Below are 57,671 nucleotides of genomic sequence, written 5' to 3'. Positions count from 1 at the left end.
TCAACATCCGCAACCGCATCTCACCGGGCGGCAGCTTCCAGGGCAGTGCGGCAGAAAATGCCATCGCCCTGATGGGGGCCTCCCTGCCCGGCGGGCTGGACCCGGACAACGTCACAGCCACCTACTTCACCAACGGGGCCAGCACCCGCACGCAGGGGCTGGACATCATGGCCGATTACGCCCTGAAGCTGCACCGCTACGGGTCACTCAATCTCAGCCTGGCCCTTAATCTGAACCGCACCCGCATCCACCATCTCAACACCTATGCGGACGGATCGCCCATCCTCAATGCCCAGCAGATCGGCTACCTCACCACGGCGTCACCCCGCAGCAAGATCGTTCTCAACGCATACTGGAAGCTGGACCGCTGGAATGTGAACCTCCGCCAGACACGCTATGGCGAGACGGTCAACAACGTGACCTATCAGGACCAGGCCCCGGCGGCCCTGCAATATTCGCAGAGCCAGTTCCACCGCTTCGTGAACACACCTGCCTGGCTGACGGACCTTGAGGTCGGCTTCCAGGCCACGAAGCGCATCCATCTGGCCGTCGGCGGGAACAACCTCTTCAACGTCCGGCCCCGCCGGATGCCGCTGGAAAACTCCTACACCGGCTCACTGTTCTACGACAACAATTCCGCCGGTATCCCCATGACGGGCGGCTATTACTACGGGCGCATCAACATCAGCCTGTAACCCCGGAGACAGGCACGGACCACGACAGGGCAGACCACCATGTTCTCAGCGATCGAGCAGCACACCATCCACCCCATCCCCGCCTCGGACAGGCGGGGCCGCCCGCGGGACCAGTTCACCATCTGGTTCAGCACCAACATGACGCTGCTGACGGTCGTGACGGGTGCGCTGGGGCCGTTGCAGTGCCACATCTCCTTCACCCTAACGGCCCTCGCTTTCCTGCTTGGCAGCCTGCTCGGGGCTGTCTTCATGGCCCTTCATGCCGTGCAGGGGCCACGGCTTGGGGTGCCGCAGATGATCCAGAGCCGGGGGCAGTTCGGTGCATGGGGGGCCATGCCGGTCATCCTGATGGTCGTCGTCATGTATGTCAGCTTCGTCGCCTCCAACTGCGTGGTGGGCGGCGATGCGCTGCGGAGTGTCCTGCCCTCGCTGGGAGCACATCCGGCCATCCTCATCATGGCCGTCCTCAGCCTGCTGCCCTGCATCATCGGCTACCGGACGATCGAGATATTCTCCTCGGCGGTTTCCTTCATCACGACGGCCGTCATCCTGCTCTGCTTCTTTGTCGGGCTGGCGAGCCTGCCACACGGGCAGGCCTTTCTGGCAGACATGCACGGCTCCTTTGCCGGGTTTCTCCAGGCCTTTTCCATCGCCGTGCTCTGGCAGATCGCCACGGCTCCCTATGTCTCCGATTCCTCACGCTACCTGCCGGATGAGAAAGCCAGCTATCCCCGCATCTTCCTCGCCTGTCATGGCGGCACGGTCGGCGGAACCTTTCTGGCGATGACAGCGGGGGCCTTCCTCAGTGCCGCCACAGGGCTATCACCCGCCGTCGCCATCACCCACATGACGGGACCATGGGCAGGGCTGATCATCCTCGTCCTGGGGCTGTCCATCGCCTTCGCCAATGCCATGGACCTCTACTGCTGCACGCTCTCCCTCATCACGCTGCTGCACAGCTGCCGCACCAGCTGGCAGCCACGGGGGCGCAGCCGCCTCATCATCACCCTGCTGATCATCCTGACAGCCACGGCGATGGCCCTTTTCATGGCGAAGTCCTTCAATGCCGCCTACAGCGCCCTGCTGGACCTGCTCATGGCCGTCATGATCCCATGGACAGCCATCAACCTTGCGGACTTCTACCTCATCCGCAAAGGGGACTATCATGTCCCATCCTTTTTCGAACGGGATGGCGGGGTCTATGGGCTTGTGAACGGCCCGGCCCTGTTCAGCTACGGGCTGGGGATTCTGGCGGAGATCCCCTTCCTCAACCTGTCCTTCTATCACGGCCCGCTGCTGGAACGGCTGCATGGCGTGGACATCTCATGGCTGACGGCCCTGCTCGTCTCCACGCTCAGCTATCTTCTGCTGGCACGGTACGGAAAAGCCCACCACACCCAACAACCGGGCGGATGAAGGGACGACCTTCTGATTTCCAGGGGAAAGACTGGAGCGGATGAGGGGAATCGAACCCCCGTATGCAGCTTGGGAAGCTGCCGTTCTACCATTGAACTACATCCGCTTCGTGGGGCCTCTTATACCGGCTGGCAAAACCCTGCGCAATCCCCTTTCCATCATATTTTCCAGCAGAGTATCGCCCTTCCCCGAACATCTTCCAGCGAACCGTGACCGGTTCTCCTTGACGCCCCCTTCCACCGGGCGCATAGTCGGGGTGTGGCGTTGCTGGATGGTAACCCACCCTCGTGATTTGATAGGCCGGCTTGCGGCGAGGTAAAAGAACATGCGCTAAAGAGGCCCTGTTTCTCTCCCGCAGAATCAGGACTTCATACGGCCTCCATCCTAATCGGGCAGGCCGCCGGGTGGTCTGCCTCTTCAGCTGGAGGAACCCATGCCCTCTACCGACCAGTCCTTCCTCTCCTCCTGCCGCACCGACACGCGTCTGCTGCACGAGGCCCGCAACCGCACCGAACATGGTGAAACGTCGGACGCCATCTTCCCGACCTCCGGTTTTGTCTATGACAGCGCAGAGCAGGCCGAGGCCACCTTTGAAGGGACGATCCAGCATCTTCAGTATTCCCGCTATGGGAACCCCACGGTTGATGCGCTTCAGGACCGGCTCGCCCTGCTCGAAGGGGCCGAGGCCTGCCAGACGACATCCACCGGCATGGGAGCCGTCTCCTGTGCCCTGCTGGCCCAGCTGAAGGCCGGTGACCGTGTCGTGGCCAGCAGTGCGCTCTTCGGCTCCACACACTGGCTGCTGGACTCGCTGCTGCCCGGCTATGGCATCGAGACCGTCATGCTGGACGGCACCGACCTCAAGGCCTGGGAGGAGGCCCTTTCCAAACCCACCCAGGCCGTGCTGATCGAAACCCCCTCCAACCCGATGCTGGATGTTCTGGACATCCGCCACATTGCCGACCTTGCCCACAAGGCGGGGGCCATCTTCATGGTGGACAATGTCTTCGCCACGCCCGTTGGCCAGAAGCCGCTGGAACTCGGGGCGGATGTCGTCATCTACTCCTGTACCAAGCATATTGACGGTCAGGGCCGTGTGATGGGCGGGGCCATTCTGGGCAGTCAGGAATGGATCACCGGAACACTCCAGCCCTTCGTCCGCAATACAGGCAACACGCTGTCTCCCTTCAATGCCTGGGTGCTGTCCAAGGGGCTGGAAACGCTGCGCCTGCGTGTGGAGGCCATGGCCCGCAATGCCGCCCGCCTTGCTGACGCCCTGAGCGAACTGCCCGGCATCACGTCCGTCCGCTATCCCGGCCGCAAGGATCACCCCCATGCCGACCTTGCCCGGAAACAGATGAGCAATGGCGGAACACTGGTGGCCTTCAGCGTCGCCAATGGCAAGAAAGGGGCGTTTGCCTGCCTCAACGCTTTCCGGCTCATTGCCATTTCCAACAATCTGGGGGATGCCCGCAGCCTTGCCACCCACCCCGCCACCACCACCCACCGCAAGCTGACACAGGAACAGCGTGATGCTCTGGGCATCACGGATGGGTCCATCCGCTTCTCGGTCGGGCTGGAAGATGTGGAGGACCTTATCGAGGACCTGCGCCGTGGGGCCGAAGCCGCCCGGCAGGCAGGCTGAACGACCCGGCCTGCAAGCCCGTCCCCGCACTCCCCGTGAACGGGACGGGCGGCCACGACAGGTCAGACATATGAAGACATTCCAGAATACCAGTAAGGGAAAATCCGCCGCTCCTGACAGAATGACCTGACAAATCCCCATAATGATTCTAGTAAAGGCCCATGTCCGATAATTCCCTCCCCCCGGAAGGCCCGATGGCCGAGACGGAAACCCTCGAGATGGAGCCCATCACGTCCCTGCCCGCCTTTACGGCCCATACCGGCGACGTGACCGTGAATGTCCGCCCTTTCTGGGTTGATGAACATTCCGACCCGGAGGAACACCGTTATGTCTGGCTCTATCATGTGCTGATTGAAAACAGAGGCAAGGAGAGCATCCAGCTTCTCTCACGCAGCTGGACCATCACGGATGATCGGGGTGGGCGTGAAGACGTGCATGGTGAAGGCGTGGTGGGCGAGCAGCCCGTCATTGCTCCAGACAGCAGCTATCAATATACATCCGGAGCTGAACTCAAAACACCGAGCGGCTTCATGGAGGGCCTCTACCACATGGTCACCCCGGCCAGCGGCCATCGTTTTGATGTCACCGTGCCCGTATTCAGTCTGGACAGTCCCCATCACATGGGCATGACCCACTGACGGACAGCAGAAAAGGACCCGCCATCTTGAACGCCCCTCATGCCCGCCCGAAACACAGACGCATTGCCGCCCTTCTTCTGGCGGCGGGGCGTGGGCGGCGGTTCTCTGCCGGTGCCCCGCAGGAGCAGGCCAGCATAAGCAAGCAGTTCCATCTTCTGGCCGGGCAGCCGGTCATCCGGCACGCCGCCATGGCCCTGCTGCCGCATGTCGATGTCCTCCAGCCGGTTGGCAGCGACCCGCTCCTGCCCGAGGCCCTGGCAGGGCTGGATGTCCTTCCCCCGGTCGAGGGCGGAGCCGAACGGCATGACAGCGTGCGGGCCGGACTGGAGGCCTTGGCAAAACTGCCCGAGCCGCCTGATGTCGTTCTCGTGCATGACGGGGCCCGCCCCTGCGTCCCGGCTGCTGTCATCACCCGTACCCTTGAGGCACTGGAGACCCATGAGGGTGTCATCCCGGCCCTGCCTGTCAGCGACACGCTGAAGAAGGTGGAGAATGGCCTCATCACCGGGACGGTCTCACGGGAGGGCCTCTGGCGTGCCCAGACCCCGCAGGGCTTCTCCTTCCCGCTGCTGCGGGACCTGCATGACCGGCACCGCACCGCCCTGACCGATGATGCCGGCCTGCTGGAGGCGGAAGGGCACAAGGTGGCGATCGTCATGGGTTCGGAAGACAATATCAAACTGACCGTTACGGAGGATCTGATGCGGCTTGAACGTGTAATTGAGGACCAGAAAACCCAGCCTGCGCAGGCTCCCGTTCTTCTGCCCCGTGTCGGTCTGGGTTATGATGTTCATGCCTTTGCCGAAGGCCGCAAGCTCATCCTCTGTGGCATCGAAATTCCTCATGAGAAGGGCCTTGCCGGTCACTCCGATGCCGATGTGGGCATCCATACACTCTGCGACGCCATCTATGGTGCGCTGAATGAGGGCGACATTGGCCGTCACTTCCCCCCCACGGATGAGAAATGGCGTGACATGGATTCCGCCCGCTTCCTCATCCATGCTGGAGAGCTGATCCGCTCCAAAGGAGGAATGCTGGTCAATGCGGACCTGACGATCATCTGCGAGCGCCCGAAGATCGGCCCTCATGCCAAGGCCATGTGCGCCCGCCTTGCCGAGCTGCTGAAGGTCAGTCCCAGCCGCATTTCCGTCAAGGCCACGACCTCCGAACGTCTGGGCTTCACGGGGCGGGAAGAAGGCATCGCCGCCACGGCTGCCGTCAGCATCATGGTGCCGGACAGCGGGGAGTAAGGCGCTCCCTCCTCCGCAGGGCCAGTCGTGAAAAAGCCCCTCCAGAGACCCGTTCTGGAGGGGCTTTTCCGTTCCATGAAATCACGCTTCCTGTCCGGTCAGGCTGCTTTCACCCGCCCCTGCGCCAGATGCAGGAAACGGAGCGCATCGGCAATGTCTGTGTTCCGCTTCTCAAGCAGTGTGGCGAGTTCCCTGTCGTGGCCCCATTTTTCCAGCTGACGGTATTCGTCGGCGTGGGCAAGATGCACGGCCTCGTCAAAGCTGACCACGTCATGCACCAGAGCCAGCGGCAGAAGCAGGCTGCCCATGATGGGCACCATGACACCCAGAGCCGTCAGCTGGGCAGGCTCCAGCTGCGACAGGTAATGCGTCAGGGCCTCGCCATAGGCGGCAGGCTGCTCCAGAGGCATGAGACCATCCGTCATGGCCGGATGCAGCCCCTGTTCCGCTGCCCAGGCCCGGATGCGGGCCGTCACGGCATCATCCTGCGCCACGCTCCGGTAGCAGAGATTGTCATCAATGCCATAAGCGTGCAGGGCGGCTTCCATCGCTGCACGATCGGGCAGGATGCGCTCGATATGACTGCCCGCCATGCGGGTCAGGACCAGATCATCCGGGGTGAACTGGGCACCCTCGGCAATCTGACGCCATTCTTCCGCAAGGGCCTCTGCCAGAGCAGGAGATGACACGGCCAGGGCCGTTCCGGCAGGCAGCTTCACGGGCCTGCCATCCAGCAATGGTCCCTGCTGGCCAGACTCACCGACTGGCCCCACTGTCACCTGTTTCCAGAAACGCCTGTGCAACTGTGCCATGACACTGCTCTTCCTTCCTGTCAGTTGCCACCAAGACCAAGGGCCCGGAGAATCCCGCCTGCCCCGCCAGAATGGCCATCATCCCGTGCAGGCAGGGCCAGACCCTTCTGCCCGCCACGAGCCTGCTGGACAGCATGAGCACAAGCATCACTGCCAAAACGGGCTGTATCCAGAACAGCCTGATCCTTGTCCTGCGCTCCTATATGAACCGTGCCATTCTGCCCTGAAAGGGCCAGTGGTGTGGAAAAATCCGCCCCTACAAGCGTGACATGCGGCATGAGCTGGAACGTGTAGCTCATGTCACCCAGCTTCATCGTCCCCTGCCCGATGAGGGAAAGATGCTTCACCTCCAGAGCCATGTCACTGAAATGTGCCTGACCATGCCCGAATGTCGCCGTCCCGGCAAAGCAGCGCAGCCCCATCGTGCCAGAACCCAGCTTGAGGAGACTGGCCGCAGGGCCTGCCAATGGTGCCAGAACCTCCCTTTGGACACGGCCATCCACAAGGGACAGGCCCATCTGGCCATCCAGGGCCTGCCACAGGGCCTCAGGCTGGGCGCCTTCCGTCCCGAGAGCCCCTTCCAGCTGCACAGGCCCCTCAAACATCACAGGCTGCCCCAGCAGGCTCTGTACCCAGCTGGCCGGCAGAATGAATGGATGCGCCTTCATGCCCATCCGCAGAGGGTCAGCCGTGCCATCCAGCACAACCTCACCAGCAAGCGGCACATCCTGCACGCTCCCTCCCAGCACGGAAAGACTCAACCGCCCCTCCAGCCCCAGAAGATGCAGATGCAGCCCCTGATAGGCGATGCCTGCCACATGGAGCTGATCTGCCGTCATATCCACATCGAACGGTCGCCCCGCCATGCTTCCGAACCACTGCGTCAGCCGGGTCTCAGACGCCTTTCCTTCCGCGGGGGCCACCTCTGGCGGCCGGGATGCCTGCGCAGCATCACCGGGCTCTCCCTTGCCCGCAGCGGGCACAGGCCCCGCCTGCACTGCCGGCTCGGCAGCAGGTGTGAGCGACGCGGAAGAGACACGCTCCCCCTCCAGATGGGTCAGATGCAGTTTGCCCACAAGCCCCGCATCCGGCTGCATGGGCAGGTCCGCCGACAGGTTTCCGCCCGCTTCCTGACTGTCAAACACCACGTCCTGAAGCGACAGGGAAGAAAGGCCTGCATCCTTCACCGGCCCAAAGACAAGCTGCCCCTTCACATGACCATCATGCACCAGCAGGCCCGGAATTCCCCTGATGTCAGGAAACTGGAACAGGGCTGCCTGGCCGGAAAAAGCCAGCGTACTGCCCTGCCGCCCGGCCTGTCCCTGAAGGTCGAAAGACACATTGTCCTGTCTGGCATCCGTTCTGGCGGCATCACCCCGGCTGAACAGGCTGGATAATGTTCTGTCCTGCCCCTGCACGTTCAGCTTCAGCCCGACAGATGCCGGGATGCGGCCCAAAAGAGCAGACTGTGCCCTCTGCAAACTCTCTGCCTCACCATGAAACAGCCAGGCATAACGCCCCCAGGCAGCCTGCCCCTGAAGGACAAATGGTGCCTGCGCACTGTCAGCATCAATCTGGATGTCGCTCAGCTGCAGCGGTGCCGCCACATGCCACATGCCCGCAGGCAGGGTCGCACTGCCCAAATGGGCATGAACCTGATCCAGCACCAGACGCCGGGGCAGATGCAGCAGGGCATCCGTCAGGGCCATGTCCGTTCCGTTGCTGGCAGCCACCATGTCATCATCACTGTGGAAGCGGACTGTCCCCTCAAGCTGCCCCAGATCAACCGGCATCGCCCGTGAGAGCAGATGCCGCAGGCCCCGCAGGGATGTCCAGCGACCGGACAGCGTGAAATTCACACCTTTCAGCCGGTGGGCGTCCCGCATGAGGCCATCAAGCGTGGCATGGTCCTGGTGCTCGCCGGTCCCCAGCGTCAACCCCAGGCTGAAAGCCCACGGGTCTTTCTGTCCGGCAGACGCAGAGAGAAGCTGATGGAGAGGGCCAAGCCGTCCCCGCAGCGTAAAAGGCGTGTGCCCATATGTGCCCCGCAGATCCACCCACGGGCTCACACTGCGCATGCCCGCCATCTCCAGACTGGCCAGATGAAGGTGGCCTCCTTCCGGGACATGACTGTCCGACAGATCATCCTGCCATGAGAGTTCAGCATCAGTCAGATGCAGCCCTCCGAAACTGACCTTCCAGCGGGGGGTGACGGCATCACCGGCCACAGGCGCTGCGGCCCTCTGATCCTGCGAGATTACAGGGAGCCACGTGGAGCACTGTTTCTCGCTGGCCCGATGCAGCATGATGCCCGCTCCCCTCACCGTGAATTCCTGAAAGGAAATCTCCCGGTTCAGTATCGCCAGCAAAGACAGGTCCGCATGGACGGACCGGGCCGCCACGAAGGGCGTGCAGCCCGGTCTTGTCAGTACGACATTTGTTGCCTGAAAAGACGGCCATGGCAGCAGCTGGAAAGACGTTTCCCCCATCTTCAGCTCCAGCCCCGTCTGCTGCTGGAAGGCCTCCGTGACACGCTGCCGCAGCCTGTTCTGGTCTATCAGAAATTGCGGAGCAAGGCTCACGCCTGTCACCACCACCACCAGCCCGATCAGGATTGCTGCCAGCTTTTTCATCTGCCTGTGTCCTCGTTTTCTCAGGCGGCCAAGTCCCCCTGCAAAGGGCCAGCCGTCCCTGTCAGTCTTTCACCGTGTCCGGCGTGGTGCTGGTGTGTCACCAGCAATGAAACCCAGCGTCTGGAACGTCTCACGCATATGGGGCGGCAAGGGAGCCGCCACCTGCAACCTTCCCCCCGCCGGATGAGGGAACTCCAGCATCCTTGCATGGAGGTGCAGCCTGTCCGGGAAACCCTCCACATGGGCCGTTTCGCCCCCATAGCGGGGATCACCCAGAATGGGCGTGCCCAGACTCTCCGTATGGACACGCAGCTGGTGCGTCCGCCCCGTCCAGGGGGACAGGGCCAGCCAGCTGAAACGCTTGCCTGTGGCATCCAGCGTCTCGTAGGAACTCTTGGCACTCATCGCATCCTCTTCCCCACGGGAGACAGGCACGATAAGCGAGGCCCCCCCGGCCCCGACCTTGGCCAGAGGCTGGTCGATCACACCTTCAGCAGGGCTGGGCCGCCCGACAACCACCGCCCAGTAGGTCTTGCTCACCTCACGACCCCGAAAGGCCGCTGCCAGTTTTGCCGCCACACCGGGCGTGCGGGCCAGCAGCAGGATGCCGGACGTGTCACGGTCAATGCGATGCACGAGGCGGGGCTTGTCGCCTCCCTCCGGCCTCAGCCCCTCCAGCATCATGTCCACGTGTACGGTGATGCCGGGGCCACCCTGTGTTGCCAGACCGGACGGCTTGTTCAGCACGATGAGATGGTCATCCTCATAAAGGATCATGTCCCGCAGCTGCTGGACAAGTTCCGGGTTGGGCGGTGGCGGCGGGGCCGGGCGGCTCTGGTCCGGCAGAGGGGGGATACGGATGCTCTGGCCGGGATTGAGCCTTTTATTGGGCTGCACCCGCCCTCCATCAACCCGCACCTGCCCCTTGCGGCACAGCTTCTGCAACCCGCCCTGTGTCAGGTTGGGATAATGACGGCGAAACCAGCGGTCGAGACGCAGATCGGCCTCATCTTCGCTGACAATACGATTCTCAACACTCATGACTGGCGAGATGCCCGTTTCTGCGCCAGCATGTCCAGCCGTTTCCTGATTCTTTCTTCAAATCCACGGTCAACCGGCCTGTAGAGCGTCACCCGTTCCATGCCGTCGGGGAAGTAGTTCTGGCCGGAAACACCATCCTCGCAGTCATGATCGTATTCGTAGCCCTTCTTGTAACCCAGCTCCTTCATCAGGGCTGTCGGAGCATTGCGGATATGGGCCGGAGGCATGAGGCTGCCCGTCTGCTTCGCCAATGCCCTGGCCTCATTATAAGCCCGATACACTGCGTTGGACTTGGAGGCGACCGCCAGATGGACCACAACCTGCGCCAGGGCCACCTCCCCCTCTGGAGAGCCGAGCCTCTCATAAGCCATCGCTCCGGCCTGTGCCAACGGCAGGGAGGTCGGATCAGCCTCGCCAATATCCTCACTGGCAAAGCGGACGAGACGGCGGGCAATGTAGCGGGGGTCTTCCCCGCCTTCCAGCATACGGGCGAACCAGTAAAGTCCCGCATCAGGGTCACTCCCCCGCAGGGATTTGTGCAGAGCGGAAATCAGATTGTAATGCTCGTCCCGGTCCCTGTCATACAGGACAGGCCGCCGGGACAGGGACCGGGCCAGCTCCTCCGGCCCCAGCGGGCGGGTTCCATCCTTCGTCAGGGAAAGAAGCTGCTCGACCATGTTCAGCAGATAGCGCCCATCCCCATCCGCCATGGCCCGCAGGGAGGCCCGGCCCTCATCCGTCAGGGGCAGGGTCCGCTCCGTGGCCGTTTCGGCCCGCACAAGAAGCTGCTCCAGCGCAGCATCATCCAGCCTGTGCAGGACAAGAACCTGACAGCGTGACAACAGGGCGGAGTTCAGCGTGAAGGACGGATTCTCGGTCGTGGCTCCCACCAGCACGACCGTTCCCCGTTCCACATAGGGCAGAAAGCCATCCTGCTGCGCCCGGTTGAAGCGGTGAATCTCATCCACGAAGAGCAGCGTGCCACGCCCGGTGGCCTCAGCCTTGCGGCGGGCTTCATCAAAGGCTTTTTTCAGATCCGCCACACCGGAAAAAACAGCGGAAATCTTCGTGTAAAACAGTCCCACCCGTTCGGCGAGCAGCTGGGCAATGGTTGTCTTGCCGCATCCCGGCCCACCCCAGAGAATCAGGCTGGACAGATGGCCGCTTCCCAGCATCCGGGTCAACGTACCCTCCGGCCCCAGAAGATGGACCTGCCCCTGCACCTCATCCAATGACTGCGGACGCAGACGGTCCGCCAGCGGCTGGGTACCCGCAGCACGGCGTGACGGAGAGGCCTCTGACCGGCGTGCCCCCTCCTCATGCCGGGAAACACCACCCGATGAGGAACCCCCAAAGAGATCCGGCATGGTATCCGACATCATCATCCCTCCTGCCTTTCCCACCACTGCCAGACCCGGCAGCCTCTCATTCGAACAGACGCCGCAGCCCACCGGGCAGCAGGGCGGAGAAAGGGTTAACATGCATCTGTGGCTTGGCCAAACTGCCATCCAGCCTGTAGGTCATGGCCATGATACCACTTCCCTTCCGGGCCCCGAAAAAACTGCCCGCAGCCTGATTGATCCCAAAGAATGGCGAGATGGTGCCCTGCATCTGCATCATGGCCTGCCCGAAATCCATCTGCCCTTTCATCGTCACCCCCAGAATGGCATTGCCGGCCCGCGCCTCTGCCAGATCAAGCCGCTCCCCCGCTACCCGGAAGGACGCCCGCAACTGGACATCTTCAAACTGTTTGCGGGAAATCTGCCCCCAATGCAGAGGGGCAGCCAGCGTGGCAATGACAAGAGCCGTCGGCGGATTTTTCAGCGTCAGATGGTCCACGGCCAGCGTGCCATCAAAGGGCGGCAGCCCCAGTCCCAGCCCCATGGTACGCTCGGCACTGGTCACATGCGCATCGGCCGCCACGGGCTGGCAATGGCCCTGGAGGTCCACCGTGCCACCAGCCAGCCGGTCATACACACCAAGAGACGCCAGAATCCTGCCCAGATCAGCAGCAATGAGCCTTACATCCAGCACGCCTATCCGTCTGGAATCCTGTGCGAGATCAAACGTGAGGGACGGCTGGGCCACATGCAGGAAAGCCCCCTGCACCCGCTGCGCTGCCCAGCGAAGGTTGGCTGACACATGGCTGGCTGTCTGTTCAGCTCCATAGATCACCCTGTCAGCCCGCAACCCGATAGCCCATATCCCCTCCGGCAGGATGGATGCCTGGCCGGCGCTGCCGGGTGCCCGTCTGACCTTTTTCTCCACGGGATGAATAGGCTGTGAGCGTGACTTTCCGGTGGCCGGATGCCCGAACCAGGGGGTCAGGTCCAGAGTACTGGCCTGCACGGATATCTGGTACCGCCGGTCATCCGCCGTTCCGTCCCGCACCGGCCAGTCCATCACGGCACTGCCGCTCGTCCGTCCAAACTGGAAATGGGTGAGATTGATCCCTCCCAGCTGACCAGACCTCATGCGCCCTTCTGCCTGAAGGGCCAGCTGGGGACCATGGGCGCGAACATCATCCAGACGGATCATCTGCCCATCCTGCCATGTCACTCCTGCCTGCAAGCCCGCAGGGACACCAACAGGCTTGTGCCAGAAACGGGCCCGGACACCCAAACCTCTCAGGTCCACCTGCACCGAGGCAGTCCCCCGACTATGGCCGGGGCCCCCACCGTACTGGCTGTAGACAACATGCCCCACGCCACTGCCCTGCATGATGGAGTCCTGCGCCAGCCCCGCCGGAACCCCGAGACTGCGCAACTCCTTTGCCCCCAATGAGGCCTGCAGATCTGCTTTCAACATCAGGCGTCCCGGCACATTGGCCTGAAAACTGTCGAACAGGCTGCCCGTCATCATCACGCCACGGAACCGGGCACCTCCCTTCACGGCAAGTCCGGCTTCATTGACCGAAAAGTGCCCATTCCCCTGCTGTATCCGCCCCAGGGACGGCAGAGCGAACCAGATGTTCTGGAAATCAAACTCTGCCCCATATCCCACATCCTTCATCAGAAGGTGACTGTTGAGCGGCAGCTTCAGCGAGAGCGTGCCTTTCAGCATCCCGCCCGTATTGGCTGGATTGACCGGATGACGGGACAGCAGATTGAGCCGTGGATAGGAAAGGACCGCCACAAAAGCTGACAGGGGACCTTCCATCCCCAACGAGAATTCACCTGTCTGCTCCCGCTTGAGAAGATCACTCAGAACAATATGCCCCGTCGGTACGGTCACCGAGCCCCCTCGACCATCCGCAAGATGACCATGCTGCACGTCGATCAGCAGACGGTCATCATCCACAAAATGGGCGTAGGCATCCTCCCCCGTGACCTGTGGCATACCCTCCATCCATGTCACGCTCAGGCTATGGCCTGTCAGTTCACCCCCCAGCGCCCTGACATCCAACCCGTCGAGACCGGTATTGCTGGTAAAATCAAGCTGAAGATGCAGATTCTCACCACGTCCTGCCGTCATGTTGGTGGTCATCCAGCGACGGGCTCCACGGGCTGTGCCATCCGGCCAGACACTCGCCAATGTGGCAAAATCGAATGTTGGCACATGGCCATCCACCAACAGCTCCACATCCTTTGGCCTGTCCAGATGATCCAGCCGCCCATGAGCATCAATGATGAAAGGGACCGTCCGCCCCAGGGAGTCCAGTGCCGCAAGCTCCGTATGCAATGCCAGAACCAGGGGGGCCTGCTGGCCAGCCTCCGCAGGATCCAGATGGAACGATACCTTCCCCGATGAGAGACGGAACGGAATGCGGCCAGGCCGGTCAATCTCACCAGCTCCAGCGTCCATCTCCCCTGCCATGTGAGCAAAATGGCCGACCAGCCCATGCCCCTCCAGAATCCCTTCCAGATGAAACGCCAGAGGCATGTTCGGGATGCCCATGCCTTTTTTCCCGGCTGGCGACAGCGGCAGCCAGGCCGCCAGAGCCGGAAAACGGACCGGAGAAACAGTCAGCTGCCAGCGTGTCCGTGCCGCTCCGTCGGGAGCCATGTCACCTGCCAGATGGACCGTGGCCTCCTCCTGCCCTGCACCCAGCCCGACCCCCTGGAGGGACGCCTCCATCCGCCCCTGCCAGCCGGTCTGCCTGTCATGATCCGCCTTCAATTCCGGCAGGGTTACAATGAGCGAAGAATCCGGTGCCGTCTCATCCCTTATGGTCAGCCTGATATCCTGAAGATCAAGATGCCAGGGCATGATGGCAGCCAGAGGTGGCAGAGTGCCTCCACCCGGATGCTGCGCCCCGGGCCTCACACCGCCCAGGCTGACATGACCCTCCGCATCCCGGAACGCCACAAGGCGCAGCCCCCGGACATCCAACGACTGCAGGCCCACCTGCCCATGCAGCAGGCTCGCAAGCCGGAAAACAACCCCGACATGATCAAGCTGCTGTTCCGGCACTTCGGCAGCCACCTCATCAGCCCCCCCGCCTTCTGGAAGGGCACGATACCGGACACCCTCAAGGCTGAGCAGAATCTTGGCCGAATGACCGTTCTTTCCGGGTTTCCACGACAGGGCCATGCGCTCCCAGTGGAGACGCCCCCCACCAGCATGGGTCAGGGCCCCTCCCCAACGATGGGACAGCCCCGTCACATCCAGAGGCCCCTGGGCCATCCGTCCCAACAGCAGGGCCACCGCCAGCAGCAGCCCCACCAGCGGCACCAGAAGCCCCAAGACCACACGGCGCAGGATTGTCTGCCATGTCATGTCCACGATACCCCGGATAAAGAGACATCCCGTGATGTCCTGAAACAGAAAAACAGGAGAGCGGCTGCCCGGAACAGACCGGAGACTGGCGGAAACCGGCTGTCAGAGCCGGGACAGAGCCTCCTGCACCCATGCCACATGCTTGGCGGGGCTGACCTTCCGCTTGAAAGCGACAAGACGCCCTTCCGCATCGACCAGAAAGGAGCTCCGCTCAATCCCCATGAACTCCCGCCCATAGAGCTTCTTCTTCACCCACACGCCATAGGCTTCGGCCAATGCATGATCGGGGTCTGACAGCAGGGTGAAGCTGAGCGCCTGTTTCAGAATGAATCTTTCCAGTGCTCCCACACCATCGGGACTGACACCCAGCACACGCAGACCATCCCCACCGGGAATACGCAGCTCGGCCAGATGGTCACGCAGATCGCAGGCCTGAGTGGTGCAGCCCGGCGTGGAAGCCCGTGGATAGAAATACAGAAGATAGGGCTGCCCGCGGAGGGCATGGCTGTTCACCCTCTCCTCGCCTGTGGGGCCCATCCCCGCCAGATCGAAATCGGGCACCGGGGCCCCCACGGCCAGCCCCTCACCGGAACCTGAAACCTTTTCTGCCTGTGTCATGCTTTTACTGCTCCGCACTGTTGGGCTGGTCACCATGGGAGACACTGCCATCTCCCACCGAATCATCAGGGCTGTGTGGCTGATCCGGCACGCTGCTGCCCTCACCCCCGGTACGGGCGGCACCATGCGCCGTACCATCCAGTGGAGCATCCGGAACGGGACGGGCCTGTGCCGGCTGGGATGCCGGCCTGCCCTTGAGGAAGGGACTGACCCTCTGAAACCCGGCAGGCGGCTGGAAACGGTCTGCCGGAATGTCCTCATACCGCACGGACACGGCCTGAAGATGGCCCTGAAGACCATCAGCATCCACACCATCCTCGGCGAGGATGAGGCCATCCTCCGTCACGCAGGCCGTTGCCTTGCCACGAGGGCTTTCAATGGCCCATTCCCGGCAAGGCACGCCAGCAATCTGCTTCATCCCGCCAGCATGGTAGGTCATATCCAGACTGAGCAGGAACGTATTGTGCAGCCCATGCATGGGACGGAACTGGATGTAGCGCCTCTCCTGCATGCTGACGAGCGTCATGATCTGGTTGGGGCGATCCAGAATGGTGGCGCTCTGCCCATCATCAGGATCAATCCGCAGCCGGTCACCCGAAGCAGCAAAAGAAACCGCCACCTGATGCTCCGGCCCGGCTTCCTTCCCCTTGCCCGGCAGCACTTCTGTCTGGAACCGGTAGGTCACCACAGCATCCCGCATCGGTGCCAGAGGGGGATGATCCGCTGGCGCAGCGGCTTCGGCAATGCCACAGGCCAGCACGGCAGCCCCAAGGGCCGCCAGCACTGTCCCCCCGGCCCGCCGCACGACCTTATCCCGCCCCGGCATGACTTCCCTGATACACCACTGCATCCGCACGTCTTCCTCCATCTCCATCCATGACCGGCGCCGGACACCGCCCAGCCTGCAAACGGGCAGAAGCATATCAGACCATGACAGCAGGGCCAGAGAGAAATTGGTTACCTTTCTGCCCGCCCGGCAGAGCCCTGCACCATGGCCTCCAGTTCCGGCCCCAGAGCAGCAAGGCTGACATCTCCAGGCCATCGGGCAGGCTGCTGCATGGCCGCCGCAAGCTGCTGCCTGTAAGCCGCAAAGGGCACTCCCACACAGCCAAGACTGGCCAGATGCGGGGTGACGTACTGCGTATCCAGCAGGCCATATCCCCCCTGCCGCAGGGCCGCCATCAGATGTACCAGCGCTATCTTGGACGCATCCCGCACATGGGACACCATGCTCTCCCCGAAGAAGGCACCATGCAGGGACACACCATAGAGCCCCCCAAGAAGCGCTCCGCTCTCCCTGTCCCGGACCTCCACGGAATGGGCATGGCCCAGACGGTGCAGCTCGCCATAAAGCTGGCGGATGCGCCCGCTGATCCATGTTTCCGGCCGGGAGGGCGTCAGGCGGGCGCAGGCCTGCATCATGCCATCGAAATCCTCATCACTGCACAGGCGGTACTGCCCGGCCATGACGGTCCGCATCAGCCGCCGGGGCAGGGCTGGTGTCTCCAGAGGAATGATCCCCCGCTCCTGCGGGCAGAACCATTCCAGCTCATCGCTCTGCTCATCCGGTGCCATGGGGAACAGACCTTCCCCATAAGCACGCAGAAGCAGGTCAGATGTGATAGGCTCCATCAGATAATCTTTCCCTACAGAGAAGCCGAATCATGTCCAGCCAGTCTCCCTCACGCCCTTCATCGCAGACCTACATCTATACGATCGCACTGGCCCTGTCCTTCCTTCTTCAGCTGGTCTGGCCTGCATTGACTCCCCTCATGGGTGTCATGCGCGTTTTTGCCCTCATGGGTATTCTGGTCTTCGGACCACTGGAGCTGTATCAGCTCTACCGCATGGCCCCACGCTGAAAACGCCACCCGGACAGAAAAACAGAGGGGCGGCCCCTGCCGGAGTCCGCCCCTCTGAAAGCCGTGCAGACAGCCCTGCTCACGCTTCTGCGCTGCGACCTCGATACGCCTCGGCGGCATCCCGCACAGCAGCCCCGTGCAGGCGCTCCAGCCTGCGGATGGTGAAATGGGCCTTGGCCAGAGCCCGATAATGAGCAAGGAAGGCCGAGTTGATGGCCGCCCCGCACAGAGCCCCGGCTACCGGCACCATCTGGGCTGCCAGCTTGCGGGACAGGGCCATGCCATAATGTCCCGCCACCTCGGCCATCAGCATCACAAGCGGCTGGCCACGCATCAGGCCACGGGCAGCGAAAAAGCCCAGCTCCCCCTCGCCTTTCTGCTCTCCCATGCTCCGCAGGGCGAAGACTTCCAGACAGGCCCGGCGTGTCTCCTCGCTCCGCAGGTCTTCACCATTTTCCTGAGCGATGGCGGCAATCTCCCGCATGATGGCCAGCGTGGTGAACCCGACATCCGGCACCATGCTGGCAAAGCCACCAAAACCACCCGCCGCACCGGAGACCGCCACGGCGGCCTGGATCAGATTCTCACGCCGTGCCCCGGCCCCACCTGCCTTGCGGTCCAGACCAAGAATGGCCAGACGGTAGGCCTGGTCCAGCGCAGAACTGGCCAGCTTCTGGAGTTTTTCCTGAAGGCCCGGCGCCAGAGACAGGCCCTGCAACCCCATATGGGCTGCCCGGCCCACAGCACCACCCATCAGGTCACCCAGACGGGCCAGCGTGCCCCGACCTTTCTCCACCCCATCCAGCACGGCATGGAGCTGGGACAGGGCTTCTGCATCAAGATCATGGGACAGGAAACTCGCACTGGGCACATGGTCCTTACGCTGTTCCGTCATGGTCTGAATCTCCTCATTTCCAGAGCGGGCCACCACAGCAGGGGGCCGGGTCCATCGTTACTGCGCTTTTTCCCACTGGCCCTTGCGGGTCAGATAGGCGAATTCTTCCTCTGTCACCGGGGCAACAGAAAGGCGGGACTGCTTGAGCAATGCCATGCTTTCCAGAGCCGGGTCAGCCTTGATCTCCGCAAGCGTGATGGGGGAGCGAAAGGCTCCATCGGCCTTCACGTCCACGCAGACCCAGCGGGGATCATCCGCCGTCGGGTCCGGAAAGGCCTCCCGCACGACCTCGACCACACCGACGATGCGCTTTTCCGTCACGGAATGGTAGAACAAGGCCCTGTCCCCGCACTTCATGGCGGCAAGATTGTTGCGTGCCTGGTAGTTCCGTACGCCAGTCCACGGTTCGACATCATTCTTCACCTGCTCATCCCATGAAAAAGAGGCCGGTTCCGATTTGATCAGCCAGAAGGCCATGCGTCACAATCTCCCTGTTTTCCGGGGCGGCACTCCCGGTTTTTCCGCTCCATCTGTCCACGGCCATATCGTGTGTGGCCAGCCACTCTACAATGCCTGACTTTGAGGCTTTTTCAAAGCGGGGGCTTCCCGGAACGTCTGCCGCCATGATGACACCATTTTTCATTTCTCTTCTTTCCGTGAAGCCGCCATACTTGCCCCATGTCTTTTTCCACCTACCCCGCACCATCCGGACGATGGACAGGCAGCCCGGCCCGATTCCTGCATGTCACCCGCCCCATGGCCCTGCCCTGCCTGCTTGTCGGGCTGGCGGTACTGGCTGCCGGTCTGATCTGGGGCCTCGGCTTCGCCCCGGCAGACTGGCAGCAGGGCGAGACGGTGCGCATCATGTATCTGCATGTCCCCATGGCGTGGCTGGCTTCTGCCGGTTACGTGCTGCTGGCTGCCTGCGGGCTTCTGTCCCTCGTCTGGCGGCATCCGCTGGCCGGTATCGTCGCCCTCGAAGCCGGACCGCTGGGAGCCACGGCCGCCGCCCTGTGCCTGATCACCGGGTCGCTCTGGGGCAAGCCGGGCTGGGGGACATGGTGGGTCTGGGACGCCCGGCTGACCTCCATGCTTGTGCTGTTCTTCCTCTATCTCGGACACATCCTGACCATCCGGGCCTTTGACGACCCCGTGCGGGGCCAGAGGGCCGCTGCCCTGCTGGCTCTGGCCGGTGTGGTGGACCTGCCCATCATCAAGTTCAGCGTGCAGTGGTGGAACACCCTGCACCAGCCCGACAGCATCACCCTGACCGGTGCCCCCACCATGGCCATGAGCATGTTCTGGCCCCTGCTCGTCTGCACGGCAGGCTTTACACTGACGGGAACGGCCCTGCTCCTCATACGCTGCCGGGCCGCCCTGCTGGAGCGCCGCACCCAGGCATTGGCCCTGCGGGACGTCTCACCATGACCGCACCCGCCTTCTGGCCCCCGCACTGGGGGTTCGTGCTGGCCAGCTACGGGCTGGTCATCGTCATCCTGGCCGTGACGGTCAGCAGCAGCCTGCTCCGCCTTCGCCGGGCCAAACGGCGGCTTGCCCTCATGCAGCGTCTCCAGCAGAAAACGGCAAATCTGCCTGCCGGACAGGAAAGGGATTAACAGCCCGCCCTCGTGTCTTTAAACGGGAACGGTATGTCTGCGTCATTTCCCCTCACCCGCCGCAAGGCCGGACGTTTCTGGATCATCCTGGCCTGCCTGCTCTGCCTAGGTGGGGCGGTCGGGCTGGTTCTCAATGCGCTTTCCAGCACCATCGTCTTCTTCATGGCTCCTTCACAGGTGCTGGCCCATCCGCCGGCACCAACCCGGACCATCCGGCTGGGCGGCATGGTCGTGGCCGGGTCCCTCCATACTGGCAGGGCCTCCGACAACACGCCAGAGGCCCGCTTTGACGTGACGGACGGGCAGGCTGCCGTCACCGTGCAGTATAGGGGCATCCTGCCGGACCTGTTCCGGGAAGGGCAGAGCGTGGTGGCTCTGGGCCGGTATGATGGCCACGGCTTCACCGCCAGCGAGGTTCTCGCCAAGCATGATGAAACCTACATGCCCAAAGAGGTTGCCGATGCTCTCCAGAAAAGTGGCCGGTGGGACCCCCGTTTCGGCCCTCCTCCCAATGCCGCCGACTGGAACAGCATGACCGTGCCCCACCCGGACACGCCTCCCGGGCCAGGGGCCGCACCGTGACATGACCATGCTGGCCACCATCTTCTGCCCCGAGGGCGGGCATTTTGCGCTGGCTCTGGCCTGTGCCCTGGCCCTCATGCAGGGTGTCCTGCCGCTGGCCGGTCTCCGCCGGACGGACAGCCCCCTGACGGCCCTGGCCCGCCCTCTGGCCCTCAGCCAGTGCCTTGCCCTGCTTTTTGCATGGACCTGCCTCGTCACCGCCTCTCTGGGCAATGATTTCTCCCTGAAACTCATTGCCGAAACCTCGGCCATCAACAAGCCGTGGGCCTACAAGATCGCCGGTCTCTGGGGCAATCATGAGGGTTCCCTCCTGCTCTGGGTCACGCTGCTGAGCCTCTGGTGTGCAGGGCTGGCCCTTCTCCCCGGCCAGAGTGCCGCCCGGCCGGAAGGGCTGCCCCTCCGCCTGCGGGCACGGCTTCTGGCCCTGCTGGGACTGGTGGGAGCTGGCTTCCAGCTCTTCTGCCTGACGACCTCCAACCCCTTCCTGCGGCTCTGGCCCGTTCCGGCCGACGGGATGGGCATGAATCCGCTCCTTCAGGACCCCGGCCTCGCCGTGCATCCCCCGCTGCTCTATAGCGGTTATGTCGGCTTTGCCGTGCCCTTCGCCTTTGCCATCAGTGCACTGCTGGACGGCAGGGCTAATGCGCTCTGGGCCCGCCACATGCGCCCGTGGGTCATCAGTGCCTGGGCCCTGCTGACGCTGGGAATCACGCTCGGATCATGGTGGTCCTATTCCGTGCTGGGATGGGGGGGATACTGGTTCTGGGACCCGGTGGAAAATGCCGCCCTCATCCCATGGCTGACGGGCACGGCCCTGCTGCACAGCGTTCTGGTCGTGGAGAAACGCAATCTGCTGCACGTCTGGTGCCTGCTGCTGGCAATTGCCACCTTTGCCTTTTCCCTCTCCGGGACGTTCCTCGTCCGGTCGGGCATTCTCAATTCCGTCCATGCCTTCGCCAACGACCCGGCCCGGGGGCTGTTCATTCTGGGGCTTCTGGGCCTGTATGGCGGCGGCAGCCTGCTGCTCTTCGCCATCCGTGCTCCTGCCCTGCCCACCCCGCAGGCAGGTTTCTCGCCCCTCTCCCGTGAGAGTGCGCTGCTGCTCAACAACATCCTGCTCTGCACGCTCTGCGCCGTCGTGCTGACGGGGACGCTCTACCCCCCCTTCATGCAGCTGCTCTTTGGCCGCACCCTCTCCGTTGGCAAACCCTTCTTTGACGCCACGACCATTCCGCTCACCCTGCCACTTCTGGCCGTCATGGGAGTGAGCATGGCCCTGCCATGGCGACAGACCAGAGCGGACAGGCTCCTGCCCCGTCTGGCCCCGGCCCTGCTCATCACGGCCGGAAACATCCTGCCCGCCTTCTGGCTGTTCCCCACACCACTGGCGGCCCTGTCGGCCCTGCTGGCCCTGTGGGTCATCAGCGCCGCCCTCTGTGACCTGATCCTCCGCCTGCGTGGCCTGCCTGAAGGCAGCCGCCAATTGCACCGCCTGCCCCGCAGTCTCTGGGCCGCCAGCCTGGCCCATGTCGGCGTGGGGGTGACCATCCTCGGTCTCTGCGGCATGGCGGGCAGCCAGGAACGCCTCATAGAGGCCAGACCCGGCACCCATGCCACGCTGACCGGGCGGGACTGGGAACTGACCGCCCTGACCGCCCATCACGGCCCCAATTATGAGGCCGTGGAAGCACACCTGACCATCCGCCATCACGATGCCCACGGGCCGGTTCTCACCGAACTGACGCCAGAGATCCGCCTCTTCCCCCGGCAGGGGCAGCGTACACTGCATGTCGCCATCCTCCACCGCCCGCTGGAAGACCTCTATGCTGCCCTTGGCAGCGTGAAGGAAGAGCGTGACCCACAGGGGCAGAGCCATTACAGTGCCATCCTGCGCCTGCATGAAAATCCTCTGGCCTCATGGATATGGCTGGGCGGCATCATCATGGCCCTTGGCGGGGGGCTGCATCTGCTCCCCTCACGGCGGCGTCCGAAACCGGTGGAAGGGGAGGTCGGATCATGCAGCTGACACGCCGCCATCTTCTGGCCGCCCTGCCCTCCCTGGGGGCTGCGGGGCTGGGACTTGGATTCATCAGGATGCTTCATGGACTGGATCGGGGGCAGTTTGATCCCAGAGCCATCAACACCCCGCTGACGGGCCAGCCCGTGCCGGAGTTCCCCGCCCTCTCCTCCCTGCCCGGACAGGCCAGGCTGACCCGGGAAGATTTCAGAACCATGACGCAGCCGGTCCTGCTGTCCGTCTGGGCCTCATGGTGCCTGCCCTGCGTGGAAGAAATCCCGTTCATCAGCCAGCTTGCCGCCTCCCTCGCCGCTCCCCGGAAGAAGCGTGATGCACCGCTGGCCCTCTGGGGCCTCTGCTACAAAGACCAGCCCGCCAGTGCCTCCCGCTGGCTGGAACGGGCAGGCCAGCCTTTCACCCGGCTTGGTCTGGATCAGGATGGACAGGCCGCCATTGAATGGGGCGTGACCGGCGTGCCGGAAGCCTTTCTCATCATGCCTGACCCGCAGATGGGCGGACGGATTGTCTGGCATGGAACGGGTGGCCTGACGGAGGCGGTCTACCAGACCCGTGTCGTTCCGCATCTGGAGGCAGCACCATGAGGCTGGCCGTCACCCTGCTCCTGCTGCTTCTCGTCAGCCCGACCTGTCTGGCCGTGGACACGCCGGATGAGATGCTGTCTGACCCGGCTCTTGAGCGGAAGGCCCAGCAGATCGGCCAGCAGCTCCGCTGCCTCGTCTGCCAGAATGAAAGCATCGAGGAAAGTTCTGCCCCTCTGGCCAGGGACCTGCGCCATGCTGTCCGCCAGCAGCTCCAGCAGGGACATACGGCAAAAGAGATCAGGGCCTGGATGGTCCAGCGATACGGAGAATTCATCCGTCTACGCCCCGCCTTCTCGCCAGCCACGGCGCTGCTCTGGCTCATGCCCCTGCTCGGCCTCATGGTGGCCCTGCTTCTGGCCTGCCGTTTCTGGTACCGTCCCGCTCCGCCACCGGCACCCCTCACACCGGAAGAACGCCGCACTCTGGACAGCCTGCTGAAAAAGGACTGACCCATGTCACTGCTGATCGTTGCCCTCATCTGCCTGTTCATCGGGCTGCCCATCGGCCTCAGCCTCATCCTGCGGATGAAGGTCTCCAGCCAGACGGACGACCCCACCCTGTCCCTCTACAGACGTCGGCTTGATTCGCTGGAACGGGACCGGAAGGCCGGCCTGCTGGAAAAACAGCCCTATGATGCAGCCCGCATCGAGACGGAGCGGGAGATCGTCAACCATGTCTCCACCCCGCCCCGGAGCCTCTCCGGTGCAGGCAATGCCCACAAGATCATCGGCCTTGCCACCCTGCTGCTCATCCCCCTGCTGGCCCTGCTGCTCTATGCCATCAATGGCCAGCCCTTCTTCGGACCGCAGCCTGCCAGCCAGATTCCAGCATCCGCCTTCAGGACCTCGCCCATCAGCCCACCGGCCAGCACCATGACACCATCATCCACTTCCCAGAGTGGCCAACAGCCATGAAACCCGGTCCACTCCCCCGCCTGACACGCAGTGCGGCCACCCGTCTGGACAGCACCCCGCAAAGCCTGCCCCCACGCAGCATGAGTGCCTGCCCCTGCTGCCATCAGCCGCTACAGAACACGGCCAGTGTCTGCCCGCACTGCCGGGCCGAAAAACATTATGGCCCTGTGAAACGGGAGGTCCTGCTCTCCTCTCTCTGCGGTCTGGCGCTGGTCCTTGGCCTCACCCGGCTGCTTTTTCCCCAGCTCTTCGCCCCCTTCTCCCCATGGTTGATTCTGCTCATGCTGGCAGGACTGGCCGTAGGGTTCATCTTTGCCCAGTTCCGCTTTGCCGGAGACCGGTGGCTGCACCTCCACAAAGACTGAAGGCGGGTTCCTTTTCACCCTTCATGAGCCTATCATCTGCCCCGTTTTCCAGCCTGCATGATTCCGGAGGATCATACCCATGTCCGCTACGCCATCTTCCCATCCCGTCACCCAGCGTGGCATGGCAGTGCTGAATGATCCCCTCCTGAACAAGGGCACCGCCTTCCCCTGGGAAGAACGCACGGCCCTGGGGCTGCATGGTTTCCTTCCACCCGGCATCCACACGCTGGAAGAGCAGGTCGCACAGGCCTATGAAAACATCATGAGTGAAACGGACATGCTGGACCGGCATGTTCGCCTCCGTGCCATACAGGACACGAACGAGACCCTCTTCTATGCCCTGTTGCAGAAGTATCTCACGGAGCTCATGCCTGTCGTGTACACACCGGGTGTAGGGCAGGCCTGTCAGGAGTTCTCCAGAATCTGGCAGAAACCACGGGGGCTCTTTCTCTCCGGGTCGGACCGTGGGCACATGGCAGGTCGGCTGGCTGCCATCCCCAATGACGACATCCGCCTTGTCATCGTCACGGATGGTGAGCGCATCCTCGGGCTGGGCGATCTGGGAGCCAATGGCATGGGCATCCCCATTGGCAAGATTTCCCTCTACACGGCCTGCGCCGGGATCAATCCAGCCCTGATGATGCCCATCATGCTGGATGTCGGGACGGACAACGTCGCCCTCCGCAATGACCCTACCTATATCGGCAGCCGCACCCCCCGCCTGAGAGGGCAGGACTATGAAGACTTCATCGAGGAATTCGTAACGGCCCTTCAGGCCCGCTGGCCGGGCTGCCTGCTGCACTGGGAGGATTTTGCCGGACGCAATGCCGCACCACTTCTCCAGCGTTATCGGAACCGTATTCCCAGCTTCAATGATGACATTCAGGGCACGGCAGGCATTGCCACGGCTGCCATCCTCAGCGGCCTGAAGGCCAAAGGCGAAACACTGGAGCAGCAGTGCATTGCCTTTGCAGGCGGCGGTGCGGCGGGTATTGGCATTGCCGGGCTTCTCCTTGCCGCCATGAAGGCCGAAGGGCTGTCGCAGGAAGAGGCCCTGAAGCGTTTCTATATCGTGGACCGCCAAGGCCTGCTGACCCATGACATGGACGGGCTGAGCGAAGGGCAGGCCCTCTTTGCCCGGCAGGATGAAACAGCCCAGAATGGACAGGGCCGGACTCTGGCGGAGGTCATCAGCAAGAATCACCCGACCATCCTCATTGGTGTTTCCGGTCAGGCGGGCCTCTTCAAGGAAGCCATGATCCGGGAGATGGCGTCATACTGCTCCCATCCCCTCATCTTCCCTCTCTCCAACCCGACAAGCCATGTCGAGGCCACTCCGATGGACATTCTGACATGGACAGGCGGACGGGCCATCGTCAGCACGGGCAGCCCGTTCTCCCCGGTTGAACTTGATGACCGCAGCATCATCATTGACCAGACCAACAATTCCTACATCTTCCCCGGTCTTGGGCTGGGGGCGCTGGCCTGCAAGGCAGAAAACATCAGCGAGGGGATGATCATGGCCGCAGCACAGGCTGTTGCGGCCCTCTCCCCGATGCAGACCGGGGGCAGCAACCTGCTTCCCCCCATTGAGACCATTCATGATGTCGCCCTGAAGGTTGCCCACGCCGTAGCCCGGCAGGCCCAGGAAGAACAGCTCTGCCCTGCCCTTGATGATGAAGCCTTGCAGGAAGCCCTCTCCACCCTAAGCTGGCGGCCCCGCTACCAGCCTTATCAGGCGGCCTGACCCTCCCTTTTCACCCTACTTCCGGCAGGACCTCTTCATCATGGCAAACCGTACAGAAACTGATGGCCTCGGCCCGATCGACGTTCCCCAGACAGCCCTCTGGGGGGCCCAGACCCAGCGGTCACTCCGCTATTTCAGCATCGGGCAGGAACTCATCCCCCGTGAGATGATCGAGGCCTATGCCATTCTCAAGCGGGCCTGCGCCGTAGCCAATGCGGCCAGCGGACGGCTGGAAAAGGACAAAGCAGAGCTCATCGTCCGCATCTGTGACGAGATCATGAGCGGAATGCATGACCGGCACTTCCCTCTCCATGTCTGGATGACTGGCTCCGGCACGCAGTTCAACATGAATGTCAATGAGGTCATCGCCAACCGGGCCAGCCAGATGACCGGGCAGAAACTGGGCAGCAAGAAGCCGCTGCACCCGAATGACCATGTAAACATGGCACAATCCACCAACGACACCTTCCCCAGTGCCATGTACATTGCCAGCGCCCTGACAGCCCATCGCCGCCTGATCCCGGCGCTGGAACGCCTGCACGGGGCCATTGCCCACAAAGCCGCACAGTGGAAGCACATCGTCAAGGTAGGGCGGACACATCTTCAGGATGCCGTGCCCATCACGCTGGGACAGGAATGGGAAGGCTATGCCGGGATGCTGGAAGACAACCTCCAGCGGCTGGAGCAGGCCCGTGACGGACTGCTGCCGCTGGCTCTGGGGGGGACGGCCCTTGGTACGGGCGTGAACACCGACCCGCAGTTCGCTGCCCGGGCCTGCAAGGAGATTGCCCGCCTCACCCAGCTGGACTTCACCAGCGGGGCCAACAAATTTGCCCTGCAGGGAGCACATGATGCTCTGGTGCATCTCTCCTCTACCCTGCGGACGCTGGCGGGCAGCCTCTTCAAGATCGCCAACGACATCCGCCTGCTGGCCTGCGGACCCCGGGCGGGGCTGGGTGAGCTGAACCTGCCGGTAAATGAACCCGGCTCCTCCATCATGCCCGGCAAGATCAACCCCACACAGGCCGAAGCCCTGACGATGCTGTGCCTTCAGGTCATGGGCAATGACGTGGTCGTGGGCATGGCGGGCGCTGGCGGAATGCTGGACATGAACGCCTACAAGCCCGTGATGATCCAGAACATCATGCAGAGCCTGACCCTGCTGCATGACGGCATGGAAAATTTCCGCCGCTTCCTCATCGAGGGCACGACCGCCAATGAGGACCATATCCGCCAGCAGCTGGACCATTCCCTTGTGCTGGTCACGGCCCTGTCCCCCAGCATTGGGTATGACAGAGCCTCGCAGGTCGCTCACCATGCCGTGGAGAACGGTCTCAGCCCCCGCCAGAGTGCGCTGGCTCTCAGCTTCATGACAGGTGAGGAATATGACCGTGTGGCCGACCCGAAACTGATGCTCCAGCCGAACATCAAACCACCCAAAAACTGAGAGGCAGCATCCACACACAAAAAAGGCCTGACAGAACCAGCCGCCAGGCCCTTTTTTATGCAGCGTGGGCTTGACCCACTTACTGCTGGATCAGATTGCCATCCTTGTCCACCAGTGTGATGGGGTAATCCCCGGAGAAGCAGGCATCGCAGTTTGTATGGTTCTCCACCGGGCGCCCCTGATGACCAAGGGCACGGTAGAGGCCATCGAAACTGATGAACGCCAGACTGTCCGCATTGATGGCCTTGCACATCTCTTCCAGCGAATGACGGGCGGCCAGAAGATGCTTCTCGGAGGGCGTATCAATCCCGTAGAAGCAGGGATGTTTGGTCGGTGGAGAAGTGATGCGCATGTGCACCTCCTTCGCTCCCGCTGCCCGGACCATGTCCACAATCTTGCGGGATGTCGTGCCGCGCACGATGGAATCGTCCACTAGAATGACCCGGCGTCCTTCCAGCACGGCCTTATTGGCCGAGTGTTTCATCTTCACGCCAAGATTACGGACCTGATCGGTCGGCTGGATGAACGTCCGGCCTACATAATGGTTGCGCACGATGCCCATCTCATAGGGCAGGCCACTCTCATGAGCATACCCGATGGCAGAAGGCACGCCAGAATCCGGCACAGGCACGACCACATCAGCGTCGACCCCACTCTCCCGGGCCAATTCGCCACCGATGCGGGTCCGCACTTCATAGACGGACTGTCCCTCCAGCACGGAATCCGGCCGGGCAAAATAGATGTATTCAAAAATGCAGAACCGACGACCAACATCCCCAAACGGCCAGAGAGATTTCACCCCATCCGCATTGATGACGACAATTTCACCCGGCTCGATGTCACGCACATAGTCAGCACCGATGATGTCCAGCGCACAGGTCTCACTGGCAAGCACCCAGCCGCCCTGTTTGTCCTCATGCCCGGGCATGCGGCCCAGAACCAGCGGTCGCACGCCCAGCGGGTCCCTCATCCCCAGCATCCCGTCATCCGGTGTCAGGGTAATGAGGGAATAAGCCCCCTTGATCTTCTTTGCCGCATCCATCAACCGCTCGATCACCGTGTCATAGAGCGAAATGGCGACAAGATGGACGATGACCTCCGTATCCATCGTGGAATGGAAAATACAGCCACGCTTTACCAGCGCCTTGCGCAGGGTGGCGGCATTGGTCAGATTGCCATTATGGGCCACGGCCAAACCACCAAAGGCGTAATCGGCATAGATGGGCTGGACATTGCGCACATGGCTGCCACCCGTTGTGCCATAACGGTTGTGCCCTATGGCCGCCTCCCCCGGCAGGCCTGCTATCACGTCCTGATTGCCAAACACATCTCCGACAAGGCCCAGCGCCTTGTGCTGGTGGAACGTGTCGCCATCAAAACTGACGATACCGGCCGCCTCCTGACCACGATGCTGGAGGGCATGCAGGCCGAGAGCTGTCAGCGCTGCCGCATTCGGCACACCCCAGACACCAAAAACACCACATTCCTCATAGGGACGACTGGACGATTCAGGAAAAGACATATCGATGGAGCAAACCTGACGGGCGAATCCCGCTCATATCTAAGTGGCACAGCGGCACAGGCAGCCAACCCCTTGAAAAAACCGGCCATTGCCCTTCTTCAGGGCAGCCTGTCCGTCAGGGTGATGCCTGCGACCCCCCTTCAATGGCTATTCGATGGCAGAAAGGCAAGATGTTCCGACCATGAAAGCGGTATATATCCCTGCAAAAAAGCCACGCCACGCACCACGAAGGGTGCAAGGACGCTCCCCTGCATGGCGGCTTCCAGCCAGTCCTGCGCCAGATAGCTGCCCGCACAGAAGAGCAGCACCAGCACGACATAACCCCGCACCAGCCCGAAACCAGCCCCAAGCAGCGCGTCCAACGGGCCGGAGAGCAGCCCTCTCATGCCACGGGCCAGCTGGCTGGTCACCAGATTCAGAACAATCATGACCAGAACGAACAGCCCCAGCCGCCCGCCCCAGGTGAAAACAGCCGTCCCCTGAAAAGTAGGGGAAACAAGCGGAGCCAGATGGGACAAGGCCACGCCCCCCCAGCGGCCTACCAGCCAGAAACTGCCTATCCAGACCAGCAGGGCCCCGCTCTCGTGCGAAAGCCCTCTCACCAGCCCCCAGAGGGCCGACAGGCCAACAAGAACCAGCATGGCCCAGTCCATCGCGCCAAGATGCTCCAGAAATGTTCCGTGCAGGCCTGTCATTGCGGCTCCCGTCGCTCTTTCACCATCAATCCCGCTACCTGCCACCAGCCTGTCAGGGCAGCTTCGTGGAGCGGTAACGGCCCCCCTTGCGGGCCCGGATGCCACGTTTCAGCAAATCGGATGAAAGGTCAATCCGCTCACTCAGTTCCTGCCAGATGGCACTTTCATCCACACCATGCTGCTGCCATATCTTCCGTATCTCCAGCAGGAACACCGCACTATCCTCGACCAGGGCCTTCGGCTCCCCGTACAGATAGTCCAGAAGACAATCGGTAGCCTGCTCGGCCAGCATCTTGCATTCCTGCCCATCCTTGTCTCTGACCCCAGCCATGGCTGGCCCATATCGTGCAGACTGTGTCATTTCGGCTCCCATCATATCCACCCTACCTCTCCTGCAAAAGAGGAGAGGGCACACGGGTCTGTTACCCACATTCAAGGGAGGAACAGAAATTAATAAAAATTCAATAATAAATTGATTAATACTATGTTAGTGAAAAATAATACAATTCATTAACAGGAAAATCTTTTCTTTTTCTAATACCATTCAAGGAATTCAGATACCATCGCTGAAATTACACCACAAAAATACCACAGAACCTCATCATCATCTCCCTATTTCGTACAGAATCATCGACGGTCTGCACCCTACTGGAGAACAGTCATGTCAATCACATGGGAAAAACCACAGAAGTACTCCAACCTGTCTCCTGATACAGGGGGCGGCAATACTGCTGGTCTCCCCGGCTTCTGGTTTGGTCCGGAGACCCTCCCGAACCCAGCGACCGGGAACGTTTTCAATACCCGGCTCACTGCAACAAACCAGCTCACTTCTGCCCAGCCGATATATCAGCTGGCCATGGTCCAGGGCGTGAACATAAGCCAGTCGGGGGACAAGGCTGTTGTCCTCATGCATATCCCCAACACAAATGTTTTTGCTGTAACGTACCTGTCTTATGTAGGTTCGTTTACCTACAGGGATGTCATTCCTCCAACTCCTTCTGTCGTTGCAGAGTTTGCGATAAAGAATGTTCAATTCATAAAACAGATCGGGGACGGGCAACAGTATGCCCCTCTTCCTCCTGACGAACAACAGACGTATCTTGGCCTGTCCAATCTGGCAGCAGCCGTCCAAACCGGGAAGCATTATCTCTATCTACAGCTTGTCCCCAATACGGGCTTTGATTCCCTGAATCAGGGCAGCCCAGCGACACCGGGATCGCCTGTAACACTCAGCAATGTCGACTGGACCTTTGACACCGGCGTCACCAACATCGACATTGCCTGCTTCCTCCCCGGGTCCATGATCATGACGGATGCTGGGCCTCGGGCTGTCGAAACTCTCGCTGTCGGTGACCTCGTCCTGACCGGCCCTGACGGCAACCAGAAGCTGGAGCCGATAACATGGGCAGGGCGGGGCCGTATCGATGTCCAGCCCCATCTGCCGGATGACCGGGCAGGCTATGCCGTCTGCATCAGAAAAAATGCACTGGGAGATGGCTGCCCTGATGCCGACCTGTATGTAACATCAGAGCACACGCTCTATCTTGATGGCCATTTCGTCCCGGTGCGGATGCTCGTCAATCACCGGTCCATCCACTATGACCGTGAACGTCTCTCTTACGACTATTATCACTTTGAGACGGCAGAGCACAGCATCGTCCGTGCCAACAGCGTGATGACGGAAAGTTATCTCAGCGGCAGCAGCCGCCGCAATTTCCATGAGATGACTTTCCTCCAGGAAGGAAATGTCGTGGCCTTCCCGCCCTCCAAGAGCTGGGAAAAGGATGCCTGCGCTCCGCTGACCGTGGATACCGCCTCCATCCGGCCACTGCATGAGGCGCTGGACGAGCGGGCCCGCGCCCTCGGTTTTGCCCGGCAGGTGCCACCTGTCTCCCTGGTGCAGGATTCAGACTTCCATCTGGTCACCAATGCCGGGGACGTTCTCTACCCTGTCCGCCGGATACAGGACCGGGCCATCTTCCTTCTGCCGGAAGGCGTGACAGCCCTTTACCTTCGCTCCCGCACAAGCCGCCCCTGCGACACCATCGGCCCCTATGTGGATGACCGCCGTTTCCTCGGTGTCCTCGTCGGTGCCGTGGAGCTGTACCAGGAAAAGCAGACCCACAGCCTGACATCCCATATGTCGGATCCTCACGCTTCCGGCTGGGATGTGATGGAGAACAGCCCCTGCCGCTGGACAAACGGCAACGCCCTCCTCTCTCTGGAAGAGTTTCCCACCATTCATGAGCGGGACATGCTGAGCATCCAGCTCCTGGCGGAAGGGCCCTATGTTGATGAGGCCGGGATAGCCCAGCCAACCATTTCCCTGCCTGAAAGTGTGGCACAGAGATGAGGCCCCTCCCGGCCTGTCCCGACCATATCGGGACAGGCCGGGACTGTTCCCACTCCCCCGAAATACTTTGCCACTCATGAAAGATACTTTATACATCCCCTGTCCGTGAACGGCTGCATTGTCTGTCCACCAAGGGGGGGGTCATCTGTCATGGGTGCCTGCACCACAGCCATTCTGACCAGAATCCTGCCTGCCCTGCTGGCTGGCGGTGTACTGTATGTCTCTACTCCCCGGTCAGCATTGGGCCAGAGCACACCGGTGGCCGGTTATTCCCCGGGCGCCCGGAGCGCAACCACCGCCAACACGATGCTCGACAGTGTCGTGGGCAACACCCATTCCCCCATAAAGAACCAGACCAGCCTCACCGGGGAACTTTACCATATTGCAGCGGATGGCACGGTCACTGCGCCCAACGGGCTGCTTGTCTCTCCCGGCGGGTGCCAGACACCGGGTACGGCCCATCTGCCAACCTCCATGAAAACTGCAGGGCCACACACGCCGTACCGCTTCGGCACGCTGAGACACGGCAAAGGGTTCGAAACGGTAACCATCGGAGTCAGCGCCCAGCCCGACCTGACCACGACAGACCCCAAGGCGCCTAGGGCACGCCGTGCCACCCTGAATGCCTCCTTCGGCCCGACCGGGCTTTACATTCTCCCGGAACCCTGCGCCCGCACCGGCTCCAGCGACAGCGCCCTGACGCTGGATGCCGCCGCCAGCCTGGCCAGTGCCGACGGGAATGCCTTTACCCTTGCGGGAAACCGCTCCAGCGAAATTCCCGTCAACAAGGCGGAAATCCTGCCTGATGGAGATGTGGAGCTGCGCAACAGTGCTCTCCCCGGTGCTGCTGCCCCGTGACCGTCAGCCCGTTCCGTCTTTTCGCCCTGCCCGTCCTCTCTTTCCCGTCCTGCGGGTCCGCCATGGCTCTGGCGGCCCTGTTTCTACCGGGAACAGCCATGGCCCAGACCATTCCTCCGGCCAGCACCCCCGCCGGGATTCCGGCTACAGCCCTGCCCACCCCCCTGGGGTTTTTCAATCATCATACGATCGGCAGTCCCTCTGCCGATACCAGAGGGACCGAACCGGGTACCAGCCGTACACCATCATCCCACCCCATCATCCCTCTCCAGCCGGGGACTGCGGGCCCCAACCCGACCCCGCATCTGGAAGACACTCTCGCCCTGCCCCGCCTCCAGGCCGTCATCCTGCAGCCGGCAGGCCATACAGGCAACAGAACAGCCCAGCAGCCCATTTCTTCCGAAGGGCTGAAGCTGAGCCACGCACCCGGTCTCTATCGGGTAATCCTCCCCTATATCGGCCATCCTCTGACATTCCAGAAAATGCATGAGCTGACGGGAGCCATCGCCATCTTCTTCCGCCAGCATGACCGGGCCTTCATCAGCATCACCGTACCTCCCCAGCGTGTACACGGGGGCGTGCTGCATATTGATGTCTCGGAATACCGGCTTGACCGCATCACCGTGCATGGCAACCGCTGGACGCCTGCCTGGCAGGTCCGGCAGGCCAGCAACCTCACTCCCAACCAGACCATGGCCCTGACGGCCCTCCAGACAGACCTGGACTGGCTGAACCTCAACCCCTTCCGCACGGCGGACCTCATCTACCGCCCCGGCAGCCACCCCGGCAGCACGGATGTGGACATCAACGTGACAGACCGCTTTCCCGTCTATGGCTATGCCGCCATGAACAATCAGGCGGACCGCTCACTGGGCCGGCTCAACTGGTACACAGGGGCCTCATGGGGCAATGCCTTCGGGCTGGGACAGATACTGACCTACCAGTTCAACCGCACCTTCATGAACCGGTTCGACAACCACACGGGCAGCTGGACCATCCCGCTCCTCGGCCATAATGCCTTGCAGATTTTCGGGAACTATGCCCTCTCCCACCCGACCAGCAACACGCCGGGCCTCATCAACCGGGGTCTCAGCGGGCAGGTCTCACTGCGCTGGCTGCACATGTTCGACCATATTGCCCTTGGCCGGGATGCCGGGCTGGACGGCATGATCCAGCTCGGTTTTGACTGGAAAAACACCCATTCCGACCAGTTCTACCATGCCCACACCATCACGCTCTCCAAAGCCGCCACGGCCCAGTTTGTCGTGGGCTATACAGGGTCCATACAGGACCCGTGGGGGCAGACGCAGATCAACAACCAGTTTTTCTACGGTCCCGGCGGCCTGATGAAAAATGATACGCGGCGAGCGTATGAGAGCATCTTCCCTCTCTCCAGCCCCAATTATGTCTATGACCGGCTGATTCTCACCCGGACACAGAACCTGCCCTACGGCTTTTCTTCCACAACGAAGGTAACATTCCAGCGGGCCAGCAAGAACCTGCTCTATAGTGAACAGCTCATGATCGGCGGCATGGGCAATGCCCGTGGCTATTTTGCCAATACATCCTTCGGCAGCAACGGCAATGCCGTCAGCGAGGAAGTCTTCACTCCCGCTCTCTCCCTGCTCCAGCTGGCTCACCTGCCCACGCCGGGACAGCCGGACAGCAACAAGCTTGGCATCTTCTGGGACTGGGCGGACAACCGGCAGGTCCACCATGTGGGCACGGGCGCCCGGGCGGCCACCCTCGCCAGCGTGGGCGCCGACCTTACCGGCAGCCTGAACCAGCACATCAACGTCACTTTTGATGCTGGCATCCGCCTACGCCGCATCCACACGACGGAACTGGCAAACCGTCGTGGGACCTTCTGCGACTTTCAGATTGTCGGAGGCTTTTAAGCCTCCGAACGGGGCAGTTTCAGTTCTGTCCAGAGCGTGTCCAGCGCACTGACCAGAGAGGTCAGCTCCTCTTCCGTATGGAGCGGCCCCGGGGTCAGGCGCAGGCGCTCCGTCCCTCGGGGGACGGTCGGATAGTTGATAGGCTGGAGATAATGGCCGAAGCGCTTCAGCAGGCTGTCCGTCAGCTCACGGCAGAGGGTGGCATCTCCCACCATGACGGGCGTGATGTGCGACTGACCAGGCATGTAGGGGATTTTCACCTCGTCCAGCTTCTTCCTCAGCAGGGCCACGGCCTCCCGCTGCCCCTTGCGCTCGGCATCGCTGTGGCGCAGATGCCGGACACTGGCCAGCACACCCGCCGCAATCATCGGCGGCAGGGAGGTGGAGAAAATGAAGCCTGAGCCAAAAGAGCGCACGAAATCACACAGGGCAGCAGAGGCTGCGATATAGCCCCCCACCACGCCATAGGCCTTGCCCAACGTCCCCTCGATGACGGTCAGCCGGTGTTCCAGACCACGCTCCTGCGCTACGCCGCCACCCTGCGGGCCATACATGCCCACGGCATGGACCTCATCCAGATAGGTCATGGCGTTGTAACGGTCGGCCAGATCGCAGATTTCTTCAATCGGAGCAATGTCGCCATTCATGGAATAGACGGACTCGAAGGCGATGATCTTCGGCGTATCCAGAGGCAGCTCTTTCAGCCTGGCCTCAAGGTCTTCAAGATCATTGTGCCTGAAGATGCGTTTCTCCGCACGGGAATGGCGGATGCCTTCGATCATGGAGGCATGATTGAGTTCATCAGACAGCACGACACAGCCTTTCAGCCGTGCGGCCAGTGTGCCCAGCGTCACCCAGTTGGAGAGATAACCGGAATTGAAAAGCAGGGCACTTTCCTTGCCATGCAGGGAGGCCAGCTCCTTTTCCAGCAGAACATGATGATGGTTGGTGCCGGAGATGTTCCGTGTCCCGCCTGCACCTGCACCACTTTCATCCAGAGATTTATGGATGGCCTCCAGCACTGCGGGGTGCTGCCCCATACCCAGATAGTCGTTGGAGCACCAGACCGTTACATCACGCCCGACGCCATGGTGGAAGGCTTTGGGAAACCTGCCGACGTGACGTTCCAGCTCCGCAAAATAACGGTAGCTGCCATCAGCCCGGAGGCCATCCAGCGCATTCTGGAACAGGGTATCATAATTCATAGACATTGCTCTCCTCAGGGTCATCAATTTATGGTCCGCCCCCCAGAAAGCAAGGTTTAAACACTGTTATAAACGAAAACATGGTTACAGGACCCATTAAACAGGACTGTCTGGCTACAGTTTTTTTACCCACTCCTCTATAGCTGGTGGCTCCATATCTCCCCAGGCGGGGAACATCGTTTGCCGGAGGCCTGTCTTGCCTGTTTCCGCTTCTTCCTCCTCTCCGGGTGGCCGGCCCGGATTCAGCGCCCTGCTGCCTTACTGGCAGGTCACCCTTGCTGCTTTCAGCGGCTGGTTTCTCGATGCCTTTGACCAGACAACCCTGATGTTCACCCTGCCCGACATTGCCCGGGATTTCGGCTGCACGCTGGCCGCCCTTGGCAGTGTCTTTCTGGCACAGGCTCTGGGACGGGCCGTAGGCAACACGGGTTGGGGCTGGCTCTCCGACCGTTTCGGCCGCAAGCCTGCCTTCACGCTCGGCATCCTCTTCTTCGCCCTCTTTGCCGCCCTCACGGGGACAACCCACAGCATCACCACGCTGGTCATCACACAATTCCTGTTCGGGATCGGTTTTGGTGGAGAATGGACGGCCTCCGCCACCCTGCTGATGGAAAGTGTTCCCGGCCCGCTGCGGCCTCTGGCCTCCGCCACCATGATGGCCGGTTACGAAATCGGCTATATGGCAGCGGCCGGAGCACAGGCCCTCATCCTGCCCCATCATGGCTGGCGTGTCATGTTTTTCATCGGGCTGCTGCCTGCCCTGCTCATCTTCTTCATCCGTTTCAGGGTGAAGGAAAGCCCTCTCTGGCTCGCTGCGCAGGAAGAGAAAAAGCGTCAGCACGATCAGGCTCCGGCAGAACCGGCCGCCTCTTTCTGGCAGACTGCCCGGCAGTTCTGGAACGGCGCCGCCTTCCAGGCCATTGCCTTCATGTGTTTTCTGGAGTTCCAGAAAGCCGCCCTCTACACATTCTATCCTGCTATCCTGCGGGACAACCACCATCTCAGCCCCCAGCTCATCTTCTGGCCGGTGGCCCTCTACTGCCTCGGCTCGCTTGCCGGGAAGATCCTCTGCGGGGCACTGGCAACCCGCTTCGGGGAAGGGCTCGTCATGCGGGTGGCGCTCGGAGCTGTCATGCTGCTGATCATCCCCTTCCTCACAGCTGGACCATGGGCCATCCTGCTGGCCTCCGCCTTCTTCATCGGGGCAGCGGCCTCCGGTATCTATGCTCTGGTGCCCCATTATCTCTCCCAGCGCTTCCCCGATGCAGGCCGCAGCGCAGGCATGGGCACCAGCTATGCTGTCGGCTCTCTGGGGCAGGGTGTGGCCGGGCGGCTGGTCCCCTCCCTTGCTCCGCTGCTGGCAGGAGGGTTGCCTGCTGCCGCCATCCTCTGCGTTCTTTCGGGAAGTTTCATCAGCCTCGGCATCACAGTCTTCCGCCCGAAAGACGTGCAGGATTTCTGAACCGTTCCGCCTTCCCTGAAGGCCTTTCTCCCTGGCAGAAGGGCATGAAAAAACGGGGTGGAGCCTGCGCCCCACCCCGTTCCTTCCAGCAGGAGATGTCCCCCGGTCCGCCTCTCAGAAGCGGACCTTGACGGACCCTGTCCCACCACTCTCGGTGGACTGGTTGCCATACTGCCCGATATAGGACAGGTCCAGGTCAACACGCTCGCTCACCCGGGCGGTCACACCAGCCTGCACGACGGCCGCATTTCTGGAAAGCAGCACACCGGCCACATCCATGTCACCGGCACCACTACCCATGGCGAAGGTCTCACGCTGGCGGGAGCCCGTCCGACCAAAGGCATGACGGTATGCAGCGGACAGGTGCGGCATGAAGACCGCCTTGCCAATGCCTACAGTCGTTGCCGTGCGGAAGCCGAAGCTCGAGAAGGTCACACCCGTATCCGTCCCGTGGCTGTGCAGGGCAGCCTCGTTGCCATGCTCACGATAGCTGTCGCTCTGCATGTTCACATAAGCCACGTTCATGAACGGCTCGAACATGCTGCGTTCCCCACGGAACTTGTAACCCAGCTCCCCGAAGCCCTGGGCCGTACCACCCAGATAGCTGCTGCTGAGACGCCCACCATAATCACCCACGGCAACATGACGATGGGTATTGATGACGTTCCAGCTATAGATGGCCCCGAAGCGGAGATTCAGGCGACCCCAGTGCGTCCCGGCATAGGCACCAATGCTGATATTGTTGCTGTTGGCCGAGGAGGAACGACCACGCTGAACGTTGAACTGGGAATGACCGTAAGAGATCAGCCCGCCAACACGCCAGTTGCTATGGTTGATTGGCCCATCCGCCCCGATGACAAAGCCTGCGGTGTTATGGTGCATGAGGGCAGCATTGCCGTCCCCACTGTTGAAGCCCATGCCACCATAGGCCTGCCCCCACAGGACCGCATGATCGGAATAGCAGGCGCCATCCTTCCTGCGTGTCTTCAGGTCATAGAAGCTCTGGCCATTGTGACCATAGTCACAGTCGGCCGCAGCCAGACGGTTCAGGGCTGCATTGCGGATATAGAAGCTGTCCTGGATCAACCCTGTACGGATGGAGGCGTGAAGCTCACCAGACAGGTTGTTCAGCGCATGACGGGCCTGGTCTTTTGTCAGGACCGTCATGGCCTTGGCCAGATCACTGTTTTCGGAGATATGGTTCAGCCCTTCCCCGGCAGCGATCTCGTTGCGGGTCTGGCCCACATACTCGAAACCATGGATGGAACGACGCAGCATCACATCCACATCATTGCCCTGATAGACAAGACGAGGATCAAGATAGGCGTAATCCTGACCGATATTGGTCTCCAGGTCATCATAATGACCATTCACGCCACCATTGGCCGTCAGCACATGGTAGGCCTGACCATATTTCAGGGCCGTCGGGTCCTTCACCTTCAGAGCCAGCGTACCCCCCTGGAGGTCCGCCTTGCCTGAGACCAGAACCTGGTCAGACTTCAGCTCGCTGTAGGAGAAGCCGTCCGGTGCGACCAGCTGACGCCCGGTCGCCTCATTGCTCCCGCGGATGGACAGGACCGAGCCCTTGGCCATGGTCAGATCACCCATGACATGCAGGGCACCCGCATCTGTCTCGTTGCCAGCTCCCAGCATACCACCGCTGGACACGACCGTGCTGCCCACGGAGCCATTACCGGCCAGAACGGCACCATGCTGCACGGTCATGGCAGAATGGCCCATGTTGCCATCAACAATCATGTCTCCGGACTGGATGTCCGTCGGACCATTGAAGCTGGAACCATCACCAGCAAACGTGAGCACCCCAGTGCCCGTCTTGGTCAGGGCATGATCACCGGCACTGCCATCATCCGTCAGGACGACATTATTGCCCAGTGTCATCCGGTTCTCATCCTGCACGTCGAACACTGCCCCCTTGGAGCCGATGGCCGTATTCACGTTGCTGGTCAGATCAGAACCCTTGATGTTCTGGAGCGTACCGCCATCCAGCGTCAGCTGGGCCTTGGCACCCTCTTCGGCCACCAGGCCGGGCTTGCCATCAATATCACCAGCACTCAGCCTGCTGCCACTCAGCACATCGAGTCTGGCGTCGGTGCCATCAGCCGGAGCTGTCTCCGCTTTGGCAAACACGACCGGGCCATGGCTGTGGAGAGCTGCACCATCAGAGAGGCTGACGTCACCCGCCTTGCCTGCACCAATCTTCACACTACTGTCTGTCGTCAGCTGAGCCTTCGCCCCGGCCAGAGCCAGCGTACCACCAGCCACGGAGACAGGCCCCCCAAGATGGGACTGGTCTGTCAACGTCTCATGACCACCGGAAAGTGTCAGCCCGCCATTGCCGGACAGGGACCCGGCATAGGTATCCTTGGCATTGGTCAGAGTCAGGGTGCCATTGAGAACACCATTTCCAGACCCGGCAAGGGAGCCGGCATCAGAACCATGATCCGTGACGCTGAAAGATCCGCCATTGGCCGCCAGCGTCCCGGCAATCTGGTTCCCGTCAAGGGTCAGGTCACCCCTGCTGTTGGTGACATCACCCGTGACATGGTTGCCTGCACCCAGTGTCATGCTGCCGCTGTTGTCCGCAGAGGCCAGAGTGCCACCCGTCGCCTTGAAGGTCGCCCCGTCAGCGTTGGTCACGTGACCAGCCGTGCTGTCCGCCAGAGAGGCCGTACCAGCCTGGTTGGCAACATCGGCCAGCGTGGCGTTCTGTGCCGTCAGGGTACCAGTGTTGGTCGTGGTCCCGGCAATCTGGTTCCCGTCAAGGGTCAGGTCACCCCTGCTGTTGGTGACATCACCCGTGACATGGTTGCCTGCACCCAGTGTCATGCTGCCGCTGTTGTCCGCAGAGGCCAGAGTGCCACCCGTCGCCTTGAAGGTCGCCCCGTCAGCGTTGGTCACGTGACCAGCCGTGCTGTCCGCCAGAGAGGCCGTACCAGCCTGGTTGGCAACATCGGCCAGCGTGGCGTTCTGTGCCGCCAACTGACCATGGTTGGCCGTCGTCCCGGCAATCTGGTTCCCGTCAAGGGTCAGGTCACCCCTGCTGTTGGTGACATCACCCGTGACATGGTTGCCTGCACCCAGCGTCATGCTGCCGCTGTTGTCCGCAGAGGCCAGAGTGCCACCCGTCGCCTTGAAGGTCGCCCCGTCAGCATTGGTCACGTGACCAGCCGTGCTGTCTGCCAGAGAGGCCGTACCAGCCTGGTTGGCAACATCAGCCAGCGTGGCGTTCTGTGCCGTCAGCTGACCATGGTTGGCCGTCGTCCCGGCAATCTGGTTCCCGTCAAGGGTCAGGTCACCCCTGCTGTTGGTGACATCACCCGTGACATGGTTGCCTGCACCCAGCGTCATGCTGCCGCTGTTGTCCGCAGAGGCCAGAGTGCCACCCGTCGCCTTGAAGGTCGCCCCGTCAGCATTGGTCACGTGACCAGCCGTGCTGTCTGCCAGAGAGGCCGTACCAGCCTGGTTGGCAACATCAGCCAGCGTGGCGTTCTGTGCCGTCAGCTGACCATGGTTGGCCGTCGTCCCGGCAATCTGGTTCCCGTCAAGGGTCAGGTCACCCCTGCTGTTGGTGACATCACCCGTGACATGGTTGCCTGCACCCAGTGTCATGTTGCCGCTGTTGTCCGCAGAGGCCAGAGTGCCACCCGTCGCCTTGAAGGTCGCCCCGTCAGCATTGGTCACGTGACCAGCCGTGCTGTCTGCCAGAGAGGCCGTACCAGCCTGGTTGGCAACATCAGCCAGCGTGGCGTTCTGTGCCGTCAGCTGACCATGGTTGGCCGTCGTCCCGGCAATCTGGTTCCCGTCAAGGGTCAGGTCACCCCTGCTGTTGGTGACATCACCCGTGACATGGTTGCCTGCACCCAGTGTCATGTTGCCGCTGTTGTCCGCAGAGGCCAGAGTGCCACCCGTCGCCTTGAAGGTCGCCCCGTCAGCGTTGGTCACGTGACCAGCCGTGCTGTCTGCCAGAGAGGCCGTACCAGCCTGGTTGGCGACATCAGCCAGCGTGGCGTTCTGTGCCGTCAGGGTACCAGTGTTGGTCGTGGTCCCTGCAACCTTGCCACCATTGACGTCAGTCGCTGCAGCGTTGTTCAGATTGCCAGCAAGGGACCCTGTCAGGTTCAGACGACCGTTCTGGACATCCGTATCCCCCGTGTAGCTGTTCGCCCCGCTGAGCGTTGTCGTGCCCTGCCCTTTCTGGACGAAGGAGCCGGTACCGGAGATCGTCTGACCCAACGTGACATCATTGCTGTGATCCACAGCCAGAGTCCCGTCATTGACAATGTCCTGCTGGCCGACAGACCCTGTCGTCCCACCATTGCCGAGCTGGAGCGTGCCAGCCTCAACATGGGTCGGCTTTGCAAAGTCATTGTCGGAGCTGAGGATGAGCGTACCAAGGTCCGTCTTTTCCAGCCCTGTGCCGCCATCAACCTTGCTGCCATCAATGACAGAAGCGATCTCTGCCGTGATGTCCTTGCCAGAAGACGTCCCGTCACCCACACGGATGACCGTCTTGCCGGTGGAGGCATACAGGTTGTCGCCTGTCACGAGGTAATTCTTGCCATCAAGGTTGGCAAACTGGGCACCGGAGAAGATGACCGGAGCCTGCGTGCCATCCTCGGCCTTGTCATTGACATGGACCGTACCGGCAGAGGCTGCAAAAATGGCCATGTTGCCATTCTGCCACTGGCCGTTGGCAGAGCCGTCGGCTGTAGCCCAGCTGGGTGTGCCCTGCGGTCTTGCTGCCGTCCAGACACCATCCCCACCGTCAACGCGGCCATTGCCCCTTCCATCATCGGAGCGGTGGGCGCTGCTGCCACCATCCCAGTAATTGAGTCCACCTGTATTGACCGCCAGGTTGACCTGATGGTCGATGGATGTCTGGACAACCATCCCCTCTGGAAGAGGCTTGGAGGCCACGTCAACCGACTGCTGGGTTCCAGAAAGCACACCACCGTAGCTGTACAGGCGGTACAGACCGGCCATCAGCGAAGAATTATTCACATCCGGACCAGCATCAACCGGCTGGATGGACAGCGTGCCACCAAGCGCCAGGTTCCCCTTGACGTTGATGAAGTCGTTGTAGGCGCCACCTTCCGTATCAGCCTGCCCCAGACGGAAAACCTGACGGGACCCATCGGCCAGATTCAGGCTCCCGTTGACGGTCAGTGTGGACGGCGCCTCAGCCGTCCCGGCGGCCAGTGTCCCGCCAGAGCCGATATTCACATCGCCACCGATCGTCCCCGTACCGCGCAGCGTGGCGCCATCGGTAACGGATGTCAGACCCTTGGCGGCGCTGTTGTCACCGTTCACATCGAGCTGCCCGCCCGTCTGCACGAGAGTGTTGCCAGAATAGCTGTTATTGCCTGTCAGGACTTCGTGCCCACCAGAAACCGTCAGCCCGCCATTGCCACCCATGCTACCGGCATAGGTACTGCTGGCATTGGTCAGGTTCAGCGTGCCTTCCAACTGGGCATTGCCGCTCCCTTCAAGAGATCCGGCGGTGAAGCCGTTATTACCGACGGTGAACTGGCCACCATGAGCTGCCAGCACGCCCTTTGTTTTGGAACCATCCAGCATCAGGTCGCCTGCGTGCTGGGCAATGCTCCCATGGACAATGACACCCTGATCCAGCGTCATGTTGCCATTGTTCACGACAGAGTCCAGCTGCCCGCCCGCTGCACTGAAGGTCCCGCCGGATTCGTTGGTGACATCAGCCAGTGTCGCCTTGCTGGCGGTCAGTGTTCCACTGTTCGTGGTCGTACCAGCAACACGTCCGCCAGTGATGTCTGTCGTTCCGGCATTGTTCAGCGCACTGGCAAGGCTCCCTTTCAGGGTCAGGCCACCATTCTGCGTGACATCGGTCTCACCCGTGTAGGTGTTGTTGCCTGCCAGGGTCTCACGTCCCCCGGAGATGGTCAGCCCGCCATTGCCGGAGATGTTGCCTGCATAGGTGTCAGCTGCCTTGGTCAGGTTCAGCGTGCCTTCCAGCTGACCATTCGCACGACCGGCAAGCGATTCTACACTGGCGCCACCGCTGGTAATGTCAAACGTGCCGCCCCTGGCAAAAAGCACGCCGTTGACCTGAGAATCATCAAGGGTCAGCTTGCCGTCATTCTGAAGGATATCACCATTGACGACACTCTTCTGCGCCAGAAGGAATGTCCCCGTGTTGGTGAACGTCGCCAGCTCACTGTCATAGAACTCTGCATCGCCACCATTGGTGAAGTTGCCCTTCCTGGGCACGGAACCCGCCCGGTTGGTGAGGTCATCCTCATCCCCCATCCGGTTGGTGATCGTTGCTCCGGAATCCCCACTGCGGCCTGCCAGAACGTCCGAATTGCTCTCCGAGTCCGCAGCGGACGGGAGGCCCGGAACCTTGGAATGGACAGCCAGAACCTTGCCGGTATTCGCAAACCGCCCATCAACAACCGTATCCTTGAAGTCCAGCATGCTTTTTTCGGTGCTGGTCACTTCATGAACAAGCGTGTTCCTCAGGGTCGCATTGCCACCAAGATTGACAAGATTGGCCAGCGTGCTGTCCGTAGCCGTAAAGCTGCTGTTGTTCGTGACCACGCCCTTGACGTTGGTATGATCAACAGACGCCGTACCGATATTGGCCAGTGTCCCGTCCAGCTCACCACCCTTCTGCACATACGTGCCGTTGGTCTGGTTGATGACCTGACCCGACAGCGTCGCATCCGTCACGGACAGGGTACCGGCTTCCACGTTCGTCATGCCCTTGTAGGCAAGATTACCCGAAAGACCCAGGGTCCCCGTGCCGGTCTTGTCGACCCCACCATCCCCCGTCAGGCCGCCTTTCCATGACATGGTGTTGCTGTCCTGGACATTGAACTCGTTCATACCAGTCAGATTGGCAGCAACCGTGCTGGTGAAATCACGCCCCTGGATGTTCCGTATCGTGGCGGCATCAAGATTGATGGCAGCCTTGGCTCCGTCCTCTGCGGCAATGGCAGGAGAAGAGCCATCATCACCAGCTACCAGCACACCATGATCCAGCACATTCAGCGTGCCATCGGAGGCTGCGCCGGTCCCCGGCACACCGAAGCGGATCGTCCTGTCATTCTGGAAGCGCCCGCCATCAACCGTCACGGTCCCCTTGCCACCAGCACCGATGATCGTGTTGCCGTTCTGCATCGTACCATCGACACCGACAACGAGGCTCCCGTTGCCGCCATCCTCGCCAAACCTTGCTTCATCAGCGCGGAAGCTGGCACCGTCGCTGATATTCACAACACCGGTCCCCTCGTTACCGATGTGGGCATTGGTAGCTTCCACGGCAGAGCCTCTGCCCGTCACATTCACTGTGCCAGTCAGAGACGGTGAAGCTGCGGCATAAAATTCATCAGCCTCAACACGGGAACCATTCTCGACGTTCAGCTCACCATTCTGGTAAATGCCAACGGCAACATACGCACCCTCGTTGGTACGGTTGTTGATCTGCGCTCCGTCCGTCAGTGTGGCATCACTCTTCCCGATCGGGCCAGACCCACCACCATAAGTCGGGTCGCCGTTACCGATGAAGACGGACTTCCGCTGTATCCTGGCGTCCGGACCTTCCAGCACCAGATGACCCTCATTCCCCCGTGCCAGACCAACACTCAGCGGACCTATTGGACTACCTTTTGCCGTGGACAAGGACCCTTTGTCCCGCAGGATCAGCGTACCATTGCGGATGTCCACAGTGCCGTCGATCTGGTTCTGGCCTGTCAGCACCTGTGTGCCAGACAGCAGACTCAGGACACCCGTTCCCTTGAGGGACCCGCCATACGTCTCCCCTTTACCCTGGGCGATCGCCAGCTCCCCCTGATAAGGGGCGGACGGATCGGGGGACGGTGTCATGACTAAACTGGTGTTGTCACCCGCCTTGTCGAGCACGGCATCTGCACTGCCTGCCAGGGACTGCACCAGCGTACCACCATGGCTCGCCCCGTTATGCCCGAAAATGGCCGTGCCCCCATCCAGATGCAGGGTACCAGCCACGCTTGTACCATCCAGACCGAGCTGACCATCCTTCTGGTACAGGTCCCCCTTGACCTCCGTTCCCTGGGGAAGGTTGCGCGTCTGAGTGTTCGTCATGTCTCCGGAAGAAACAGACGCACCATCATCGGCACGGGCCACACTGCCCACCCCAGCGACCAAGGATACTCCGCTGAGCAGAGCCAACATGTAACCAAAACGGCGATACCCTGCCTTGTGGCTCGCCAGATACCGCAGCGGGGCCTGCCCGCTCTGCCCAGTAATCAACACCGGCTTATCCTTTAATATCCACACTGTTGCAACTGGAGGTGCTGCGTATACCTCCGCCCACTATGGAGACCGGTATCCGATGATTGGGGTCTAATTATCACATAACTTTGGCAGAAACTTGACTAACAAATTACTTCTTTTAATTTTATGTTAATATGCTCTGCTGTGTTAGGTGATAATGATATGTTTCATTAATAAATGATTTCCAATATTCATGAGGGAGCCCGCAGAACTCCCATCTGGCCTCCCATCACAGGGAGGCCACCAGCCACTCCGCCACACGGATGCCGTCAATCCCGGCGGAGAGGATTCCCCCAGCATAGCCAGCTCCCTCACCAGCAGGGAAAAGCCCCCGCAGAGCTGGACTCTGGCCCGTGGCGTCACGGTCAATCCGCAAGGGCGAGGATGTCCGTGTCTCGACACCGGTCATCACGGCATCATCCATGCTGTAACCCTTGATCCTGCACTCGAACCGGGGCAGGGCTTCCCGGATGGAGGCCACCACGAAATCCGGCAGACAACGGGAAAGGTCAGTCGGCGTCACACCGGGCTGGTAAGAGGGCACGACCGTGCCCAGAGAGGTGGAGGCCCGCCCTGCAAGGAAGTCCCCCACACGCTGCGCCGGAGCACGATAATCCCCGCCACCTGCCACGAAGGCCGCCTTCTCCCACTGACGCTGGAAGGCGATCCCCGCCAGCGGCTCATCCGGGAAATCGACACCGGGGCGGACCTCCACCACGATGCCGCTATTGGCGTTCCGCTCGGCCCGGGAATACTGGCTCATCCCGTTCGTGACGACCTGATCCTTCTCCGAGGTTGCCGCCACGACCTGCCCACCGGGACACATGCAGAAGGAATAGACACCCCGCCCCGTGCTGGCATGATGCACCAGCTTGTAATCGGCCGCACCAAGCAGCGGATGCCCCGCCTGCGGGCCAAACCGGGCCACGTCGATCACCGCCTGCGGATGCTCGATCCGCACTCCGATGGAGAAAGGCTTGGCCTGCATCGGCACACCTTCCTCATGCAGCATGGCGAACGTGTCCCGGGCAGAATGACCGACCGCCAGAATCACCCGGTCAGCAGGCAGCACTTCCCCGGTGGAGAGACGCAGCCCCGTCACCTGTCGGCCACCACCCTCACAGGGTGCCGTCTCGATGCCCTCCAGCCGGGTCTCGAAACGGTATTCCCCTCCCAGCTCCTCGATCTGCGCCCGCAGGGACTGCACGACCGTCACGAGCCGGAACGTCCCGATATGCGGCTTGGAGAGGGTCAGGATTTCCTCCGGCGCACCGGCCTTCACGAACTCCTCCAGCACCTTGCGCCCCAGATGGCGGGGATCCGACACGCCGGAATAGAGTTTGCCATCGGAGAATGTTCCGGCTCCCCCTTCACCGAACTGCACGTTGCTTTCTGCCGTGAAACGGGATTTCCGCCAGAGGGCGAACGTATCGACCGTACGGTCCCTCACGGCCCGGCCACGCTCTATGATGATCGGCTTCAGCCCCGCCTGGGCCAGCACGAGAGCTGCCATCAGGCCACAGGGCCCCGCCCCGATCACGACGGGCCTCTGCGCCCGCCCGGCGGCGTGAGAGGGCAGAACGGGCGGAATCCAGCGCATGTCCGGCGTCGGACGGACATGCTGGTCCCCGCTGAAACGGGCCAGCACGGCATCCAGCTCCCGCAACTCACAGTCCAGCGTATAGACGAGCTGGATGTTCCCCCGCCGTCGGGCATCATGCCCCCGGCGGAAGACATGATAGGCCAGCAGCTCCTCCGGCCTTACGGCCAGACGGGCCACGATGGCGGCCCGGAGGTCTTCCGGCGTGTGGTCGAGAGGGAGGGCAAGATTGCTGAGGCGGAGCATGGGGGAAAAGGCTGTCATGCCCGTTCCTTTAAAGCCAGCACCGGGGCACTGGCAAGCAGGGAGGGCAGACAGGCCACCGGTCCCGGTCCCTGCCCTGCTCCATGTGAAACAGGACAAGAAAAATGGTGAAAGCTGGATAGGTCTAACTTATACTGCATCCCCTCATACATCTTCGTGCCTATCAGGGTTCCTCCATGACGACCACGCCCCATCCTCCACACGAGCCGGCAGAAGGCACAGCCTGCTCCCACCACGACCATGATCACCACGACGGGCATGGGCATGGGCATGGACACCATCATCATGGCGGGCACGGGCATGTCCACGCTCCGGCCTCCTTTGGTGGCACGTTCCTCATCGCCATCATCCTCAACACGCTCTATCTCGTCGGGGAAGCCGGATGGGGCTTCGCCGCCCACTCCCTCTCCCTGCTGGCCGATGCGGGGCACAATCTCTCGGACGTGCTGAGCCTGCTTGCCGCATGGGGGGCCCAGATACTCGCCCGCCGCACCCCCAGCGAACGCTTCACCTACGGGCTGAAACGCGCCACCATCCTGACGGCCCTGCTCAACGCCACCATCCTCCTGCTCGTCACCGGGGGCATCATCTGGCAGGCCATCTGGCACCTCATCCATCCCGAAACCGTGCAGGGACAGACCATCAGCATCGTGGCGGGCATCGGCATCCTCATCAATGGCGGGACGGCCCTGCTGCTCATGCGGGGCGCCCATCATGACCTGAACATGCGGGGGGCCTTCCTGCACATGGCCTCCGATGCCCTCATGGCCCTGGGCGTGGTCATTGCCGGTGTCCTCATCACGCTGACCGGCTTCTCCTGCATCGACCCTCTGGCCAGCCTCATCGTGTCGGGACTCATCATCTGGGGGACATGGTCCCTGCTGACCCATGCACTCGGCCTGGCCCTTGATGGCGTGCCGCAGACCATCACTCCCCGTGCCGTGGAAGACTCCCTGCGGAGCCTGCCCGGCATTGCCGACCTGCATCACCTTCACATCTGGCCCATCAGCACGACCGAGACGGCTCTGACGGTCCATCTGGTCCTCCACCCCGTGCCGGAAGACTGCACCATTCTGGAAGCCCAGAGCCGGACGGCCGACCTTCTGGCCCGGGCGACCATCCTGCTGCGGGAGGAATTCGCCATAGGCCATCCCACCTTCCAGGTGGAACCGCCCGAAGGAGCCGGCTGCGCCACACCCGGCTGCAACACCCCCCACACCGCCCCGAAAGAGACGGACTGCCCCCATGACCACCACCACGCCTGAAAGCGCCGTGCCAAGGGAGAACACGACCACGCCACTCCGCCTGCGGGTGGCCCGTCTTTCCATCCTCGTCAGCCTCGTGGTGCTGGGCATCAAATATGCGGCATGGGCCGTCTCCGGCTCCGGTGCCCTGCTGTCCGATGCCATCGAAACCATCCTCAACGTTCTGGCCTCCGTCGGCACGCTCTGGGCCGTGGCCTTTGCCGCCCGCCCGGCAGATGACAACCACCCTTACGGGCACGGCAAGGCGGAATATGTCTGGGCCGTCATCGAGGGGGTTCTGGTGGTGCTGACGGCCCTGGTCATCCTGGCCATTGCCGGGCACGATGCCCTGCACATACAGGCCCCGGAAGCTCCCCTGCCGGGGGCGCTCCTCAATGCCTCTGCCGGGGTCATCAACCTCATCTGGGCCCTCATCCTGCGACGGATGGGCCGGACACATCACTCACAGGCCCTTAGTTCGGCCGGGGATCATGTTCTCTCCGATGTCTGGGCCAGCCTGGCCCTGCTGGTCGGTGTCTGCCTCATCCCCCTGCTGCACTGGCTCTGGCTGGACCCGCTGCTCTCCGCCCTCGTGGCCCTGAATGTCCTCTGGACCGGCTTCGGCATGATGCGCCATTCCATGACCGGCCTGCTGGACGAGGCTCCACCGCCGGAACTGGTCCATGAGGTCGGCCAGACCATCACGCAGGCAGGCCAGGGAGCACTGGAGGCCCACGACCTCCGCATGAGGCGGGTGGGGTCCCTCTATTTCGTGGAGTTCCACCTCATCGTGCCGGATGAGATGCGCATCACGGACGCCCACGACATCTGCGACCGGATCGAAAATGCCATCCGGGCCGTGCTGGGCCGCTCCTCCATCCATATCCATGTGGAGCCGGAGGACCTCGCCAAACGCCACAAGCCCGGGGCCAGCGGTGTGCTCGTCATGTAACCGTCATGTCACATCTGCCATGCAAAACCATGGCCCCCCTTGACCGCAGGGAAGGCTCCGTCCGAAACAGGGCATGACCTCTTCACCCCCAGCCCTGTGGCGGATCCACCCCAGACGTGTCCGATTCTTCCCAAAGCGCCCCCGCTCCTGCCCCCGGTTCACCCCACGCCATGAGGCGGCGCAACCGCATCACGCATTTCCGCCGTTCGGCCCGGATGCGCACCTCGCAGTGGCGACGGACCTTCATCTTCTGGGCCGGGGCCATCACGGTCGGCATTGCGGCGTGGCTGTTCGCCCGGGCGGCTGACTATGCCAGCTCCCTCTGCATGGGCCTCCAGCACTGGAATCCCTATGTCATGTTCGCTGTCATTCCCAGCGGGCTCGCCCTCTCCATGTGGCTGACAAAACGCTTCTTCCCCGGGGCGCAGGGGTCCGGCATCCCGCAGACCATCGCCACGCTACATATTGAGGACTTCTCCCTCGTCAACCGCATCCTTGCCCTGCGCATTGCCGTCGGAAAGGTGTGCATGACCACACTCGGCCTGCTCTGCGGGGCCTCCATCGGGCGGGAAGGCCCCACGGTGCAGGTCGGGGCGGCCATCATGAACGCCTATTCCCGCTTCTTGGGCCATGCCAACGTCTCGACCCGTCGGGGTGTCATCCTGGCAGGCGGGGCTGCCGGTGTGGCCGCCGCCTTCAACACGCCGCTGGCTGGCATTGTCTTCGCCATCGAAGAACTGGCCAGTTCCTTCCAGCAGCGGACATCCGGCGTGATGCTGACGGGCGTCGTCCTCGCCGGTGTAACAGCCATTGTCCTGACGGGCGGAAACTATACCTATTTCGGCCATGCCTCGGTGGATGTTCCCGTCGGAACGGCCTGGATTGCCGTGCTGGCCTGCGGCATTCTCGGCGGGCTGGGCGGGGGGCTCTTCTCCACCATTCTCATCCGGGTCGGCAAGGGTCTGCCCGGCTTCATCGGGTCCATCCAGAAGAACCGGCCCATCCTGTTCACAGCCCTGTGCGGGGTCATCCTCGCCATGCTGGGCTTTGCCAGCCACGGTGACACGTTCGGCACGGGCTATGTGCAGGCCCATCATCTGGTGGCTGGCTCCCGCCATGCCCACATGTCCTATTTCCTGATGAAATATGCCGCCACCATCATCTCCTACTGCTCCGGCATACCGGGCGGGCTGTTTGCGCCGTCCCTCTCCATAGGAGCCTCGGTGGGGGGCTGGGTTGCCCGCTTCCTACCCCACACAGCCCCCGGAGCCGTCGTGCTGCTGGGCATGGTCGGCTATTTCTCCGGTGTGGTGCAGTCCCCGCTGACGGCCACCGTCATCGTGATGGAAATGTGCGACAACCAGCAGATCACCCTGGCCCTGCTGGCCACGGCTTTTCTGGCCTTTGGTGTCTCACGCATGGTCTGCCCCCACTCCCTCTACGGGCGTCTGGCCGACCAGTTCATGGCCCGGCAGGAGGGGTATCTCCAGAAGAAACACGAAGAGAACAAACAGTCCAAGGACTGAGAAAAATCGTGATGGAAATGTGCGACAACCAGCAGATCACCCTGGCCCTGCTGGCCACGGCTTTTCTGGCCTTTGGTGTCTCACGCATGGTCTGCCCCCACTCCCTCTACGGGCGTCTGGCCGACCAGTTCATGGCCCGGCAGGAGGGGTATCTCCAGAAGAAACACGAAGAGAACAAACAGTCCAAGGACTGAGAAAAAAAGATGGTCTGCCGGACTGGAGGCAGACCATCCCTGATGGCCATCAGCCCTGAGCGGACAAGTCCACAACCCCGACATAGCCTTCTTCAGTCCCGAAGATGACGGCTCCCCCCTGCGGGGTGAAGGCGATGGCATTCACAGCACCACGGGCGGCACCACCGCTGCGCTGGCCATTGCAGAGTGGCAGGATGCGGCCTTCTCCTGCGGCAGCCTCATCAGCATGATTGGGCACTTCCGCCAGAAGGACCGTGCCATCCTCAAACCCGATGGCCAGAATGTCATCCGTGGGATGGGCACAGACGCAGGTCACGAACAGCCCCGGCAGGCGGGCCAGCTCCATGGGGGGCTTGCCCATCGGGCCACCCCCGAAGAACGGCCACAGCACGACGGCATCCGCCCCTGATGTGGCCAGCCAGCGCCCCTTGCGGGTGAAGCTCATGGACCCGATCTTGCGGGGATAGCCACTCATGCGCATGTTGTGCCCGTCAGACAGACGCCAGCCATGCAGCTCATTCTCCTGCATGCTCGTCACCAGTGCCTCGCCGCCCGGATGGATGCACAGCCCGGTATGGCTGCCCTTCCATTCCAGAGAACGGACATTGGCATCCTTCGCCTGCACGAACCACATGGACACGCCATTATAATGCGAGGCAGCCAGCCTCTTGCCTTTGGCATCGAAGGCAAGACCGCTCAGAGCCGAAGGATGCTCCAGCACCTTCAGGGGTTCATCCGCGCCGTGGGCGTAGAGATGAACCTCCTTCCTGCTGGCGCAGGCCCAGTGGGTAGGCGTACTGGCCAGACAGTCCACCCAGCCACGGCCCTCATGACGGTCTGTCATGGTGCCATCGGCCCGTGTTTCCACGACACGGCCATCTTCCCCGCCACTGAGGAAGCTGTCCTTCCCGCAACCCTGCGCAAGGGACACCGCCCCGTCATGCACAGACAGGCACTGCCAGTCTTCGGAAGCCCGCAGGCCGTCCCGAGAGATGAGGATGAGCTCTCCATCCATCGTCAGGGCGGCAAAGGTCCGGCCATCACGACTGGCCTGCACGCCGGTGATCGGAGCCTCAAACTGACGCTCGGCCCCACGGGTCTGCAACAGGGTCCTGCTCTGCGGCGCACTCATACGGCCACACACCCTTCAAAGCCACGCTGAAGCTGGGCACAGTCCAGCTTGCGGCCGATGAACACGATGCGGGACTGTTTCGTCTCTCCCGCCCTGAACGGCCCGATATAATCGCCATCCGCCATCATGTGCACGGCCTGGAAGGCAAAACGCTCATCCTTGCCCCTGAAATGCAGGATGCCCTTTGCCCGCAGGATGTCCGGTCCCTGCTCCTGCAGGACAAGGCCGATCCAGGCGTGGAAACGTTCCTCATCCAGCGGTTCCGTCACGGTGAAGGAATGGCTCGTCACATCCTCGCTATGGGCGTGATGATGCCCGCCCGGCCCGTGGGCTGCCTCATGATGATGGTCGTGGTCATGACAATGGCAATGGTCGTGATCGTGATGATGGTGGTCATGCCCGTCCTCCTCAAGGAAGTCCGGCATGGTGGACAGGGCACGCCTGAGGTCGAACCCGCCACGGTTGAGGATGTCATCCAGAGCCACCTTGCCCCGCTCGGCCCGATGAATCCGCACGACGGAATTGATGGCCCGCAGCTTCTGCTCCACCCCGGCCAGTGCGGCCTCATCCAGAAGGTCACATTTGTTCAGGATGATGACATCGGCAAAAGCCACCTGATTGACGGCTTCCGGGCTTTCCTTGAGGGTCTGGAGCACGTTGTAGGCGTCCACGACCGTCACGACGGCATCCAGCTCGGCTTTTTCACGAATGCCCTCATCCACGAAGAAGGTCTGCGCCACGGGGGCCGGATCGGCCAGGCCGGTAGTCTCGACGATGATGCCATCAAATTTGCCACGGCGGCGCAGCAGACGGCTGAGAATCCGGATGAGATCACCCCGCACCGTGCAGCAGATGCAGCCATTGTTCATCTCGAAGATTTCTTCGTCAGCATCGACCACCAGATCATTGTCGATGCCCAGCTCCCCGAACTCATTGACCACCACGGCGTAATTCCGCCCGTGATCGGCTGTCAGGATGTGGTTGAGCAGCGTGGTCTTGCCCGCTCCCAGAAAGCCGGTAAGAACCGTGACGGGGATTTTTCTGGTCTGTGAATCAGCCATGATGTCTGTCCTTGTTCTCCTTGAGAGTTGAGCTGAGCATACTCTTCTCCCGTCTCAAAACCAAAAAGAAGAACAGGTGGTTGCATAATCCGACGCCCCTATCCCAATATGGGCGGAGAGGCCGGAAGGGCCTTGCCCGCCCCCGCATGATGAGGGGCCGCCCTCCAGGTCCGGGCCGAGGCACGATTCATTCCGCATCCTCCGCCCTCATTTTCTGATGGAGACAAACCCATGAATGAAAACACCATTCTCATTCCCGGTTTTGACAGACCCGTATCACGCGTTGCCCTTGGCACATGGGCCATTGGCGGCTGGATGTGGGGCGGCCCTGATGACGACAATGCCGTCCGTACCATCCACCGTGCCCTTGATGAAGGCGTGGACCTGATCGACACCGCTCCGGTCTATGGCTTTGGTCATTCCGAGGAAGTCGTGGGCCGTGCTCTGGCAGAAAAACCCCACAGGGCCCGCATCGCCACCAAGCTCGCACTGGACTGGAACGACGATCACCAGCCGTTCCGCAATTCCAGCCCTGCCCGCATCCGCAAGGAAGTGGAAGACTCCCTGCGCCGCCTGCGTGTCGAGACCATCGACCTCGAGCAGGTTCACTGGCCGGACCCCAACACGCCGATCGACGAGACGGCCCGTGAGCTCCAGAAGCTCCACAAGGAGGGGAAAATCCGTGCCCTTGGCGTGAGCAACTATTCCCCGGAACAGATGGACATCTTCCGTGAGGTGGCCCCGCTGGCCAGTGTCCAGTCCCCCTACAATCTCTTTGAACGTGAGATTGAAAAGGACGTGCTGCCCTATGCGAAGACGCACAAGCTCGTCACGCTGGCCTATGGCCCACTCTGCCGTGGCCTGCTGACCGGCAAGATGACAGCGGACAAGACTTTCCCGGAAAGTGATCTGCGGTCTGGCGACCCCAAGTTCCAGAAAGAGCACTTCAAGGACTATCTGGCTGCTGTGGACGAGCTGAAAACGATTGCGGACCGCCACGGCAAGTCCCTCATGGTGCTGGCCATCCGCTGGGTGCTGGACCAGGGACCGACCATTGCCCTGTGGGGTGCCCGCAAGCCGGAACAGATTGATGGTGTTGCGGATGTCTTCGGCTGGCAGCTGACCGATCAGGACAGGAAGGATATTGACGCCATTCTGGAACGTCATGTCCCCACGCCCATCTCTCCTGCCTTCATGGCCCCACCGGCCCGGAAGTCATGAGAAAGAACTTCATATTAAATTGAAGCAATGCGGCGAAGAAGTGGCATGGCTTTCTGGCCACTTCTTCTGCTGCTTTTGGACCAGAACATGAAAAAAAATATGACATGGGCCAACATGCAGAAAAATATGAAGTTTTCTGAATTTTGTTAAAAATATATTAGTTTTTATACAACTTTAATGCCATTTTTTGTTAAGAAAATTATAAGATGAACGACCTATATCCTTTCCGGAGAGCAAGCCTTACCTCCGAAGGATACAGACGTTGGCTGGTAACCCGAAACCCGTTGTCGCTACCGGGACCTACCTGGTGGATATCGCCTCCCTGACGGTTGACCCGAGAACGAAACGGGCCACCATCTCCAATCCCAAATACAACGTGGAAGCCACTTTCACGACCCATACCCCGACCGGTCGCAATGACAAGAAGGTCCAGGATTTCACCTTCCAGGATCCGCAAACGAAAAAACAGCTTACCGGCAGTTATGATTACTCATGGGGCAACAAGTCGGTAAACGGCTTCATCATCGGCAATGGGTCGGGGGGCTATTACATCATCACCTCCGCCGTGCCCGGCAGCTCCTCATCCACCATTGATGGTGCCGCCCTGCTTGACCCCTCGGAGGCACGTTACACTTACATCAACGATTCCTCCAGAAACTGGGCCAATGGCAACTTCTTCGACCTCGACCTGAATGGTCAGCATTATTACTTCCATCAGGACAATGATGGTACAGCCACTGATGGTGCTCTGAACGAACAGTTTACCTTCAATACATGCTTTCTGGCTGGCAGCCTGATCGAAACGCCAGACGGCCCCCGCAAGGTGGAAGAGCTCAAGACTGGTGATGTCATTCTCACCCACAACCCCATCAGCGGGCAGACCCTGCCGCAACGTCTCACATGGGCAGGCAGAAATCGGCTGCGGATAACATCCTCCCCCCATATGGATATGGCCGGCTACCCTGTACGGATCAGAAAAGACGCCCTGGCGGATGGCGTACCCTCCGAAGACCTTCTGGTTACGGCGGAGCACTGCCTGTTTCTTGATGACCGCTTTGTCCCTGCCCGCATGCTGGTCAATGGCCGGTCCATCCATTTCGAGATGACAGACAGAATCCGGCAGATGGCCTGCGACATTTTCCACATTGAGACGGAAATGCACAGCGTCATCTTCGCCAATGATGTGATGACGGAAAGCTATCTGGATACGGGCAACCGTTACCAGTTCGTGCGGTCCAGCCACGACAGCCATACGGGCGATGTCATCACCCATGACTTCTCTACACGGAAACGGTCATGGTACCGTGATGCCGCTGCTCCCCTGTGCACGGCCCGGGAATTCGTGGCGCCCCTTCATCAGGGATTCCTCCAGCGTGCAGAAGAGCTGAGTTTCCCCATCCAGCACCCCTACAAGGCTGAGGCCCTTTGCGAGGATCCAGCCTTCCACCTGGTCACGGACCGGGGAGAGGTCCTGCATGAGAAACGGACATCCGCAGGGTACCGGCTCTTTTCCATTCCCCTCGGAACAACCCATGTCACGCTGGTCTCCAGAACAGGCCGCCCCTGTGACACTCACGGCCCCTTTGTTGATGACCGGCGCACACTAGGGGTACTGGTCGGAGAAATTCTCCACTTCCAGGCTACCCATTCCACCAGCATCGACACACACCTGACGACCGATCAGCTGGATGGCTGGTGCGGGCTGGAAAACCCCTCCATGCGCTGGACGCAGGGGGCTGCAAGACTCCCTCTTCCCAGTCAGCCGGAATACAATGATGGTGTGGAGACGGGGCTGCTGGCCATACAGATCATGGCGGCAGGCCCCTATCCCCTGTCTGCCAACAACTCTCTGGAAAATGAAGCTGACATGACGACACAGCCCGGTCTCGTCAGGGCTGTATAACGAAGGAAAACTGGGGGCGTCTGATACTGGTTCCTGCGAAACACCAAGAGAACATGAGTAGCAAAGGAACCTTCCTTCCGCTCTTGTGCACCTGAAATGCGCTACCTGCCCGATCAGAAAATACGATTTACCAGAAAAAAGAATGTACATTTATTGATATTTGGTTAATTTTACTCAAAAGATAATTGAATTTGCACTTAAAATATTATTATTATACGGTAAAGGAAAGATTGGCTCTTTTGGAGAATCATGCATGCCCGGCAATCCGCAGCCTGTCGTCGCACTTGGAACATATAGAGTAAATATTGCATCCCTATCTGTTGACGCAAATGGAAATGGCTACATAACATCCCAGTTGTTTGGTGTTGATGCCACTTTTACAACACACACTCCTACACGGGCATCCGACCAGAAGGTACAGGACTTTGTAATAAAGGATCCCAATACGGGAAGTGTCATTACATCTGGTGGTTATGATTTCTCTTGGGGGAATAAGGCTGTAAATGGTTTTATCATTGGTAATGGCAGTGGTGGGTATTACGTTATCACGTCTGATGTTCCGGGCAGCTCATCTTCCAGTATTGATGGACGCTCCCTGATCGACCCAACACAGTCACAATATTCATACAGTTTCAATTTCAGACTTCCTTGGTCAATGGGAAACAATTTTACTCTTCTTCTAAATGGAGTTTCTTACACCTTCAAGCAGGACGATAACGGTACAGCAACAGATGGCTCACTTGGCCAGAAATTTACA

44 protein-coding genes, 1 tRNA gene, 1 pseudogene and 1 riboswitch (2 of these 47 cut by a window edge) are annotated in these 57,671 nt (G+C 61.4%); of the genes and pseudogenes, 27 read left to right on the top strand and 19 right to left on the bottom strand.

The genetic code is table 11. The annotated features are described in order from the left end of the window. Both DTQ13_RS06790 and DTQ13_RS06785 read left to right on the top strand, forming a co-directional pair. Window positions 1-695 carry the 3' portion of a TonB-dependent siderophore receptor gene (locus DTQ13_RS06790; protein ID WP_248460404.1) on the top strand. It extends 1,816 nt beyond the left edge of the window, so the window shows 695 of its 2,511 coding nt (coding positions 1,817-2,511); its start codon lies beyond the left edge, outside the window; it ends in the stop codon at window positions 693-695. A 39-nt stretch (window positions 696-734) separates the two neighbouring features. Beyond that, on the top strand, window positions 735-2,111 hold the full coding sequence (locus tag DTQ13_RS06785) for a cytosine permease (RefSeq protein ID WP_248460402.1): 1,377 nt from the start codon (window positions 735-737) through the stop codon (window positions 2,109-2,111). 32 nt (window positions 2,112-2,143) lie between these two features. Here DTQ13_RS06785 and DTQ13_RS06780 read toward each other — a convergent pair. After that, window positions 2,144-2,217 (bottom strand) — tRNA-Gly (locus tag DTQ13_RS06780). 168 nt (window positions 2,218-2,385) lie between these two features. Further along, window positions 2,386-2,466, top strand: a riboswitch (SAM riboswitch). A gap of 78 nt (window positions 2,467-2,544) precedes the next feature. Here DTQ13_RS06780 and metZ point away from each other — a divergent pair. The 3 genes from metZ (at window position 2,545) to ispF (ending at window position 5,644) form a co-directional block, all read left to right on the top strand. Beyond that, the gene (gene metZ / locus DTQ13_RS06775; RefSeq protein ID WP_043560889.1) at window positions 2,545-3,756 is read left to right on the top strand and encodes an O-succinylhomoserine sulfhydrylase; all 1,212 of its coding nucleotides are present in this window, start codon (window positions 2,545-2,547) and stop codon (window positions 3,754-3,756) included. Between the two features lie 161 nt (window positions 3,757-3,917). Continuing rightward, the gene (gene apaG / locus DTQ13_RS06770; protein WP_154981641.1) at window positions 3,918-4,394 is read left to right on the top strand and encodes a Co2+/Mg2+ efflux protein ApaG; all 477 of its coding nucleotides are present in this window, start codon (window positions 3,918-3,920) and stop codon (window positions 4,392-4,394) included. Between the two features lie 26 nt (window positions 4,395-4,420). Beyond that, window positions 4,421-5,644: a 2-C-methyl-D-erythritol 2,4-cyclodiphosphate synthase gene (gene ispF / locus DTQ13_RS06765; RefSeq protein WP_086431165.1), complete on the top strand. Its 1,224-nt coding sequence runs from the start codon at window positions 4,421-4,423 to the stop codon at window positions 5,642-5,644. 98 nt (window positions 5,645-5,742) lie between these two features. On the opposite strand, the gene DTQ13_RS06760 is transcribed toward ispF, so the two are convergent. The 8 genes from DTQ13_RS06760 to aat form a co-directional block, all read right to left on the bottom strand. Beyond that, window positions 5,743-6,456: an ATP12 family protein gene (locus DTQ13_RS06760; RefSeq protein WP_081562939.1), complete on the bottom strand. Its 714-nt coding sequence runs from the start codon at window positions 6,454-6,456 to the stop codon at window positions 5,743-5,745. A 20-nt stretch (window positions 6,457-6,476) separates the two neighbouring features. Then, window positions 6,477-9,089 (bottom strand): AsmA family protein, encoded by a 2,613-nt coding sequence (locus DTQ13_RS06755; protein WP_248460400.1) that lies wholly within the window; start codon window positions 9,087-9,089, stop codon window positions 6,477-6,479. 69 nt (window positions 9,090-9,158) lie between these two features. Further along, window positions 9,159-10,130, bottom strand: coding sequence for an RluA family pseudouridine synthase (locus tag DTQ13_RS06750; protein WP_192847982.1), 972 nt, complete (start codon window positions 10,128-10,130; stop codon window positions 9,159-9,161). Further along, a complete protein-coding gene (locus DTQ13_RS06745) occupies window positions 10,127-11,512 on the bottom strand; it encodes a replication-associated recombination protein A (protein ID WP_408580064.1) in 1,386 nt (461 codons plus the stop codon). The genes DTQ13_RS06750 and DTQ13_RS06745 overlap by 4 nt, the downstream gene beginning before the upstream one ends. A 43-nt stretch (window positions 11,513-11,555) precedes the next feature. Beyond that, window positions 11,556-14,849, bottom strand: coding sequence for a DUF3971 domain-containing protein (locus DTQ13_RS06740; RefSeq protein ID WP_248460399.1), 3,294 nt, complete (start codon window positions 14,847-14,849; stop codon window positions 11,556-11,558). Window positions 14,850-14,951: 102 nt separating this feature from the next. Beyond that, on the bottom strand, window positions 14,952-15,467 hold the full coding sequence (locus DTQ13_RS06735) for a peroxiredoxin (RefSeq protein ID WP_248460398.1): 516 nt from the start codon (window positions 15,465-15,467) through the stop codon (window positions 14,952-14,954). A gap of 4 nt (window positions 15,468-15,471) precedes the next feature. Further along, window positions 15,472-16,389 carry a hypothetical protein gene (locus DTQ13_RS06730; protein ID WP_052349159.1) on the bottom strand — a complete coding sequence of 306 codons (918 nt, stop codon included), beginning with the start codon at window positions 16,387-16,389 and terminating at the stop codon, window positions 15,472-15,474. Between the two features lie 35 nt (window positions 16,390-16,424). Next, the gene (aat, locus tag DTQ13_RS06725; protein WP_248460397.1) at window positions 16,425-17,099 is read right to left on the bottom strand and encodes a leucyl/phenylalanyl-tRNA--protein transferase; all 675 of its coding nucleotides are present in this window, start codon (window positions 17,097-17,099) and stop codon (window positions 16,425-16,427) included. 32 nt (window positions 17,100-17,131) lie between these two features. On the opposite strand from aat, the gene DTQ13_RS06720 reads away from it, so the two are divergent. Further along, entirely contained in the window at window positions 17,132-17,329 is a 198-nt protein-coding gene (locus tag DTQ13_RS06720) for a hypothetical protein (RefSeq protein ID WP_043560907.1), read from the top strand. 79 nt (window positions 17,330-17,408) lie between these two features. Here the strand turns inward: DTQ13_RS06720 and DTQ13_RS06715 are convergent, their stop codons facing one another. After that, entirely contained in the window at window positions 17,409-18,224 is an 816-nt protein-coding gene (locus tag DTQ13_RS06715; RefSeq protein WP_043561605.1) for an EcsC family protein, read from the bottom strand. A 57-nt stretch (window positions 18,225-18,281) separates the two neighbouring features. Further along, on the bottom strand, window positions 18,282-18,701 hold the full coding sequence (locus DTQ13_RS06710; RefSeq protein WP_081562934.1) for an EVE domain-containing protein: 420 nt from the start codon (window positions 18,699-18,701) through the stop codon (window positions 18,282-18,284). A gap of 201 nt (window positions 18,702-18,902) precedes the next feature. Here DTQ13_RS06710 and ccmC point away from each other — a divergent pair, with 201 nt between their 5' ends. From ccmC to DTQ13_RS06660, 10 genes are all read left to right on the top strand, one after another. Next, entirely contained in the window at window positions 18,903-19,652 is a 750-nt protein-coding gene (gene ccmC, locus DTQ13_RS06705; RefSeq protein WP_248460396.1) for a heme ABC transporter permease CcmC, read from the top strand. Next, window positions 19,649-19,840 carry a heme exporter protein CcmD gene (ccmD, locus tag DTQ13_RS06700; RefSeq protein WP_043560918.1) on the top strand — a complete coding sequence of 64 codons (192 nt, stop codon included), beginning with the start codon at window positions 19,649-19,651 and terminating at the stop codon, window positions 19,838-19,840. Before ccmC ends, ccmD begins: the two co-directional genes overlap by 4 nt. A gap of 33 nt (window positions 19,841-19,873) precedes the next feature. Next, window positions 19,874-20,422: a cytochrome c maturation protein CcmE gene (gene ccmE, locus DTQ13_RS06695; protein ID WP_248460395.1), complete on the top strand. Its 549-nt coding sequence runs from the start codon at window positions 19,874-19,876 to the stop codon at window positions 20,420-20,422. Between the two features lies 1 nt (window position 20,423). After that, window positions 20,424-22,448, top strand: coding sequence for a heme lyase CcmF/NrfE family subunit (locus DTQ13_RS06690; RefSeq protein WP_248460394.1), 2,025 nt, complete (start codon window positions 20,424-20,426; stop codon window positions 22,446-22,448). Beyond that, a complete protein-coding gene (locus DTQ13_RS06685; protein ID WP_248460393.1) occupies window positions 22,439-23,041 on the top strand; it encodes a redoxin domain-containing protein in 603 nt (200 codons plus the stop codon). Before DTQ13_RS06690 ends, DTQ13_RS06685 begins: the two co-directional genes overlap by 10 nt. Then, window positions 23,038-23,490: a cytochrome c-type biogenesis protein gene (locus DTQ13_RS06680; protein WP_081562931.1), complete on the top strand. Its 453-nt coding sequence runs from the start codon at window positions 23,038-23,040 to the stop codon at window positions 23,488-23,490. The genes DTQ13_RS06685 and DTQ13_RS06680 overlap by 4 nt, the downstream gene beginning before the upstream one ends. Window positions 23,491-23,493: 3 nt before the next feature. After that, complete coding sequence (gene ccmI, locus DTQ13_RS06675; protein WP_043560921.1) at window positions 23,494-23,955, top strand: c-type cytochrome biogenesis protein CcmI; 462 nt, start codon at window positions 23,494-23,496, stop codon at window positions 23,953-23,955. Next, window positions 23,952-24,320 carry a hypothetical protein gene (locus DTQ13_RS06670; protein ID WP_052349162.1) on the top strand — a complete coding sequence of 123 codons (369 nt, stop codon included), beginning with the start codon at window positions 23,952-23,954 and terminating at the stop codon, window positions 24,318-24,320. Before ccmI ends, DTQ13_RS06670 begins: the two co-directional genes overlap by 4 nt. 79 nt (window positions 24,321-24,399) lie before the next feature. Continuing rightward, entirely contained in the window at window positions 24,400-26,067 is a 1,668-nt protein-coding gene (locus DTQ13_RS06665; RefSeq protein ID WP_248460391.1) for an NAD-dependent malic enzyme, read from the top strand. Window positions 26,068-26,107: 40 nt separating this feature from the next. Beyond that, window positions 26,108-27,514 (top strand): lyase family protein, encoded by a 1,407-nt coding sequence (locus DTQ13_RS06660; RefSeq protein ID WP_248460389.1) that lies wholly within the window; start codon window positions 26,108-26,110, stop codon window positions 27,512-27,514. 79 nt (window positions 27,515-27,593) lie between these two features. Here the strand turns inward: DTQ13_RS06660 and purF are convergent, their stop codons facing one another. The 3 genes from purF to DTQ13_RS06645 all read right to left on the bottom strand — a co-directional run bounded on the left by purF (window position 27,594) and on the right by DTQ13_RS06645 (window position 30,107). Next, window positions 27,594-29,036 (bottom strand): amidophosphoribosyltransferase, encoded by a 1,443-nt coding sequence (purF, locus tag DTQ13_RS06655; RefSeq protein WP_086431176.1) that lies wholly within the window; start codon window positions 29,034-29,036, stop codon window positions 27,594-27,596. Window positions 29,037-29,176: 140 nt separating this feature from the next. Then, window positions 29,177-29,731, bottom strand: coding sequence for a CvpA family protein (locus tag DTQ13_RS06650; RefSeq protein WP_081562928.1), 555 nt, complete (start codon window positions 29,729-29,731; stop codon window positions 29,177-29,179). 52 nt (window positions 29,732-29,783) lie between these two features. Then, window positions 29,784-30,107 carry a hypothetical protein gene (locus DTQ13_RS06645; RefSeq protein WP_248460388.1) on the bottom strand — a complete coding sequence of 108 codons (324 nt, stop codon included), beginning with the start codon at window positions 30,105-30,107 and terminating at the stop codon, window positions 29,784-29,786. Window positions 30,108-30,392: 285 nt separating this feature from the next. Here DTQ13_RS06645 and DTQ13_RS06640 point away from each other — a divergent pair, with 285 nt between their 5' ends. From DTQ13_RS06640 to DTQ13_RS06630, 3 genes are all read left to right on the top strand, one after another. Next, window positions 30,393-32,084: a Hint domain-containing protein gene (locus tag DTQ13_RS06640; RefSeq protein ID WP_248460387.1), complete on the top strand. Its 1,692-nt coding sequence runs from the start codon at window positions 30,393-30,395 to the stop codon at window positions 32,082-32,084. Window positions 32,085-32,234: 150 nt separating this feature from the next. Further along, window positions 32,235-32,942 carry a hypothetical protein gene (locus tag DTQ13_RS06635; RefSeq protein WP_248460386.1) on the top strand — a complete coding sequence of 236 codons (708 nt, stop codon included), beginning with the start codon at window positions 32,235-32,237 and terminating at the stop codon, window positions 32,940-32,942. Continuing rightward, the gene (locus DTQ13_RS06630; protein ID WP_248460385.1) at window positions 32,939-34,840 is read left to right on the top strand and encodes a ShlB/FhaC/HecB family hemolysin secretion/activation protein; all 1,902 of its coding nucleotides are present in this window, start codon (window positions 32,939-32,941) and stop codon (window positions 34,838-34,840) included. Before DTQ13_RS06635 ends, DTQ13_RS06630 begins: the two co-directional genes overlap by 4 nt. Here the strand turns inward: DTQ13_RS06630 and hemA are convergent. Next, window positions 34,837-36,045 carry a 5-aminolevulinate synthase gene (gene hemA, locus DTQ13_RS06625; RefSeq protein ID WP_043560936.1) on the bottom strand — a complete coding sequence of 403 codons (1,209 nt, stop codon included), beginning with the start codon at window positions 36,043-36,045 and terminating at the stop codon, window positions 34,837-34,839. The genes DTQ13_RS06630 and hemA overlap by 4 nt on opposite strands. A 196-nt stretch (window positions 36,046-36,241) precedes the next feature. Between hemA and DTQ13_RS06620 the strand changes: the two genes are divergently transcribed. Beyond that, complete coding sequence (locus DTQ13_RS06620) at window positions 36,242-37,507, top strand: MFS transporter (RefSeq protein ID WP_086431179.1); 1,266 nt, start codon at window positions 36,242-36,244, stop codon at window positions 37,505-37,507. Between the two features lie 114 nt (window positions 37,508-37,621). Here the strand turns inward: DTQ13_RS06620 and DTQ13_RS06615 are convergent, their stop codons facing one another. Both DTQ13_RS06615 and DTQ13_RS06610 read right to left on the bottom strand, forming a co-directional pair. Next, window positions 37,622-45,796: an autotransporter-associated beta strand repeat-containing protein gene (locus DTQ13_RS06615; RefSeq protein ID WP_248460383.1), complete on the bottom strand. Its 8,175-nt coding sequence runs from the start codon at window positions 45,794-45,796 to the stop codon at window positions 37,622-37,624. 250 nt (window positions 45,797-46,046) lie between these two features. Further along, window positions 46,047-47,663 (bottom strand): NAD(P)/FAD-dependent oxidoreductase, encoded by a 1,617-nt coding sequence (locus DTQ13_RS06610; protein WP_248461237.1) that lies wholly within the window; start codon window positions 47,661-47,663, stop codon window positions 46,047-46,049. A gap of 194 nt (window positions 47,664-47,857) precedes the next feature. On the opposite strand from DTQ13_RS06610, the gene DTQ13_RS06605 reads away from it, so the two are divergent. The 4 genes and pseudogenes from DTQ13_RS06605 to DTQ13_RS06590 all read left to right on the top strand — a co-directional run. After that, window positions 47,858-48,946 (top strand): cation diffusion facilitator family transporter, encoded by a 1,089-nt coding sequence (locus DTQ13_RS06605; protein ID WP_248460382.1) that lies wholly within the window; start codon window positions 47,858-47,860, stop codon window positions 48,944-48,946. Continuing rightward, window positions 48,927-49,877: a cation diffusion facilitator family transporter gene (locus DTQ13_RS06600; protein WP_052349165.1), complete on the top strand. Its 951-nt coding sequence runs from the start codon at window positions 48,927-48,929 to the stop codon at window positions 49,875-49,877. Before DTQ13_RS06605 ends, DTQ13_RS06600 begins: the two co-directional genes overlap by 20 nt. A gap of 170 nt (window positions 49,878-50,047) precedes the next feature. Next, complete coding sequence (locus DTQ13_RS06595) at window positions 50,048-51,403, top strand: chloride channel protein (RefSeq protein WP_052349166.1); 1,356 nt, start codon at window positions 50,048-50,050, stop codon at window positions 51,401-51,403. 5 nt (window positions 51,404-51,408) lie between these two features. Beyond that, window positions 51,409-51,597, top strand: a pseudogene (locus tag DTQ13_RS06590) (chloride channel protein); the annotation flags it as partial. Window positions 51,598-51,646: 49 nt separating this feature from the next. Here DTQ13_RS06590 and DTQ13_RS06585 read toward each other — a convergent pair. Together DTQ13_RS06585 and DTQ13_RS06580 are read right to left on the bottom strand one after the other, a co-directional pair. Continuing rightward, entirely contained in the window at window positions 51,647-52,729 is a 1,083-nt protein-coding gene (locus DTQ13_RS06585) for a WD40 repeat domain-containing protein (RefSeq protein ID WP_248460381.1), read from the bottom strand. Then, complete coding sequence (locus tag DTQ13_RS06580; RefSeq protein ID WP_248460380.1) at window positions 52,726-53,790, bottom strand: GTP-binding protein; 1,065 nt, start codon at window positions 53,788-53,790, stop codon at window positions 52,726-52,728. Before DTQ13_RS06580 ends, DTQ13_RS06585 begins: the two co-directional genes overlap by 4 nt. Before the next feature lie 231 nt (window positions 53,791-54,021). On the opposite strand from DTQ13_RS06580, the gene DTQ13_RS06575 reads away from it, so the two are divergent. The 3 genes from DTQ13_RS06575 to DTQ13_RS06565 all read left to right on the top strand — a co-directional run. After that, window positions 54,022-55,011, top strand: coding sequence for an aldo/keto reductase (locus DTQ13_RS06575; RefSeq protein WP_081562594.1), 990 nt, complete (start codon window positions 54,022-54,024; stop codon window positions 55,009-55,011). Between the two features lie 262 nt (window positions 55,012-55,273). Beyond that, window positions 55,274-56,914, top strand: coding sequence for a Hint domain-containing protein (locus tag DTQ13_RS06570; RefSeq protein ID WP_248460379.1), 1,641 nt, complete (start codon window positions 55,274-55,276; stop codon window positions 56,912-56,914). A gap of 253 nt (window positions 56,915-57,167) precedes the next feature. Beyond that, on the top strand, window positions 57,168-57,671 hold the 5' portion of the coding sequence (locus tag DTQ13_RS06565) for a Hint domain-containing protein (protein WP_248460378.1). It continues 1,149 nt past the right edge of the window; the window shows 504 of its 1,653 coding nt (coding positions 1-504); its start codon is at window positions 57,168-57,170; its stop codon lies beyond the right edge, outside the window.

This window comes from Parasaccharibacter sp. TMW 2.1888, from assembly GCF_023167265.1.
In the GTDB taxonomy this organism is placed as follows: Bacteria; Pseudomonadota; Alphaproteobacteria; order Acetobacterales; family Acetobacteraceae; genus Bombella; species Bombella apis.
This window is presented reverse-complemented; position numbering and strand designations above follow the sequence as displayed.

Excerpts from the sequence above, each read along its gene's own strand:
- DTQ13_RS06670 (WP_052349162.1), top strand. The coding sequence starts at position 23,952 with ATGAAACCCGGTCCACTCCCCCGCCTGACACGCAGTGCGGCCACCCGT.
- DTQ13_RS06650 (WP_081562928.1), bottom strand. The coding sequence starts at position 29,731 with ATGACAGGCCTGCACGGAACATTTCTGGAGCATCTTGGCGCGATGGAC.
- DTQ13_RS06685 (WP_248460393.1), top strand. The coding sequence starts at position 22,439 with ATGCAGCTGACACGCCGCCATCTTCTGGCCGCCCTGCCCTCCCTGGGG.
- DTQ13_RS06760 (WP_081562939.1), bottom strand. The coding sequence starts at position 6,456 with ATGGCACAGTTGCACAGGCGTTTCTGGAAACAGGTGACAGTGGGGCCA.
- DTQ13_RS06750 (WP_192847982.1), bottom strand. The coding sequence starts at position 10,130 with ATGAGTGTTGAGAATCGTATTGTCAGCGAAGATGAGGCCGATCTGCGT.
- DTQ13_RS06605 (WP_248460382.1), top strand. The coding sequence starts at position 47,858 with ATGACGACCACGCCCCATCCTCCACACGAGCCGGCAGAAGGCACAGCC.
- DTQ13_RS06645 (WP_248460388.1), bottom strand. The coding sequence starts at position 30,107 with ATGATGGGAGCCGAAATGACACAGTCTGCACGATATGGGCCAGCCATG.
- purF (WP_086431176.1), bottom strand. The coding sequence starts at position 29,036 with ATGTCTTTTCCTGAATCGTCCAGTCGTCCCTATGAGGAATGTGGTGTT.
- DTQ13_RS06720 (WP_043560907.1), top strand. The coding sequence starts at position 17,132 with ATGTCCAGCCAGTCTCCCTCACGCCCTTCATCGCAGACCTACATCTAT.
- ccmC (WP_248460396.1), top strand. The coding sequence starts at position 18,903 with ATGTCTTTTTCCACCTACCCCGCACCATCCGGACGATGGACAGGCAGC.
- DTQ13_RS06715 (WP_043561605.1), bottom strand. The coding sequence starts at position 18,224 with ATGACGGAACAGCGTAAGGACCATGTGCCCAGTGCGAGTTTCCTGTCC.
- DTQ13_RS06610 (WP_248461237.1), bottom strand. The coding sequence starts at position 47,663 with ATGCTCCGCCTCAGCAATCTTGCCCTCCCTCTCGACCACACGCCGGAA.
- ccmD (WP_043560918.1), top strand. The coding sequence starts at position 19,649 with ATGACCGCACCCGCCTTCTGGCCCCCGCACTGGGGGTTCGTGCTGGCC.
- DTQ13_RS06640 (WP_248460387.1), top strand. The coding sequence starts at position 30,393 with ATGTCAATCACATGGGAAAAACCACAGAAGTACTCCAACCTGTCTCCT.
- ccmI (WP_043560921.1), top strand. The coding sequence starts at position 23,494 with ATGTCACTGCTGATCGTTGCCCTCATCTGCCTGTTCATCGGGCTGCCC.
- metZ (WP_043560889.1), top strand. The coding sequence starts at position 2,545 with ATGCCCTCTACCGACCAGTCCTTCCTCTCCTCCTGCCGCACCGACACG.
- DTQ13_RS06660 (WP_248460389.1), top strand. The coding sequence starts at position 26,108 with ATGGCAAACCGTACAGAAACTGATGGCCTCGGCCCGATCGACGTTCCC.
- DTQ13_RS06595 (WP_052349166.1), top strand. The coding sequence starts at position 50,048 with ATGAGGCGGCGCAACCGCATCACGCATTTCCGCCGTTCGGCCCGGATG.
- DTQ13_RS06785 (WP_248460402.1), top strand. The coding sequence starts at position 735 with ATGTTCTCAGCGATCGAGCAGCACACCATCCACCCCATCCCCGCCTCG.
- DTQ13_RS06680 (WP_081562931.1), top strand. The coding sequence starts at position 23,038 with ATGAGGCTGGCCGTCACCCTGCTCCTGCTGCTTCTCGTCAGCCCGACC.
- DTQ13_RS06690 (WP_248460394.1), top strand. The coding sequence starts at position 20,424 with ATGACCATGCTGGCCACCATCTTCTGCCCCGAGGGCGGGCATTTTGCG.
- DTQ13_RS06730 (WP_052349159.1), bottom strand. The coding sequence starts at position 16,389 with ATGCTTCTGCCCGTTTGCAGGCTGGGCGGTGTCCGGCGCCGGTCATGG.
- DTQ13_RS06755 (WP_248460400.1), bottom strand. The coding sequence starts at position 9,089 with ATGAAAAAGCTGGCAGCAATCCTGATCGGGCTGGTGGTGGTGGTGACA.
- DTQ13_RS06580 (WP_248460380.1), bottom strand. The coding sequence starts at position 53,790 with ATGGCTGATTCACAGACCAGAAAAATCCCCGTCACGGTTCTTACCGGC.
- DTQ13_RS06745 (WP_408580064.1), bottom strand. The coding sequence starts at position 11,512 with ATGATGTCGGATACCATGCCGGATCTCTTTGGGGGTTCCTCATCGGGT.
- DTQ13_RS06575 (WP_081562594.1), top strand. The coding sequence starts at position 54,022 with ATGAATGAAAACACCATTCTCATTCCCGGTTTTGACAGACCCGTATCA.
- DTQ13_RS06710 (WP_081562934.1), bottom strand. The coding sequence starts at position 18,701 with ATGGCCTTCTGGCTGATCAAATCGGAACCGGCCTCTTTTTCATGGGAT.
- DTQ13_RS06740 (WP_248460399.1), bottom strand. The coding sequence starts at position 14,849 with ATGACATGGCAGACAATCCTGCGCCGTGTGGTCTTGGGGCTTCTGGTG.
- DTQ13_RS06665 (WP_248460391.1), top strand. The coding sequence starts at position 24,400 with ATGTCCGCTACGCCATCTTCCCATCCCGTCACCCAGCGTGGCATGGCA.
- hemA (WP_043560936.1), bottom strand. The coding sequence starts at position 36,045 with ATGAATTATGATACCCTGTTCCAGAATGCGCTGGATGGCCTCCGGGCT.
- DTQ13_RS06735 (WP_248460398.1), bottom strand. The coding sequence starts at position 15,467 with ATGACACAGGCAGAAAAGGTTTCAGGTTCCGGTGAGGGGCTGGCCGTG.
- DTQ13_RS06600 (WP_052349165.1), top strand. The coding sequence starts at position 48,927 with ATGACCACCACCACGCCTGAAAGCGCCGTGCCAAGGGAGAACACGACC.
- aat (WP_248460397.1), bottom strand. The coding sequence starts at position 17,099 with ATGGAGCCTATCACATCTGACCTGCTTCTGCGTGCTTATGGGGAAGGT.
- DTQ13_RS06585 (WP_248460381.1), bottom strand. The coding sequence starts at position 52,729 with ATGAGTGCGCCGCAGAGCAGGACCCTGTTGCAGACCCGTGGGGCCGAG.
- ccmE (WP_248460395.1), top strand. The coding sequence starts at position 19,874 with ATGTCTGCGTCATTTCCCCTCACCCGCCGCAAGGCCGGACGTTTCTGG.
- DTQ13_RS06635 (WP_248460386.1), top strand. The coding sequence starts at position 32,235 with ATGGGTGCCTGCACCACAGCCATTCTGACCAGAATCCTGCCTGCCCTG.
- apaG (WP_154981641.1), top strand. The coding sequence starts at position 3,918 with ATGTCCGATAATTCCCTCCCCCCGGAAGGCCCGATGGCCGAGACGGAA.